Raw genomic sequence first — 57671 nt, 5'->3', positions numbered from 1 at the left:
ACCTAATCAGGCAGAGCAAAAAAATGATTTTGCTTTACAAATTCCTTATGCTGCGGGGATTATTGTTACTCGCTCATTAGACAAACAATTTACAGGACTAGTTGATCTACAAGCTCTTAATGAGCAACGAGTTCGTAACGGTATGGTTGCCTATGGTTTACTACAACAATTGAAGGCTGAGAAAAAGGCCAACGGTCAGGTTAATGAAGAAACTAAAGCACAATTTAACGCAGTTAAAGATGACTTAGGATTTGGTCTATTACTCAAGCGTTATACTGATGCGGTCGTAGATGCAACTGATGAGCAAGTTAAGCAAGCAGCTGCTGATACTATCCCAAATGTAGGACCAACGTTCTGGTCATTCCGTATAATGATGCTTGCCGGTGGTTTAATTCTAGTTCTGATGATTGCTGCATTCGTACAAAATATGCGTAAAACAGTAGGGCGTAGTCCACTTTTATTAAAAGCTTTATTATGGGGGCTTCCACTTCCATGGATTGCTATGGAAAGTGGTTGGTTCTTAGCTGAATATGGACGTCAACCTTGGGCTATTTATGATGTACTACCGGTTGGTGTGGCTGCGTCGAATTTAACAACAGCTGATCTTTGGTTATCTATTGGACTGATTTGTGCCCTCTATACAATCTTCCTAGTAGTAGAAATGTATTTGATGTTTAAATATGGTCGCTTGGGTCCGAGTTCGTTAAAAACCGGTCGTTATTATTTTGAACAATTATCTAAATAAGCAGGAGTCTAACCATGATTGATTATGAATTTCTACGTTTTATTTGGTGGATTTTAGTCGGGGTACTGCTTATTGGATTTGCAGTAACAGACGGATTTGATATGGGAGTTCTTAGCTTATTACCTTTCGCAGGCAAAAAAGAAGTTGAGAAACGTATAATGATCAATTCTATCGCACCACATTGGGATGGAAACCAAGTTTGGTTATTGACTGCAGGCGGTGCAATGTTTGCTGCTTGGCCGATAGTTTATGCAGCCTCTTTCTCCGGCTTTTATGTTGCGATGATTTTAGTTTTAGCCGCACTATTTTTCCGTCCTGTCGGGCTAGAGTATCGTGCTAAAATTGATAATCCAACTTGGCGTAAATTTTGGGATTGGGGATTATTTGCTGGTGGTTTTGTCCCATCATTGGTATTCGGTGTTGCATTCGGTAATTTATTGCAAGGTGTTCCATTTGAATTTAATGATTTGATGCAAGTAACTTATACAGGTTCTTTCTTTGAATTATTAAATCCTTTTGCGATTCTTTGTGGTTTAATCAGTTTTTCTATGTTAACCACACAAGGTGCTGCTTGGTTACAAATGAAAACAACATCAGAACTGCGTGAGCGTGCTCGTGTAATAACACAAGTAGGTGCTTTTGTTACATTGTTGACGTTTATTTTGGCTGGTGTTTGGTTATATTTCAAAGAAGGCTTTATTGTAACAAGTGTCCTTGATCATAATGCACCATCTGACCCAACTGTTAAAACAGTTGCAGTTGAAGTGGGAGCTTGGTTTAAGAATTATTTTGATGCACCTGTGTTGTTTATTCTTCCAGCATTAGCAGTGGGTGGTGCGTTGTTAAATATTTTGGCATCAAAAGCCAACCGTTCAGGATTTGCATTTTTCTTCTCGTCTATCACGATGGCAGGAATTATATTAACCTGCGGTGTTGCCATGTTCCCATTTGTGATGCCTTCTATTTCTCATCCGAATATGAGTTTATTAATGTGGGATTCAACATCAAGTGAATTAACATTAACACTAATGCTTGGTTTTGCACTGTTCTTTGTTGTTATTTTACTGAGCTACACCATTTGGGCTTATGCGAAGATGTTTGGTCGCTTAGATGCTGACTTCATTGAAGAAAACAAAAACTCATTATACTAGTAAGGAGATAAGATTATGTTTTATGTGTTATGGGTAGTGGGTGTTTTGTTCGCTGTTATGCTAAGTGCAATCATTACTATCAGTCTTGAGAAAACGGGTAAACTTGACGAATAAGGATTTTTCTTTATTGACTGAAAAATAAGGGCTTCTAAAGAGCCCTTTTATTTTTTCTTTTGTGTAAATTTTTCATGATCAAAAGTAAAAGTATTTTTTAACTAAGCACAGGGTTTATTTTAAGGTGCGATGTATAGTCTAAAAAAATATTTTTCTTTTCATTGTATTTATTCTTGCTAATATATTTGACTGAATCTAGAATACTTGGTTCATTTTTCATATAGAAATGAGAAAATAAAAGACTTTGTGAGGGAGAGTAATATGCCTGTTTTTAAATTGCCTGTTCGTGTGTATTACGAAGATACCGATGCCGGAGGTGTTGTTTATCATGCCCGTTATCTCCATTTTTTTGAACGGGCGAGAACAGAATACTTGCGAACGTTGAATTTTTCTCAGCAAAATCTATTAAATGAGCGAAAAGTTGCTTTTGTTGTGAAGTCAATACGGATTGACTACTGCGTTCCTGCAAAATTAGATGACCTATTAATTGTGGAAACTTATGTTGTAGCTATCAAGGGAGCAAGTATAGTTTTTTCACAAATATTGAAACGAGATGATGAGATCATTTCACAAGCTGTGGTGAAAGTTGCGTCAGTGGATCTTGTGAAAATGAGACCTGTGGCTATACCTCAAGAAATAAAAGCAGAAATTAAACTAAATGATAACATTTTCGGAGTTATGTCATGACCGCTGAATTAGATTTTTTAGAATTATTTTTAAAGGCTAGTATTGTTGTACAAATTGTCATTGTCATATTAATATCTTTTTCGATTATATCGTGGGCGATTATTATCCAACGTAGTCGCATTTTAACTCGAGCATTAAAGGACAGTACACTTTTTGAAGAACGTTTTTGGTCTGGAGAAGATTTGTATAAATTATATGATGGACTTTCTAATCGTCGTAATGGTCTAAACAGCAGTGAGCGAATTTTTTATGTTGGATTTAAGGAGTTTAATCGTCTGAAACAAGCTAATCCGGATGCCCCTGAAGCCATTATTCAAGGCAGTTCTAGAGCAATGAATTTAGCAATGAATCGTGAAGTGGAAGATTTGGAAACACGAGTTCCGTTTTTGGCAACTGTTGCGTCTATTAGTCCATATATCGGCTTATTTGGTACAGTATGGGGAATTATGCATGCTTTTATGGCATTAAGTGGTGCCAAACAAGCAACATTACAGATGGTTGCCCCGGGGATTGCTGAGGCTTTAATTGCAACGGCTATTGGTTTATTTGCTGCTATTCCAGCTGTAATGGCTTACAATCGTTTAAGTCTACGTGTGAATAAATTAGAGCAAAATTATGCTAACTTCATTGATGAATTTACGACAATTTTACATCGTCAAGCATTTGGTAAAAATCATTAAATGTATCAAAATTCTCCGTACTGACGGATAAAGTGCGGTTCTTTTTTCATAAGTTTAGAGGCTATCTATGTCTTATCGTCGAAAACGTCGAGATATTAAGTCAGAAATTAATATTATTCCTTTTTTGGATGTCTTATTGGTTTTATTGCTCATTTTTATGGCAACAGCACCGATTATTAGTCAGAGTGTTCAAGTTGAACTTCCCGAAGCTGTAGAAAGCCAAAATGTATCTAAAGAAGATAAAACGCCTGTTATTTTGGAGGTTTCAGGTATTGGACAGTATGCACTTTCCATTGGTGGAGAGCGAACTGAGGGGATAACAGAAGAATTAGTAACTCAACTTTCTAAGCAAGAATTTGACAAAGATAATAATACGTTATTTTTGGTTGGAGGGGCTAAAGATGTTCCGTATGAGGAGGTAATCAAAGCTTTGAATTTACTTCATGTTGCGGGAATAAAATCTGTTGGATTGATGACTAATCCTCTTTAAATATAAGTAGGTAACACAGTGTGTAATCATCGACAAAAAAATGAGCTTGGTGCCATTCTGCTATCAATTTTTCTGCATATTTTGTTATTAAGTTTGCTGGTATTAGGATCTAACTATAATAATGTTGAAATCATGGGAGGTGGAGAAGGTGATGGTGAAGTAATGTCTGCTGTTATGGTTGATACGGGAACTATTGCAAAAGAGTGGGGACGTTTACAGGAAAAGAAAAAAAGCAATCCGGATAAACAAGAAACCTTTGTTGAAGCAACGCAAGAAGACGAGTTAATGGAGAATGTTGATGTATTTGAAGAAAAAATAAGAGAAGATGAAGATGTACAGAAAAGACTTGCAGAGCAAAAAATAAAAGAAGAAAAAATTCAGCAAGAGCGTTTAGCAAAGCAATTGGAAGAAGATAATGCCAAGAAAGAGACTGTTGCAAAGTTGAAAGCAGAGGCTGAAGAAATGCGTTTACAGGCATTGGCAAAAAAAATTGAAGAAGAGAAAAAGGTTAGAGACGCTGAGGAAAAACAAAAAGCAGAGAAGTTAGCGAAAGAGAGAGCAGAGAAGTTAGCAAAAGAGAAAGCGGATAGATTAGCCAAACAAAAGGCACTTAAGGAAGCAAAAATAAAAGCGGAAAAAGCAGCTAAAGCAAAAGCGGAATTAGCTCAACGCAAAGCGGAACAAGCGGCGTTAGATGATTTTTTCAATGGAGGTGATATTGCAGGAAGTAGCAAAAATGGTGGAAATATGACGATGAAAGGTTCTCAAGGAGTGGGGACTGGTTTTGAAAACGGCAAAGGCGGAAGAACTGGAGAGCAATATGCCGCTCAAATTAAGAGAGAAATTCAGCGTCGCTTTCTAAAAGAACCTAGGTTTGCTAATAAAGTTTGTGTTATTGAGGTTGAATTAGCAAGAGATGGAACGATCACTAACTTTAGAAAATTATCTGGCTCAGATGATATTTGTACTGCGGGGTTATCAGCGGTATCTAGAACGAAAAAGGTACCGGAGGCACCAACTGATGAGATTTATAGAAAATATAAGAAATTCCCACTCGAATTTAGATTGAAATAATTAAAGAAACTAAAAGGTAAAATTTATATGAAATTTTCTGCATATTTAACTACATTATTCATAGTACTTTTTAGTTTGTTCATACAAACCGTACAAGCTGAAAGTGAGGTAAGAATTGTCATTGATGAAGGGGTTGATAGTGCTCGGCCTATTGCGATAATTCCATTTAAATGGAATGGTAGTGACTCTATGCCGATAGATGTAGCTGATATCATTTCTGCAGATTTACGCAATAGTGGTAAATTTAATCCTATTGCAGTCAGTAAAATGCCTCAAAAACCGACATCAGCAAGTGAGGTAATTTCCGATGTTTGGTCTTCTTTAGGCATTGATGCAGTAGTTGTTGGACAAGTTACACCAAATGAAAAAGGATATAGTATCGCATATCAATTAGTAGACACTATCGGTGCTTCAGGAAATGCGGGAGAGGTACTAAGTCAAAACCAGTACGCTGTACCGAAAAATGCTATTCGTTTAGGTGCTCATACCATCAGTGATGAAGTTTTTGAAAAGCTGACTGCAATTCGTGGTGCATTTAGAACTAAAATTGCATACGTTGTACAAAAGAACGGTGGCTCAAAACCTTATCAAGTTCGTGTTGCAGATTATGATGGACATAATCAATTTATTGTTTATAGTAGTTCGCAACCATTGATGTCTCCCGCTTGGTCGCCTGATGGTAGTAAATTGGCTTATGTATCTTTTGAAAATCGTAAATCTCAATTAATTGTACATGATTTACAGTCTGGAGCTCGTCGGGTTATTGCTGCATTCCCTGGGCATAATGGAGCTCCGGCATTTTCTCCTGATGGTTCAAAATTGGCATTTGCTTCATCAAAAGATGGCGTATTAAATATTTATGTCATGAATTTAGGAAGCGGGACTATCTCTCAGTTAACTAGCGGTGCAGGCAACAACACGGAACCTTCTTGGTCACCGGATGGGCAATCTATAATTTTTACTTCGGACAGAGACGGCGGACCTCAAATTTATCAGATGGATGTATTTGGTAATGGTATATCATTAGTTTCTGCTGGTCGGGGGTATAGTGGAAAAATCTCTGCAGATGGTAGTATATTAGTGATGATTTATGCCGATAATATTGTTAAAAAAGATTTGGCGACAGGTGTGACGGAAATGTTAAGCTCTACTTTCTTAGATGAAAGCCCAAGTATTTCACCCAATGGAATTATGATTATTTATAGTTCTACACAAGGTCTAGGAAAGGTGCTACAATTGGTTTCCGCTGACGGTCGTTTTAAAGCACGTCTACCAAGTAGTGACGGTCAGATTAAATTTCCAGCTTGGTCACCATATTTAAATAAAAACTAGGAGAGGTTAATGAAAAACTTTGCAAAATTATTAGTAGTAGCGGGTTCAGTGGCAGTATTGGCAGCTTGTAGCTCATCTGATAACTCATCTAAAACAAATGCTCAAATGTTTGGCGGTTATTCTGTAACTGACTTACAACAACGTTATAATACAGTGTATTTTGAATTTGATAGTTATGATGTGCAGGGCGAATACGCTCAAATCTTAGATGCACACTCAGCATACTTAAAGTCAACACCAGCTTCTAAAGTTCTTGTTGAAGGTCATGCTGATGAACGTGGTACTCCGGAGTATAACATGGCATTAGGTTTACGTCGTGCTGATGCAGTAAAAAACTTTTTATTAAATAAGGGTGTTCAAGCTAGTCAACTTTCAACCCTTTCTTATGGTGAAGAGAAACCGGCAGAGTTAGGTCATAATGAAGCTGCATATTCTAAGAACCGTCGTGCTGTATTAGCATACTAATTTCTTAAGCCGGGTATGATGCCCGGTTTTTTATTGCATTTTTTCGGTAAATTTTGAATTTAAGTGGGTATATTTGTTTTAAATGCCCCTTTTCTGCCGACTATTCGTTCAAATAAACAAAAAATAAAAAAATTTTATTGATTATTAAAATAAAAACAGTAATATATCCGCTCGTTACAAACAATGAGGGTCGTTAGCTCAGTCGGTAGAGCAGCGGACTTTTAATCCGTTGGTCGAAGGTTCGAATCCTTCACGACCCACCATTTTATTTGTAATATCCCAATTTATGGGTCGTTAGCTCAGTCGGTAGAGCAGCGGACTTTTAATCCGTTGGTCGAAGGTTCGAATCCTTCACGACCCACCATTTTATTTGTAATATCCCAATTTATGGGTCGTTAGCTCAGTCGGTAGAGCAGCGGACTTTTAATCCGTTGGTCGAAGGTTCGAATCCTTCACGACCCACCAGTCATGTTTAAAGATTCATTCATAAAAATATTGGTTATTCTTATTTATCGTGTCTTTTCTGTTTGTTTCTCTTAAGAGGACATATACTTAAAATTAGTCACTTTTCTTTTTACTAAATTCTATTTTTGCGATCTGTATCGTAATTTTTTTTAATTATTTTTACCCATTTTTCCAGATGAGTTAAAGTGCGGTCAAAAATAGGAAAAAAATGAAAGCATTAAAGGGGTTTACTCTATTAGAAATATTGATTGTTTTACTGATTATCAGTATGACAGTAACATTTTCTTTTCCCATGTGGCAAACAGCAAATACAAAAATGATTTTAGAAAAAGAGCAAAATAAACTCTATATTTTCATAAGGGAGTTACAAGCTCGAGTTGAAAATTCTAATGATATTTGGTTTTTAATTGCTAATCGTGATTTAGTGAGTAAGCGTTGGTGTCTGGTTGCACAACCAAAAAACACAGATATATGTGATTGTTTAAATCCTCGCAGCTGTAATAGAAATATTCCGATGAAATTTTATTATCCTTATTTTGCAGATAAAACCATGTTAATCAGCAAAGTTTATTATCCTAGAGAAATGACTAGATTAAACGGTACAAGGAATACAAGTACGACGACTTGTTTTGTATTGCAATCTGATCAGCAAAGAACAGTATTTTCGTTTTTTAATGTAGGATCTTTAAAACTTAAAGGTTACCAATCGTTAAGTGCTTGCGTGAATGATCATTAGTAAGGGGGAACATTGATTATTTATCGTGGACAAACTTTATTAAGTGTAATGATAGCGTTGAGCTTATCAATGATGTTATTAATGAGTGTTAGTGCATTTTATAGTTATAGTCAGCAACAAAATAAACAGATACTTTTGCATCTCTATTTACAATCAGAATTGCAACGAACTATCCAACTTTTGGGTAAGGATATTCGCCGTAGTGGATTTAGGGCTATTAGTGATAAATTGGTTCGGAGTAATTTCGATTTATTTGAACAAGATAAAAGCGGAAAGAGTATTGTAGTCGCTCAAGCTGATAATGAACCTTCGAATAGTTGCGTTCTTTTTATTTATGATCTTGATGCTACCGGCTGTGTAGGTACGACATATCGTAATAATGTTTGTGTAAGGAATAAACAAAATACAGCTCGTGAAATTGAGCGAGAGTTATTTGGTTATCGCTTAAATAAACAAATGATAGAGACAAGATTAACTTATAAAAATTCAATTAGCGCGAATTGTAATCAAAAACAATGCCAAAGCTATTTACAACAACCTGCATGTAATAGCGGAGGGTGGGTCGATTTATTAGATGAAAATGACATAGCCATAACTGCATTAAAATTTCATTGGATTGCTGATTACAATGGATTGGAAGTTTATCTAAAAGGGCATCTAAAGCGAAATAAACAAGTCGAATATGAGACTTCAGCCATTATTCCTTTGCTTAATCAAAAGAGATAAAAATGAATATACAAAAAGGAGTTGTAACGCTCACCCTATTAATGCTGTTAAGCTCAGTATTATTAATTTTACTTTTTTTTGATGGTGATTTGATTTCGTTGCATTCATCCATTGTTTCTCAACGGAAAATATATTTAGAACAAAGTCTTATATTACAGAGACAAAGTATTTCTCAAAAAGAAAAACTTTGTGAAAACCAGCCTCTGAATAATAATTTGAAAAGTTTGAAGATCGAATTTGAAAGTCGACGAAAAATTGACCGCACTTCTCAATTTGTATGGTGTGAAAGAAAATATTTGTTTAAAAAAAGGCCGAAAAAAGCTACTTATGAGGCAGGGCTAAGTCAGTATATAAATCTTGAGTTACTGGACTTATTTCAACATAAATTACATTCACCGCCTGCTATTTTGCCGAGAGATAAAGTAAATTACCTCTATTGGGTTGAGGAAAAATCAGCTGAATTGGAGATACAAGGTAATATTAATGCAGTTGTTATTGCTGAAGGGGATTTGAAGTTAATAGGAAAAGGTAAAATTAGTGGAACGGTTATTACCGGCGGGAAATTAAGTATTGAACCAGCAGTTAAAATTGTGTATCGCTCAAAAACAATCATCGATCTTATCCGATCATATAGTTATTGGCAGTTTGCGGAGAATAGTTGGTATGATTTTCAACCATTATAAATTTCCTCAACGGGGTACCAGCTTGATCACGTTATTAGTCACAATGATGATATTTTCTACATTATTTTTATTTGTTAATCAATGGGTTAGTTATCAAAGAAAAAGTGCGGTAAATATTTATCTACGTTATCAAGCTTTGCAAATCGCTGAAAATCAACATCAACGCTTATTTCTAGAACCGCATTTTCATTGTCCGCATAATATCGAGCAAAATGGTTATAAGTTTAAGATCAATTGTGAAGGTAAGAATGTACGAGTTTCTTATGCAAATCAACAAGTAAATTTATTGCTTGATTAATTATTTTGAAAAGCTATGCTAAATGAAGTTATTAGAAGAATAAGGAACATTTGTGTTTACTTTGTATTATTCCAATCAATTGGAAACGCAAAAAGATATTTTGTTACATTTAATGGATCAACAGCCATTATCAGATCCTTTCCAAAAAGAAGTTATTTTAGTACAAAGTGGCGGTATGGCACAGTGGATACAGTGGCAGATTGCAGAGAAAAAAGGTATATCGGCAAATTTGTCTTTTCCTATGCCTGCAAGTTTTATTTGGCAATTATATGTTGATAATTTACCGCAAGTCACAGCTTCTTCTCAATTTAGTAAAGAAAATATGACTTGGCGATTAATGGAAATTATTCCGCATTATATAGATCAACCGGAATTTTACATATTGCGTCAATATTTACAGCAAAGTTATCAATCAAGTCAGCAGCGATACTACCAATTAGCCAGCAAAATAGCAGAGTTATTTGACCAATATTTAGTTTATCGACCGGAATGGATTATAAGTTGGGAGCAGAATAAAGGCGTAGAAATTATTCAGCAAATTCAGTATTACCAAAAAAATTTATTTGTCTCAGAATCATGTTTTTCTCAAGTTGAGCAACATATTGTTTGGCAAGGTATTTTATGGAGAGCTTTAGTATGCTCTGTGCAAAAAGAAACACAAAAGAATGTTTTACATCGTGCACATCTACATTTACTTTTCTTAAAACATATTGCCGGCGAAAAACCTAAAAATTTGCCTACGAGAATTTTTGTATTTGGTATTTCAGCTTTACCGAAGGTGCATTTAGATACTTTAAGTGCATTAAGCCAGCATTGCGATGTGCATTTATTTTTTAATAATGCTTGTCGTGAATATTGGGGAGATATAATTGATCAGAGCCATTGGCAACGTTTGAAAGTGCGAGAGCGTATAAGTTGGCAAGATTTCCAACAACCACAAAATACACAGGCTTGGTTATCCGATGCGCAAATACATACTTTTGAACAAAATGGATTTGAACAAATTTATGATGAAAAGTTACAGGTTGGCAATCCTTTGCTTTCCTCATGGGGAAAATTAGGACGGGATTATTTGTATTTACTCACTGAACTGGAGGCTAATGAAATCAATGCTTATGTCGAACTTTCGGAAAAAATATTGTTGTCGCAAGTACAGGCACGCATTTTAGATTTGGTTCCTTCGAAGCACAAGTTTTTAAATTTGGCAGAAAATGACCGCTCTTTAACTTTTCATTCTTGTTATAGTCCAATACGAGAGGTTCAAGCTCTACAAGATTATTTGTTACATCTATTTAACCAAGCTCAGGATTTGACACCTAAAGATGTGGTAGTTATGGTTGCAGACATTGATAAATATGCACCGTATATTCAGGCGGTATTCAGTCAAGGCGAACACTATATTCCGTACTCTATCGCAGACAGCAAACTTTCCGAAAATGACCCTTTAGTATCTGCTTTTTTACAGCTGTTAAATTTAAAAGAAAGTTTATTCAGTGCGGAGGAAGTGCTGACTTTTTTGGATCATCCTGTTATTCGTCAGAGTTTTAATATTACTTTAGAGGATTTGGCACAAATTCGTCATTGGGTTGAGCATTCGGGTATTCGATTCGGATTAGAAAAATATCCGCAACAATCCTTGCAAAATTATAACGCTTGGCAGGCAGGTTTAGAGAGAATGTTACTGGGATTTGCTATGCGGGAAGAAAATGGTCTATGGTTAGATACGCTTGGCTTTGATGATACCTATGGATTAAAAGGGCAGCTTGTCGGTTATTTAAAGGATTTTATTACTCGTTTGTATCAATGGCATCAATTTTTGCAAGTAGATCACGTTATTGAAAAGTGGGAAGAACATTTAATTGAATTAATGTCATCTTTTTTTGTGGTAGACGGAATGGATATTCCGCAACAATACAAAACAACTTTTAATTATCTTATTGACACTATTCAACAATTAACGGAGTTGATCCTAGATAGCTCTTTTCAGCAAGAAATAAGTGCGGAGGTTATTTACGAAGTTTTTGTTGAACGCTTAAAAGATATACCTAATAGCCTAAAATTTTTAATGGGGAAAGTCACTTTTTGTACGCTTCTCCCCATGCGATCAATCCCTTTTAAAGTGGTGTGTTTACTTGGTATGAATGATGGTGATTATCCACGTCAACAAACGCCGAACAGCTTTGATTTAATGCAATATCATCGCAAAAAAGGCGATCGTTTTCGCCGAGATGATGATCGCTATTTATTTTTAGAAGCATTGATCTCGGCACAACAGTATTTTTATGTGAGTTATATTGGTCGCTCTATTATTGATGATAGTGAACGAGAACCTTCAGTTCTTGTTACGCAATTGTTGGATTATATAGCTGAAAATATTAACGCTCAAGGTGATCTAAGAGGACAAGATATTCTGAAAAAATCACTTATTCAACAACATGCGATGACTGCATTTAGCCGAGAAAATTTCACCAAAAGAGACCGCTCTTTTTCTAAGCAATGGCTAGTGTTGGCAAATAAAAAAGATAGTGGCAATTTGGCGAATTTTTTACAGCCGATAAATGATACAGAGATAGTTAAAGAAATTTCATTAAATGACTTAATTGCGTTTATTCAGGATCCTGTTCGGTATTTTTTTGAGCAAAAATTACGTGTTTTTTTACGTAAGACAGAACAAAATATTGCGGATACTGAAAATTTTACTTTAGATAATTTAGAGTTATATCAAATAAAAGAAGAACTTATTTATCTTTCTGAGCAGGAATGGGAAGACTTTTTTGCTCGGATGAAAATTAAGGGAATTATGCCACAAGGGGCGTTTGCAAAAATTTATCAGCAAAAAACAAAAAATGAGATCATTACACTTAAATCTTTAGTTACGCCTTATTTGGATAAAATATCGGAACAAATCCCTCTTGATTTACACATTGAAACAGAATACGGAAAGGTACGTTTAATCGGTAGCATTGACTGCTTATATCATCAAAAAATGCATCGAGTAACTTGGCGAGCATCTACTATCAAAACGAAAGATATTATCCAAACATGGATTTATCATTTAGTACAAACTTTAGCGGGAGAGCCTAATTCGCAAATTGAGCATTACTCTTTAGACAGCAGACTTTCTTTTGAAAAAATAGAAAAATCTACCGCACTTCAACAGCTTCAAACTTATGTTGAGGCATATTTACTTGGACAAGTTTCAGTGTTATTAATGCCAATGAAAAATTTCGATCAATATCTTCAATTGCTTTTTACTCCGAAGAGTAATAAATGGAAAGAGGAAAAAGATATTGATTTATCTGCTTGTTTTGAATTGTTATCAGAACTTGGCTCAGGTAGAAAAGAGAGAAATTTTTATGTGAAAACAGATCCTTATTGGCAAAGAATATTAGCACAAACAAAACTAGACGATTCACATATTTTAGAAATTAATCAACGTGTTATACAATGGTTCGATTTAATGTTAATGCTAAAAAGAGTTGAATAGAAAATAAAAACAAAACTGGATATTTATCCAGTTTTGTTTTATCCTTAGTGCTTTATTTTACGCTATGTAAGGTGAGATATGATTGGGCGTGTAACAGGAATACTGGTTGAAAAACAAGCTCCGGAAATTTTACTGGATGTTCAAGGTGTTGGGTATGAGTTACTTTTACCCATGACAAGTTTTTATAATTTGCCGGAAGTTGGGCAGGAAACTACGTTGTTTACGCATTTTGTAGTGCGTGAAGATGCTCATTTGTTATTTGGATTTAGCCATAAACAAGACCGCTCTTTATTTCGTGAATTGATTAAAACCAATGGAGTTGGACCAAAATTAGCTTTAGCTATCCTGTCTGCGATGTCAGTGAATGAATTTGTGTATGCGATTGAACAAGAAGAATTATCTAAATTAGTCAAAATTCCCGGAGTAGGAAAAAAAACTGCTGAACGTTTATTGGTGGAGCTAAAAGGTAAATTTAAAGGCTTACAACAAACAGATTTCTTTATTAAAAGCTCTCATTTACCTGGAATTAAATGCTCAAAACCGGATCAAAGTTTGCAGTTGGATGAAGCAGTTTCTGCTTTAATTGCGTTAGGATATAAGCCTATTGAAGCAGAGAAAATGGTTAAAAAAGTGTTAAAAGCAGATTTAACTAGTGAACAGCTTATTCGAGAGGCTTTGAAAGCCGCATTATAAGAGATAGAGAATGATTGAAGTAGATCGCATTGTAAGTGCCAATGCAAAAGTAGACGATGAATATATTGATCGTGCAATTCGCCCTAAATTATTGAGTGATTATATCGGTCAACCTCAAGTTAGAGAGCAAATGGAAATTTTCATCCAAGCAGCAAAATTACGCCAAGATGCACTTGATCATTTGTTAATTTTTGGACCCCCTGGACTAGGAAAAACAACGTTGGCGAATATTGTTGCCAATGAAATGGGAGTGAATATTCGTACTACTTCAGGTCCGGTTTTAGAAAAAGCGGGGGATTTAGCGGCAATGCTAACGAACCTTGAACCTCATGATGTATTATTCATTGATGAAATTCATCGCTTATCACCAGCTATTGAGGAAGTTCTTTATCCGGCGATGGAAGATTATCAACTGGATATTATGATTGGAGAAGGTCCTGCTGCCCGTTCAATAAAGCTGGATTTACCGCCTTTTACGCTGATTGGAGCAACAACAAGAGCAGGCTCTTTGACTTCTCCATTACGAGATCGATTCGGTATTGTGCAGCGACTGGAGTTTTATTCTGTAGAGGATTTAGCTTCCATTGTTACTCGAAGTGCGGTCTGTTTGCAGCTTGAAATTGATGTTGACGCAGGACAAGAAATTGCTTGTCGTTCACGAGGTACCCCACGTATTGCAAATCGCCTATTACGCCGAGTGCGAGATTATGCCGATGTCAAAAATGGTGGGAAAATTACCGCACTTATTGCTCAAGAAGCACTGAAGATGCTGGATGTGGATCTTGCAGGATTTGATTTTATGGATCGTAAATTATTACAGGCAATTATTGAGCGGTTTGATGGCGGACCTGTAGGATTGGATAATTTGGCGGCGGCAATTGGCGAAGAGCGAGATACTATTGAAGATGTATTGGAGCCTTATTTAATTCAGCAAGGATTTTTACAACGGACACCTCGTGGAAGAATAGCAACATCAAGAACTTATCGACATTTTGGTTTGGAACAGATTGAAAAATAGCACTCCTTTTTCAGTCACTCTCAACGTGAGTCAGTCGATAGTCAAGGATTTCAAGCAACTTGAGGGTTTGTGCGAGTATCCTTCCATTCTGTAGTAAAGATTCTGCAAAGGTACTATTTATTGCTCAAAATCCCATTTGCACACACATAGGCTGAGCTCCATGCCCATTGGAAGTTATAACCGCCAAGCCGACCGGTAACATCAAGTACTTCACCAATAAAATAAAGACCTTTGATTTTATGACTTTCCATCGTTTTTGATGAGATTTCTTGCGTATCTACGCCTCCAATAGTGACTTCTGCGGTGCGATAACCTTCGGTGCCGTTAGGTTGAATTTGCCAATGATGAATTAAATCATCAAGATTTTTTAACTGCACTTTGCTGAGGTTGGCAATCACTTCATCTTGAATAATGTTGTGATTTAACCATAAATCCACTAGTTTTTGCGGTAATAGGCGTGATAAGGCGGTTTTTAAATGTAATTTAGGTGAGGTCTGACGTAACTTGTTAAGGAAAAATTGAATATTTTCCATCGGTAACAGATCAATTTCTATATTTTCATTCACTTGCCAATAATTTGAAATTTGTAAAATAGCGGGACCCGATATCCCCCGATGAGTGAAGAGTAAATTATTGCTGAAAGATTGACCGCACTTTGCGGTTACACAAACAGGAAGGGAGATGCCTGAAAGTGCGGTGTAAAATTTATCAATTTCACGCCATGTGAAGGGTACAAGCCCAGCTCGTGGAGCAATAACATTGAGCCCGAATTGTTCGGCAACTTGGTAACCGAAAGGTGTCGAACTCAAGGCTGGCATAGACAATCCGCCGGTAGCAATAACTAAATTTTCACATTGCCAAATTTTTCCGTCAGATTGCAATTGAAAACGAGCTTTTTCATTACCGTCTAATTTTTCAATGTATTCGATCTGTTGACGTAATTGGGTATTAACTTGAAATTTATCGCATTCTGCTCGTAGCATATTGACAATATCTTCAGCACTGTTATGACAAAAAAGTTGCCCCGATTCTTTTTCATAATAGCTAATACCATAGTCAGTAATGAGGGCAATAAAATCCCATTGGGTAAAGCGAGCTAGAGCAGACTTGACGAAATGAGGATTTTGCGAAAGGTAATGCTGAGGGGTAACATTAAGGTTGGTAAAATTACAAAATCCGCCACCGGACATTAAAATTTTACGTCCCACTTTTTTTCCATTATCTAAAATCGTTACTTGGTGCTTGGCTTTACCTAGTTGACCAGCACAAAACAAGCCTGCCGCACCTGCACCGATAATAATTGTTTGGGAATAATTCATCATTATTTATTCGCTAAAATTACCGCTCTTTTGGGAGCCGGGTACCCTTCAATGGTTTTACTGTGATCTTGAGGATTAAGGAAATCAATTAAACTTTCATTTTCCAGCCAGTCTGTTTTACGTTGTTCTTCTAGACCTGTTGTTTCTACATCGACACAACGAATATTATGGAAACCGCACTTTTCCAGCCAGTTTATGAGTGCGAGAACGGAAGGGATAAAATACACATTTTTCATTTTGGCATAGCGATCTGTCGGCACTAAAATCGTGTTTATATCACCCTCTACAACTAACGTTTCAAGTACTAATTCGCCATCTTTAACTAATTGATTTTTAAGTTGTGTGAGATGATCCAATGGAGATTTTCGATGATATAAAACGCCCATAGAAAAGACGGTATCAAAGGCGGCTAAAGGTTGCATTTCTTCAATGCCGAGCGGAATCAGATTAGCACGACGATCATTGTTTAACAGTTTACGTACAGCCTCAAATTGACATAAAAACAGTTCTGTCGGATCAATACCGACTACCATTTTGGCTCCTTCGCCAACCATACGCCACATATGATAACCGCTACCACACCCTACATCTAACACAAGACGATTCTGCAAAGGTGCCAAATGAGGCAAGACACGCTCCCATTTAAAATCCGAACGCCATTCACAATCAATATGGATACCATATAGATGATAAGGTCCCTTACGCCAAGGCATAAGCTGTTTTAAGTGATGAATGATGCGTTGTCGCTCACCGGAGGAAAGAGGCGTTTTTGTTTCAGCTTTGACCGCACTTTTGAGATCAATATGATCGGCTGTTAAGTGCGGTAGAAAATCAATGATTTTTGACCATTTAATATAATCGCCATGGGTTTGCTTTTCCCATTGTTTAAGTTGTAAAGGCAAAGTTTCAAGCCATGCTGAAAGTGTCGAAGTTGCTATTTGTTGATAAAATGGACGAAAGTCGAACATAATTATTTTGATGTCTTATATGCGTTTTTAGCTTGTTCAAACGTCTCTAAAATCGATTTTTCCGGTTTCACTGATAACAAAGAAACAACAATAATGACAATACTTGCCAAAGCAAAACCTGGGATCATTTCATATAATTTAGAGAATTCACTTGTTGTAGGGACAATGGTTTTCCAACTAAATACGATAATTGTCCCAGTTAACATTCCCGCCATTGCAGCAGAAGATGTCATGCGTTTCCAGAATAAAGAAAATAGTACAACAGGCCCAAAAGCACTACCAAATCCAGCCCAAGCAAATTCAACTAATTTTAAAACTTGGCTTTTTTCATCTTGTGCAATCCAAATTGCAATGGCGGCAATAGCTAATACCATTAAACGACCAAGCCACATCAATTCTTTATCCGATGCTTTTGGACGAATAAATCCTTTGTAAAAATCTTCTGTAACGGCACTGGAAGAAATGAGAAGTTGTGCACTCAGCGTACTCATTACTGCGGCTAAAATAGCAGAAAGTAAGATACCGGCGATCCAAGGATTGAACAATAATTTTGATAATTCAATAAAGATTTGCTCCGATTCTTTGTTGACGACACCAGCTAGTTGTGGATTTGCTGCAAAATAGGCGATGCCAAAAAAACCGATACCTATGGCACCGACTAAACAAAGGATCATCCAAGTGATACTAATACGTCGTGCGTTATTGAGCGATTTTACTGTGTGTGCCGCCATAAAGCGTGCCAGAATGTGCGGTTGTCCGAAATAACCCAATCCCCAAGAAGCCAAGCTCAGCAGACCAATTGTGGTAGTACCGGTAAAAATATCTGTAAAGTTTTTTCCTACCGCACTTTCAGCCTGCTTCAAGTAGAAATGAAAATTATCTATTCCGTCTAAGCTTAGAATAATCATGATAGGGGTTAGAATGAGTGCGAAAATCATCAATGTTGCTTGAATAGTATCTGTCCAACTCACTGCTAAGAAACCTCCTATGAAGGTATAAGCAATAGTTGCCAATGCACCATACCAAAGTGCGGTGGAATAAGGGATACTGAACAGATTTTGGAATAATTTTGCACCGGCAACGACACCGGAAGCACAATAAATTGTGAAGAAAACAAGGATAATTGAGGCTGACACAATTTTGAGTAAATTATGACGACTACCAAAACGGTTGTGAAAATATTCAGGTAATGTGAGAGCGTTATTATTAAATTCAGTGTAAATACGTAAGCGACCTGCCACAAATAACCAGTTAAAATAAGCACCGATTGTTAAACCTATGGCAATCCAACCTTCAATTAAGCCCGACAAATAGATTGTACCCGGTAAACCCATCAGCAACCAGGCGGACATATCTGATGCACCGGCAGACATTGCGGTAACAAAACTGCCTAAACGACGACCGCCAAGAATGTAGTCTGAAAGATTATTGGTGTAGTAATATGCAAGTGCACCAATCAATAACATGCCTAAGATATAGACAATAAAGGTAATAATTGTTGGATCAAAACTAAACATTAAGCCCTCACGAAAGCATTATTTGTATAGATAAAATTTAAGAAAGGTCGCATTTTACCTTATTCAGGGCTATTATTCTATTTACCTTTTCGATAGACTAATTAAAAGAAGTATTTTTAGGATAGAGATGATGGAATCTGTTGAATTATTGGCTAACATTACCCCTAGTGAAACCCGAATTGCACTGGTGGATAATGGCATTTTAAAAGAAGTACATATTGAAAGACAGGCAAAAAGAGGGAGCGTCGGTAATATTTATAAAGGACGAGTGACTCGAGTATTGCCGGGTATGCAATCTGCATTTGTAGATATCGGATTGGAAAAAGCCGCTTTTTTACATGCCTCAGATATTGTTTCACATACAGAGTGTGTTGATGTTGATGAGCAAAAACAGTTTGTAGTGAAAGATATTGCACAATTGGTACATGAAGGACAGGATATTGTTGTTCAGGTTGTCAAAGATCCCCTCGGTACTAAAGGTGCAAGATTAACAACTGACATAACACTCCCTTCTCGTTATCTTGTTTTTATGCCGGAAAATAGCCATGTTGGCGTTTCTCAACGCATTGAAAGCGAAGAAGAGCGGGCACGTTTAAAGGAACTTGTTTTACCGTTGTGCGATGAATTGGGCGGTTTTATTATTCGTACTGCTGCCGAAGGAGCAACGGAAACTGAACTCGTGCAAGATGCGGAATTTTTAAAACGATTATGGCGTAAGGTGTTGGAACGCCGTGCGAAATATACAACACGTTCAATGTTATATGGCGAATTGGCGTTAACGCAACGTATTTTGCGAGATTTTATCGGGGCGAATTTCAGTAAAATTCATATTGATTCCAAATTATGTTTTTCTGAAGTGAAACAGTTTACTGAGGAATTTATGCCTGAACTGACAGATAAGTTGGTGTTATATTCCGGCAGTCAGCCATTATTTGATGTTTATAGCGTTGAAAATGCTATTCAAACAGCTTTAAATAGTCGTGTAAACTTAAAATCCGGTGGCTATCTAATTATTGAACAAACCGAATCTATGACAACGATAGACATTAATACTGGTGCTTTTGTGGGTCATCGCAATTTAGAAGAAACTATTTTTAATACAAATATTGAGGCAACAAAAGCTATTGCACAACAGTTACAACTACGCAATCTGGGCGGTATTATTATTATTGATTTTATTGATATGCAAACGGAAGAACATAGGGATCGTGTCTTGGAATCTTTACGTTTGGCATTATCCAAAGATAGAGTGAAAACGAATGTTAATGGGTTTACTCAACTTGGTTTAGTTGAAATGACACGTAAGCGAACAAGGGAAAGTTTGGAGCATATTTTATGCGATGAATGTCCAACTTGCAGTGGACGAGGCAGTGTGAAAACCGTTGAAACGGTTTGTTATGAAATCATGCGTGAAATTATTCGTGTTAATCATTTATTTGCCAGCGAAAAATTTGTAGTTTATGCCTCAAGAGCGGTGGCGGATTATTTAATTAATGAGGAAAGCCATGGTTTATTAGCAGAGTTGGAAGTCTTCATTGGCAAACAAATTCAAATAAAAACAGAAGTGTATTATTCACAGGAACAATTTGATGTTGTTGTAATGTAACTTCCATTTTTAATATGTTATATTGACCTCATATTCATTATTCAAGGTATCGGTATGGTTAAGAATATTGGAATTTTATATATTGCGACAGGGCGTTATCACGTTCTTTGGGAAGATTTCTATAAAAGTGCGGAAAAGCATTTTCTACCCGAGTTACCTAAGAAATATTTTTTATTTTCTGATTATGAGGGAAGTTTTTTAGGAGAGGAAAGTGGAAATGTTCACAGAATATATCAAAAAAAATTAGGTTGGCCTTATGATACGTTGATGCGTTTTGATATGTTTTTAAAAGAGAAAGAGCGATTTAAAGAGTTGGATTATCTCTTTTTTGTTAATGCGAATATGATTTTTATTAAAGATATACATCAAAATGAAGTTCTTGCATCCGATAAAGAGTTAATTATGATTTTACAACCTTGGTTTATCGGTTTAGATATTGATAAAACTACTTATGACAGAAATCCGTTGTCCACATCGTATATTCCTTATGGGGAGGGTGAACATTATGTTATGGGCAGTTTTAACGGCGGTAAAACGTCTGCTTTTTTAGAGATGTGTCAGCAATTAAATGACAATATCTATTTAGATTTAAAAAAGGACATTATTGCACTATGGCATGATGAAAGTCATTTAAATCATTATTGTTGGCGAAATAAAGAAAAAATATTTATTTTGCCGGACAGTTATTTGTTGGATGAAGGGCAACAGTACTTCCCAAGTAAAAAGTCTCATTATATTAATCCCTTATATTTAAAAAATCATGATGTTCGGTTAGTTATGAGAAATAAGAATCATTATAGGTTCGGGGGGGGGGAATTACATGAGAGGGATTACTGATGAACGGATCGAATTTAATTGGTCAATTTTTTTGTTGAATTTAAATGTGTATCGTCTCTATTTAAAAGAGAGAATTAGGGCTGTATTTAAAGTTCTTTGTAAGAACTAATATTGTTAAGGTAGGACAAAAAAACAAGATGTTAAACAAAGTACAAGAATCTATACTTGCTCCAAATAATTTAGAACCGGATAATTTAAAAAATACATTTGATATGTTGTCTCATCGCCAGATTGATTATGCAGATTTGTATTTTCAGCTCAGTCAAGATGAAAATTGGGTGTTGGAAGACGGTATTATCAAAGAAGGCGGTTTTCATATTGACCGTGGCGTTGGTGTGCGTGCGGTAACTGGCGAGAAAACAGGATTTGCTTATTCCGATCAGATTGATTTGGTCAGTTTACAGCAATGTGCCAATGCAGTAAAAGGAATTGCTTTGCCAAATCAAGGTAATATTATTAAACCGATTGGTTTTAAAGCTGTAAATGCGGTTACTCGTTATCCTGCAGTAAATCCGTTAAATAGTTTGAATAAAGAGCAAAAAATTGAATTATTACATTTAGTAGACCGTACCGCTCGTGCATATAGCCCTTATGTGACAAAAGTTGTAGCGAATTTAACCGCTCTTTATGAAGAAATTTTAGTTGTGGCAACAGATGGTACGTTAGCAGCTGATGTTCGACCGTTAATTCGTTTATCTATTTTTGTGATGGCGGAAAAAGCGGGAAAAAGAGAACAAGGAAGTGCGGGCGTTGGGGCGAGAGTAGGACTTGATTGGTTCTTTGAGCCTTATAAGGGCGAACAACGTGCGATTTATTTTGCGAAAGAAGCAGCACGTCAAGCATTGGTGAATTTAGACGCTATTGAAGCACCTGCCGGCTTGATGCCGGTAGTGTTGGGCGCCGGTTGGCCGGGTGTATTATTACACGAAGCTGTGGGGCATGGATTAGAGGGTGATTTTAACCGTAAAGGAAGCTCATTGTTTACAGGAAAAATTGGGGAATTAGTCACTTCTCCATTATGCACTATTGTTGATGACGGCACTCTACCGAATCGCAGAGGCTCGTTGACAATAGATGATGAGGGCGTGCCAAGTCAATGTAATGTATTGATTAAAGACGGTGTCTTGCAGGGTTATATGCAAGATAAAATGAACGCTCGCTTAATGGGTGTGAAACCGACCGGAAATGGGCGTCGTGAATCTTATGCTCATTTGCCTATGCCAAGAATGACTAATACTTATATGTTAGCGGGGCAAAGTAAGTTTGAAGATTTAATTGCTTCGGTCGATTATGGCATTTTTGCACCGCACTTTGGTGGTGGGCAAGTGGATATCGTCTCCGGAAAATTTACTTTTTCCATGTCGGAAGCCTATTTAATTGAAAAAGGCAGAATAACCAAGCCTATTAAAGGTGCAACTATGATCGGACAAGGAATTGAAGTGATGCAACAAGTATCTATGGTAGCCGATAATATGGAAATAGACCATGGCATAGGTGTTTGTGGTAAAGATGGACAAAGTGTTCCGGTTGGCGTTGGTCAACCGGCTTGTAAGATAGAGCAAATTACCGTGGGCGGAACCGCTTAATTAAACTATGGTGAATTTGTGATTTGTTAGATAATTAATTTTTATAGAGAATATAGACAGTGACTGAAACGACTCAATCAAATTTGCAATTGGCTCAAGCATATAACGAACTACCTTATACTTCTAAAGTTTTTGCTGCTTGTCAACCTACTCGTTTACATGCTTTAGCTAAGATTAAAGGGCTTTTACCCCCCCCCTTAGAAACAGCTAAGGTGCTGGAAATCGGTTGTTCTTTTGGCGGCAATTTATTGCCCTTTGCTATTCGACACCCTAATAGCCAGTTAGTCGGTATTGATTTATCTGAATACCAAATTAATATCGGTCAGCAAATGATGGAACAGGTCGGCGTGAAAAACGTAGAGTTGGTTGCTGCTGACATTAGCCAAGTGAGCTTTAATATTAAGTTTGACTATATTATTTGTCATGGTGTTTTTAGCTGGGTGCCGGAAGCGGTACGCCATGCAATTTTAAAAACCATCCAAGAGTATTTATCTCCCAACGGTATTGCTCATATTAGCTATAATACCTACCCAGGCTGGAAAATTCGAGATGTCGCTAAAGAGCTGATGTGTTTTGGAAGCAATCCGAATTTAAGCAGTTTGGAGCGTATAGACCAATCTTTTGAGTTATTAAAATTTACCTCTTCCATTTTGCAACGAAAGAATGCTGACTTATATAAAGTATTATCGCATTCATTTCAAGAAATACCTGATAAAGATAAATTTTACGTGGCTCATGAATACTTTGAGGATTTTAACCAACCTTTCTATTTCAGGGAATTTATCAGCAAACTTGAGGCATACCATTTAGCCTATTTAACCGATAGTTCTTTTCCCGCTATTTATTCTGATATTCATTTTGAAAATGATGAGTATGAGAAAGTATGTGCCTATTTTGACTACCGCTTGGAAGCCGTAGAGCAATTTATTGATTTCCTGAATAACCGTTCTTTTAGACACAGCATTATTACCCATCAACAAAATTTGGCGGACAAAGGGATTACCAATAATATCAGTCAATACAATCATTGCCATCATTTCTATGATATCTATTTCAGAACAGATGTGCGTTATAGCCCTGCGACTGATGATAAGGAAGCGCATTGGCAGTTGCTGGACATAGGTGCGGAAATTTCGGATACCCCATTAAATAATTTATTATGTACTTATCTTCAAGAGCATAACAATCCTTGTAAAATTGGCGATATTTGTGAGTATGCCAAAAAATTCCCCGAATATGACGAAACTGAACTTTACAAATTAATTCTTTCTATTATTTATTCTAATCATGTTTATTTATGTTTTGAGCCAGAGACATCGACCGGCTATGACAGCAAACCCAAATTGTTTGAGCCGTACCGAAGATTGATTGAGTTGGTCAGACATAATCCCAATGTTACCGGCTTGTCCAATCGATACTATCAGGTACTCAACTTAGATTTCTTGCCGCAATATATCGCACAATTTCTCGATGGCACCAGAACAGTCAAGGATTTAATCAAACAATTGCGAGAGGACATTGAAAACAATACCATTGTCCTTCATGATGAAAACGGCAATGAACTTTCGAATAAAAAGATTAAAGATAAAGACCTCAAAGAAGTGATTGTTCGGCAATTGGACGCACTCAAGGAGTACGGTTATTTCACGGAATATAAATAGTACTGTGTAAATTGTCCAATCGTGAGATAGTGTAGGGAGCGTATTTAATATTGCATTGAATACGCTCTATTTGTTTAAATTTAAACTTTAAAATCAGGTGCTAAACAAGGTTGGATTTTATTGAGTATTTCTTTTACAAGACGTGGTGTTGCTGCAACGATATGACTGTCAGTGAAATATTTATGACCACCGTAGAAATCACATACTAAACCACCAGCTTCACGTAAAATCAGATCACCTGCCGTAATATCCCAAGGTTTAACGCCCATTTCAAAATAACCGTCAACACGATTAGCCGCAACATAGCAAAGATCAAGTGCGGCAGAACCTGCACGACGAAAATCAGCAACATTTTCAGCAAGGTTACTCATCATAGCAAATTGGGTTGGCATGAGAGAGGGTTTTTTGAATGGAAATCCGGTTGCCAAAATTGCACCTTGAAGGTCACGTTTACTGCTATCAACACGTAAACGTAATTCATTAATTTTCGCACCTTCACCACGCACAGCGGTGAATAATTCATTGCGAATAGGATCATAAACCACGCCTATTTCAGTGCGACCTTTTACACGGACAGCGATAGATACAGCAAAGTGCGGTAAGCCTTTGACAAAGTTTGTCGTACCATCTAGTGGATCTATTACCCATTGAATATCGTTGTTTTGTCCTTCGTGAGCACCGCTTTCCTCAGTAATAATTGTATGCTCGGGATAAGATTTGCGAACAACCTCGATAATTGCTGCTTCTGAGGCTTTATCAATATTCGTAACAAAATCATTTATACCCTTTTGCATTGTTTGAATTTCATCGCGGCGTTCATAACCTTTAACAATTATATTACCCGCTTTTCGTGCCGCACGAATAGCGATATTTAACATTGGATTCATCTCTTTCCACCAGATTTCAAAGAACACATGGGGTGGGATTATAGTGAATTTTGCCTATAAAAGCGAGTAGATTTTAGGTTTCCTAACGGTTTTTTAGGGATCAAATAACTTTTCGTAAATTATAGGGGCTATGCTAAAATACCCACAATTTTAAGTAAGGTAAAAGTCTTAATGTTGGAAAATATCAAAATTGTTTTAGTTGAAACTTCTCACAGTGGCAACATTGGTTCTGCTGCTCGTGCAATGAAAACAATGGGACTAAATCAATTATGTTTAGTTGCACCCAAACAGGGAATTGATGAACAGGCTGTTGCGTTAGCTGCGGGTGCTGAAGATGTGGTAAAAAGTGCGGTAGTGGCGGACAGTTTTTCTCAAGCTGTAGCGGACTGTTCTCTTATTATTGGCACAAGTGCAAGGTTAAGACATTTACAAAGTACCTTAATTGAACCGAGAGAATGTGCTGAAAAAGTCATACAAAGTTTGTCATCTCAAAAAGTAGCCATTGTTTTTGGGCGTGAACGAGTTGGACTGACAAATGATGAATTATTAAAATGCCATTATCATTTAACTATTCCGGCTAATCCTGAATATTCTTCATTAAATCTGGCTATGGCAGTGCAATTAATCAGCTATGAACTTAGACTAGCTTGGCTTGCCTCGTTAAAAGAACTGAAACAACCGTTTTCTGTGATAGCAAATAACTATCCGACATTTCAAGAATTAGAGCATTTTTTTGCACATACCGAACAACTCTATCAACAACTTGGTTTTATTCAAAATCAAGGGGTTATGAAAAAATTAAGACGTTTATATCAGCGTGTTCAACTTGAAAAAAATGAGTTGAATATTTTGCGTGGTATGTTAAGTGCGGTAGAAAAGCGAATTAATTGCAAAAAATTAGAAGTTGACTAATTTAGTAGGATTAGTAATATATCCGCTCAATGTGGATCTAAAGGATATTGAGAATGAAATTAACATCAAAAGGGCGGTATGCGGTAACAGCTATTTTGGATATTGCGTTAAATGCTGAGCTTGGACCTGTTAGTTTAGCGGATATCTCTGAACGACAGCATATTTCCCTTTCTTATTTAGAACAGCTTTTTGCTAAATTACGCCGTGGTGGTTTAGTGAAAAGTGTGCGTGGTCCTGGTGGCGGGTATCAGTTAGGATTATCTACTGATCAGATCTCCATTGGCATGGTAATTAACGCAGTTAATGAAAATATTAACGTTACAAAATGTTTGGGGAATGGCGATTGTCAGGGGGGAGTAAAATGCTTAACTCATTCTTTGTGGGAAGAATTGAGTGTACGAATTGAAAATTTCTTAAATGAAATAACGATTGCAGAATTAGTTGCAAAACAAGCCAAGTGAAATGAGCAGTACACGTTTGAGATAGTGATAAAACCGGCTAAAAGTGCGGTACAAGAAAAGATTTTTTAGGAGAGAGTAATGAAATTACCTATTTATTTAGATTATGCGGCAACTTGCCCTGTGGATGAACGTGTAGTGAAGAAAATGATGGAGTTTTTAAGCATTGATGGAAATTTTGGAAACCCGGCATCTCGCTCACATAAATTTGGTTGGCAGGCTGAAGAAGCGGTTGATGTTGCTCGCAATCATATTGCTGATTTAATCGGTGCGGACAGTCGTGAGATTGTTTTTACTTCTGGTGCAACAGAAGCGGACAACCTTGCATTGAAAGGAGTGATGCGTTTCTATCAAACTAAAGGGAAACATCTTATTACCTGTAAAACTGAACATAAAGCGATCTTAGACACTTGTCGCCAGCTTGAACGTGAAGGGTTTGAAGTGACTTATTTAGATCCCAAATCAGATGGTTTGATAGATTTAGAGGAATTAAAATCCGTTATTCGTGATGACACGGTTTTGGTTTCTATAATGCACGCCAATAATGAGATTGGTGTAGTACAGGATATTGCTAAAATTGGTGAAATTTGCCGTGAACGTAAGGTATTATTTCACACCGATGCAACTCAATCCGTCGGTAAATTGCCCATTAATTTGAGTGAATTAAAAGTAGATTTACTTTCTATGTCCAGTCATAAATTATATGGACCTAAAGGTATAGGTGCTTTATATGTTTGCCGTAAACCACGAGTTCGTTTGGAGGCAATTATTCATGGCGGCGGTCATGAGCGTGGTATGCGTTCAGGAACCTTACCTGTACATCAGATTGTGGGCATGGGTGAAGCATATCGTATTGCTAAAGAAGAAATGGCAACAGAAATGCCACGCTTAACCGCTTTGCGTGATCGTTTATATAACGGCTTAAAAGATATTGAAGAAACCTATGTAAACGGTTCAATGGAACAACGTTTAGGTAATAATTTAAATATTAGTTTTAATTACGTTGAAGGTGAAAGTTTAATGATGGCGTTACGAGATATTGCGGTATCTTCCGGTTCTGCCTGTACATCGGCAAGTCTCGAGCCTTCTTATGTTTTGCGTGCCTTAGGGTTAAATGACGAATTGGCACATAGCTCAATTCGTTTTACTGTGGGGCGTTATACTACGGAAGAAGAAATTGATTATTCTATCGGTTTAGTTAAAAGTGCGGTGAAAAAGTTACGTGATTTATCTCCACTTTGGGATATGTTCAAAGAGGGTATTGATTTAAACAGTATTGAATGGACTCATCATTAATAGAAGAGTTTAGCAGTTTGTTGGGTAGGTTTATCGCTTACCCATTTTAAGAAATGAGAAAAAATAGGAACGAAAAATGGCATATAGCGAAAAATTACTTGATCATTATGAAAATCCTCGTAATGTAGGTTCGTTTGATAAAAAAGATCCGACAGTCGGTAGCGGTATGGTTGGTGCACCTGCTTGTGGTGATGTCATGCAATTACAAATTAAAGTAAATGATGAAGGTATCATTGAAGATGCTAAATTTAAAACGTATGGTTGTGGTTCGGCAATTGCGTCAAGTTCCTTAATCACTGAATGGGTGAAAGGTAAATCTTTAGATGAAGCCCAAGCGATTAAGAATAGCCAAATTGCTGAAGAGTTGGAATTGCCGCCGGTTAAAGTGCATTGCTCAATTCTTGCAGAAGATGCGATTAAAGCTGCAATTGCTGATTATAAAGCGAAAAAAGCTGAATAGCTAAAGAAGATTAAAGGAGTAATGAGGTGCATATAATTTTAATATTAAGCCACATTATTCCTTTTGTGTTTAGTTCCCTTTAGTTGGATTTATGTTTAGATAGGTAGTTAAATTTCTAGCAGTTATAATGAGTTGAGAATTAACTATATTGATTAAGGAGAATAAATGAGTATCACCTTAACACAAGCAGCTGCAAACCGAGTTCGTACTTTTTTAGAAAAAAGAGGAAAAGGAATAGGTTTACGTTTAGGGATTAAAACGTCAGGTTGCTCAGGCTTAGCTTATATTTTAGAGTTCGTTGATGTTTTAAATGAAGATGATGAGGTTTTCGAGCAAGATGGCGTTAAGGTGATTGTGGATCATAAGAGCTTAGTCTATTTAGACGGGACTCAACTGGATTTTGTCAAAGAGGGACTAAATGAAGGCTTTAAATTTAGTAATCCGAATGTAAAAGATGAATGTGGTTGTGGTGAAAGTTTCAACGTATAGGCAGGCATATATATGATAAATCCATTTGCGTTATTTGATTTGGAAATTGATTTTAATCTTGATCAACAAATACTCTCACAGCGTTATTTAACGCTACAAAAATCTTTGCATCCTGATAATTTTGCTCATAGATCTGCCCAAGAACAACGTTTAGCACTGCAAAAATCTGCTGAAATTAATGATGCTTTACAAATACTGAAAGATCCTATCAGTCGTGCTGATAGTATAATCAATTTGCATCTTGGTGAACAAAATATAGAGCAAAAAACTAATCAAGATATGATGTTTTTGATGCAGCAAATGGAATGGCGAGAACGGTTGGAGCAAGTTGAGCAACAACAAAATATGGATAAGTTATTACACTTCTCGCAAGAGGTCGAGTGTGTACAACGTGATATTTTAGCGGAGCTACAAGAATTTCTGGCACAACAAAATTGGCAACAAGCTCAATTGCTAAATGATCGTTTACGTTTTATTAAAAAATTATTTGTTGAAATTGAACGGGTTGAAGAACAGTTAGCTGGTTTTTAGCTCAGTAATTTATTTAGAAAGTTATGACGAGATAATAGAGTATGGCATTACTTCAAATTGCGGAGCCAGGGCAAAGTGCGGCACCGCACCAACATAAATTAGCTGTAGGTATTGATTTGGGGACAACAAACTCTTTGGTTGCAGCTGTACGTAGTGGAAGTAGTGAAGTTTTGCGGGACGAACAGGATCGCTTGCTTATTCCATCGATAGTTCATTTAACAGAAGATCAAGTGATTGTGGGGTATGAGGCAGGTCAACTTGCCAGTCAAGATCCGCAAAATACCATTATTTCCGTGAAGCGTTTAATTGGACGTAGTTGTACTGATGTACAGCAACGTTATCCTAATTTGCCTTATCAATTTAGTGCAACTGAAAATGGCTTACCTCTATTAAAGACAAGAAGGGGATTATTAAGTCCGGTAGAAATTTCAGCCGAAATTTTGAAAAAATTGACCGCACTTGCTGAGCAACGTTTGGGTGGAGAATTAACTGGTGCAGTGATTACTGTTCCTGCTTATTTTGATGATGCTCAACGACAAAGTACCAAAGATGCTGCAAAGTTAGCAGGTTTAAAGGTATTGCGTTTACTTAATGAGCCAACCGCTGCTGCTATCGCTTATGGTTTGGATAGTGGACAAGAAGGTGTGATTGCTGTTTATGATTTAGGCGGCGGTACTTTTGATGTGTCCATTTTACGCTTATCTAAAGGTGTGTTTGAAGTGCTTGCTACCGGAGGTGACACCGCACTTGGTGGTGATGATTTTGATCATTTATTAGCGGAGTGGATTGTAAAAAAATCAACAATCGCACCTCAAAATGATCGTGAAAAACGTCAACTTATTGAAGTCGCAAACCAAGTCAAAGTTGCTTTGACTACGAACGATAAATGTTTGATTTCCTATGCAGAGCAAAATTTGGAAATTATGCGTGATGAATTTAATTCTCTGATTTCAGGTTTAGTCAAACGTTCATTATTAGCTTGTCGTCGGACGCTAAAGGATGCCAATTTAACTCCATCAGATATATTGGAAGTAGTGATGGTGGGTGGTTCAACGCGTATTCCTTATGTTAGAGAACAAGTTGGTGAGTTTTTCCAATGTACACCGCTGACTTCTATTGACCCTGATAAAGTGGTGGCATTAGGTGCAGCTATTCAGGCGGATATTTTAGTAGGAAATAAGCCTGATAGTGAAATGTTATTGCTCGATGTGATTCCATTGTCATTAGGTATTGAAACTATGGGAGGCTTGGTTGAGAAGATTATTCCTCGTAATACTACTATTCCGGTAGCAAGAGCACAGGAATTTACTACATTCAAAGATGGGCAAACAGCTATGTCGGTGCATGTGTTACAAGGTGAACGTGAAATGGTTACTGATTGTCGCTCTTTGGCTCGTTTTACTTTACGAGGTATTCCGGCTATGGTGGCAGGTGCAGCACGTATTCGAGTCACTTATCAAGTTGATGCTGATGGGTTATTAAGTGTTACTGCAGTGGAAAAATCAACAGGAGTACAAGCATCAACTCAAGTAAAACCTTCCTATGGTTTAACTGATGATGAAATTGCTCATATGCTAAAATCCTCAATGGAGCATGCTAAAGAAGATATTCAAACTCGTTTACTAACAGAACAGCGTGTTGATGCTACCAGAGTCATTGAAAGTGTTTATTCGGCATTACAGCAAGATGAAGATCTTTTAGATGATAATGAATTAAGTGCGGTTAAAAATGCCTTAGTTTCATTACAAAAATTGATTCAAGAAGAAGATAGCCTTGCTATTAAGCAAGGGATAAAAATGCTTGATCAAGCAACGCAAGAATTTGCCTCTCGCCGTATGGATAAATCTATTCGTCGAGCATTAAGCGGGCAACATATTGAACATATTAAATAAAGGAAAGTAGAATGCCCAAAATTGTTTTTTTACCTCATCAAGATTTTTGTCCCGAAGGAATGGTTGTTGATGCTGCACCGGGAGAAAATCTATTAGACGTTGCACATAATGCAGGCGTGGAAATTCATCATGCCTGTGATGGCTCTTGTGCTTGTACCACTTGCCATGTTGTTATTCGAGAGGGATTTGACAGTTTAAATGAGACAACAGAACAAGAAGAAGATATGTTAGATAAGGCTTGGGGCTTAGAAATGGATAGCCGTCTTTCTTGTCAATGTGTGGTCGGAGAGGAAGATCTTGTAGTAGAAATTCCACGTTATAATTTGAATCATGCTAATGAAGCGGCTCATTGATCCATTTATATCAAGGTGCATTTAGCACCTTAATTATTATGCTCAAATTATATAAGTTATATCCAATTATTCTCTGCTTTTTGAGCGAAAATTCAGTAATATACAGGCTTTATTCTCAAGTAAAGGGGATATAAATGAAAATCCAACATTTAATTAAGCAACATCAACTTGGCTTATTGTTTCAACAAGGCTCCTTTGGTTTAGAAAAAGAAAGCCAACGAGTTTATCAAGACGGTTCGGTAGTAACAACCGAACACCCTAAATGTTTTGGTAACAGATCTTACCATCCCTACATTCAAACTGATTTTGCGGAAAGTCAGCTCGAATTGATCACGCCTCCCAATAAAAATTTAGAAGATAGTTTAAGATGGTTATCCGCTATTCATGAAGTTGTTTTGCGTTCTTTGCCTGAGGATGAATTTATTTTTCCGTTGAGTATGCCGGCAGGATTGCCTTCAGATGAATTGATAAAAGTCGCTCAATTGGATAACCCTGAAGATGTGGCATATCGTGAACATTTAGTTCAGTCTTATGGAAAAAATAAACAAATGGTCAGTGGAATCCATTATAACTTTCAGTTGGATCCAGCACTTATTCAAACCTTATTTAATTTACAACAAGAACAAAAAAGTGCGGTAGATTTTCAGAATAATTTATACTTGAAAATGGCGAAAAATTTTCTTCGCTATCAATGGGTTCTATTGTACTTATTATCAGCGACACCAACAGTAGAGAGTAATTATTTTAAAGGTAGTTCGCCATTAGGAAAAGGTGAATATGTTCGCAGTTTACGTTCAAGCAAATATGGTTATGTGAATGATCCTGAGGTCATTGTTTCTTTTGATAGTTTAGAACAATATGCAGAAAGTCTGGAGCATTGGGTTAAAAGCGGAAAACTGATAGCAGAGAAAGAATTTTATTCCAATGTGCGTTTACGAGGTGCGAAAAAGGCGAGAGATTTAATTCAAAATGGGATTAAATATTTAGAATTTCGCTTGTTTGATCTCAATCCTTTCGAGCAATATGGTATGAGCCTTGCGGATGCAAGATTTATTCATCATTTTGTACTATTGATGATTTGGCTTGATGAAATGCCAGATCAACAAGGTGTTGAACTGGGGCGTAGCCGTCTAGCGGAAGTAGCTCTAGAAAATCCGTTGGCACAAACTGCCTATCGAGAAGAAGGTGAGTGGTTACTTAATCAGTTAATCAGTATGTTGCAAAGTATCGGAGCAGACCAAAGTGCGGTGAGTTTTGTCCGAGAAAAATTAGCTCAATTTGCTGATCCCGGGTTGACGTTATGTGGTCGTTTAGTCCAAGAAATTGAGCAGAAAGGCGGTTATCAAAAATTAGGTGCGATGTTCGCCAGACAATATAAAGCAAAGGCTTTTGAGCGTTTTTATGCTTTAACCGCTTTTGATAACATGGAGCTTTCAACTCAAGCCTTAATGTTTGATTTAATTCAGCAAGGTATTAGCGTTGAGATCTTGGATGAACGAGATCAGTTTTTACGCTTACAATTTGGCGAACATGTTGAATATGTCAAAAATGGTAATATGACTTCGAAAGATAGCTATATTTCTCCTCTTATTATGGAAAATAAAGTGGTTACGAAAAAAGTATTGGAAAAGGCGGGGTTTAATGTTCCACAGAGTCAGGAGTTTACTTCAGTTAAACAAGCGATAGCCGGTTATAGCCTGTTTGAAAAAAGAGCGGTCGTTATTAAACCTAAATCTACTAACTATGGCTTGGGGATTACAATTTTTCAGCAAGGTGTGAATAATAGAGAAGATTTTGCCAAGGCAGTGGAAATTGCGTTCCGTGAAGATAAAGAAATTATGGTGGAGGATTATTTAGTTGGTACTGAATACCGCTTCTTTGTGTTAGGTGAGGAAACGCTGGCAGTTTTATTACGTGTTCCGGCAAATATAGTAGGCGATGGCATTCATACTGTGGCTGAATTGGTAGCTCAAAAAAATACGCATCCATTGCGTGGTGATGGTAGTCGTACGCCATTGAAAAAAATTGCATTAGGCGATATTGAGCAATTGCAGTTGAAAGAGCAAGGTTTGACTGTTGAGAGTATTCCAGCTAAAGATCAAATTGTTCAGTTGCGGGCAAATTCTAATATTAGTACAGGCGGTGACAGCATTGATATAACTGATGAAATGCATTTGAGTTATAAACAACTGGCGGTGGGGATTGCAAAAGCTATGGGGGCTGCTGTGTGCGGTGTGGATCTGATTATTTCCGATTTGAAAGAACCGGCACAGCCTGATTTAAGTTCTTGGGGCGTAATTGAAGCGAATTTTAATCCAATGATGATGATGCACATCTTCCCTTATGCCGGACAATCTAGAAGATTAACAAGAAATGTGATTAACATGTTGTTTCCGGAAGTAAAGTAAATAATGTTTTTCGTAAAATAGGCGGTTTTTAGACTGTTAATGATAAGGGCTGGTAGTTTACCGAGAAATTTGATTTGCTGGTGTAATGGAAAAATGGTTGCTAATAATATATTTTTGACGTTATTAGCAACGATTTTGTCTATTATGCTACTGCTTATGGTAAGCAATTATAGTGAGTCCCCCAACAAAACAGATTCTAATGCAATTTCGATCATTTCATTGAAAGTTAATTGTCGCTCTTCTGCACTGGTTTGTTCATGCGTACGGATATGATCAGAAACAGTACAGATTGTTAAGGCTTTGGCTTTAAATTCAGCTGCTACACCATAAATGCCGGCAGCCTCCATTTCCACACCTAAAATGCCATATTTTTCCATGACATCAAACATTTCCAGGTCTGGTGTATAAAATAAGTCGGCGGAAAACAAGTTACCTACTTTTACATCAATTCCTTTATTTTTTGCAGCCTGTACGGCTGCTTGTGCCATGCCAAAATCCGCAATGGCAGCGAAATCGTTATCTTTGAAGCGAATACGATTTACTTTTGAGTCGGTACAAGCACCAAGACCAATAATGACATCACGAATTTTGACATCCATGTTGACTGCACCACAAGAACCGACACGAATAATTTTTTTTACGCCATATTCTGTGATCAATTCTTTGGCATAAATGGAGCAAGACGGAATACCCATTCCATGTCCCATCACTGATATTTTTCGTCCTTTGTAAGTACCTGTATAGCCGAGCATATTACGGATATTTGTTACCTCTTGTGCATTTTCTAAAAAGGTTTCTGCAATATATTTTGCACGTAATGGATCTCCCGGCATTAAAACAACATCGGCAAATGCACCGGCTGGTGCGTTAATATGTGGCGTCATAAATGTGTCCTTTTGTTGATTAAAATATTATTTTTCCTTAAAGCAATAAAGCAATCGTTTTCTTTTACCTAAAATGAACACACCACGAAAGGTCATGGTGTGAAATATGGATGACGGAATTGAACCGCACTTTTACAGTGCGGCACCGCTTAATCCAATAAATAGACCTGCAATTGTTGCACTCATTAAGTTTGCTAATGAACCGGCAATTACCGCTTTAATACCTAAGCGAGCAATATCACCACGACGATTTGGTGCCATTGCCCCTAAGCCACCGATTAAAATTGCAATAGAGCTAAAGTTTGCAAATCCACAGAGGGCAAAAGTAATAATTGCTTTAGTTTTATCACTTAATTGCACCGCTGCATCAGCTGCAAGGTATGGTACAAAATCTAAATAACCAACAAATTCATTAATTGCTAATTTGGTTCCAATCATACGACCGGCAATTTCCGCTTCTTCCCAAGGAACCCCAATAATGAAGGCTAACGGCTTGAAAACCCAACCAAAGATCATGCCAAGAGAAAGTCCTTCTTGACCAATCCAGTTTCCGATAGTGCCAAGAATTCCGTTAAGTAATGCAATTAAAGCCACAAATGCGATCAACATCGCACCCACATTTAAGGCAAGTTGCATACCAGATGATGCACCTCCGGCGGCAGCATCAAGAATATTTGTTGGTTTTTCTTGTTGTATTTGTTCGAAATTATCATTAAATTTTTCAGTTTGTGGGATAAGAATTTTAGCAAATAACAATCCGGCTGGAGCAGCCATAAATGAAGCTGCGATTAGATAGGTTAGAGGTACACCCATTCCGGCATATCCAGCCATGACTGAACCAGCGATAGAGGCTAAACCACCGCACATTACTGCAAACAGCTCTGATTCTGTCATTTTGCTAATATAAGGTTTAATGACTAAGGGGGCTTCTGTTTGTCCCACGAAGATATTGGCTGCTGCCGACATAGACTCGGATTTTGATGTGCCTAATGCTTTTTGTAATGCTCCGCCGATGATTTTAATCAGCCATTGCATTACACCGATATAGTAAAGTAGGGAGATTAATGCGGAGAAGAAAACAATATTTGGAAGGACGTTGATAACGAAAACAAAACCGGCTGAGCCCATAGAACCATCGGCTTGTGGCGCTAACCCATTAAATAGAAAACGGATCCCTTCATTACCATAATTGATGACTGATTGTACTGCTCCTGCAACGCTTTGTAGTGCCTGACGACCAACGGGAACATAAAGAATAAATGCACCAAATAAAAATTGAATTAATAGTGCACCTAGCACTGTACGATAATTAATCGCCTTACGATTATTAGATAAAAGAAAGGCTATTAATAATAAAGCGAAGATACCGATAATGCTAATCAGAGAACTCATAATGTGAATATCCTTATAGGTGTGTTAAAAATGCACGTATTCTACTCGGTTTTATATAAAAAATCTTGTACTTTCTAAGTGAGTTATGGCTTTTTTAAATTTATAAATATTCTTTGTTTTGGATTAAATTTAATTTCGATTATGATTAACACAACGCAACTGTTGGGTCGTAATAATGAAAAAATTTAATGAGCTTCCTCAAACCCCTTGGGCTGCCAAATCTTTGTGGGAAATAGAAACAAAGTCGCTATTGGTACTATGTTTTTCACTTTCCTTGCTCGGTATTGGTGATGGATTGTTGGTTTTATCCAATTTAGGCTCTGCACCTTGGACAGTTTTGTCTCAAGGCATTGCTTTACAAGCACAATTTAGTGTTGGCTGGGCATCATTTATAGTAAGTATCTTAGTAATGTTAATGTGGATTCCGTTAAGATTAAAAGTTGGTTTTGGAACAATTCTGAATGTTGTTCTGATCGCATTATTTCTTGGTTTAAGTATATTTTATATTTCTCCGCCGAGTTCCCTTTTAGCAAGGTTTTGCTATCTTATAACGGGTATTATTTTTTTTGGTATCGGAACCGCATTTTATTTGACTTGCCATCAAGGGGCAGGACCTCGAGATGGATTAATGGTTGGGTTATGTCATCGCTTTAAATTAAGAATAGGAATAGTCCGTACTCTTATGGAGGTTTCTGTTTGTTTTTTGGGTTTTTTGCTAGGCGGAACAGTAGGAATTGGTACACTATTATTTGCTACCAGTATTGGTTGGATTATTCAATTAGGGGTTTATTTTATTATGAAACTTAACAAGTCGGTCTAAGAAATATGGCATTATTGCCAGTCTTAATTTTAAAGCATATAATCTTTGCCATTTTATTCTATATCTAAATAAACCTATGATGAGATTACCAATCAGCGTCACAATGCTTGTGAAAAATGCCGAGAAATATTTGGCAAAAAGCCTTAGTTCTTTGAAAGATTTCCCTGAAATTATTGTGTTAGATAATGGATCAACAGATCGATCTATTGAAATTGCAAAACAATTTACTAATGTCAAAATTTATCATTCACCTTTCATTGGTTTTGGACCGATGAAAAATTTAGTTGCAACTTATGCAAGTTATGATTGGATTCTAAATATTGATAGCGACGAAATTTTACAACCCCAGCTTATTCAAGAGATTTCTCAGCTTAATTTCGATGAACCCCGCAAAGTTTACGCATTGTTAAGAATTAATCATTACCGTGGAAAGCCAATAAAAACTTGTGGTTGGTATCCCGACTTTGTGAAACGTTTATATAATAAAAAGTTGGTAAAATTTGATGACAAGCGAGTGCATGAGGCATTAGAGATTGCAGATGATATACAGGTAGTTCGCTTAAAGCATGAATTTAATCATTATTCTTTTGATAGTAGTGAGATGTTGATTAATAAAATGCAACATTACACCGCTCTTTTTGCGGAACAACAAAAATATAGAAAGAAAAGTAGTGTATTGTCAGCAATTGCTCATGGAATAGTTGCATTTTTCAAAAGTTATATATTAAAGAGGGGGATTTTATCGGGAGGCGATGGTTTTATTATTTCTTTTGCCAACGCCAGCGGTTCTTACTATAAATATATTAAATTAATGGAAGCTAATCAGAGTTTAACAACTGCTTTAATTATAACAACTTATAATCGCCCAGATGCCTTAGAGGCTGTGTTAGTATCCGTATTAGCACAGAGCCTTTTGCCGAATGAAGTAATTATCGCTGATGACGGCTCAACAGAAGATACCAAAGAACTTATTCAAAAATATCAAGCAATTTTTCCTATTCCACTTAAACATGTTTGGCAACCGGATACGGGCTTTCGTGCAGCTGAGTCGCGTAATAGAGCATTGTCTGTTGTGGAATCGGAGTATGTGATAACTATTGATGGGGATATGGTTTTACATCCTCAATTTATTTCTGATCACCGTAAAGCGGCAGAAAAGAATGTATTTGTGGGGGGGGGAAGAATATTGCTCACTAAGGATAAAACGACCGCACTTTTACAATCATCAGAACAATATTCCTCTTTTAAATGGTATGAAAAAGGGCTTGAAACTCGTTTTGAAAAACGTTTAATGGCGTTGCATATTCCTTTCTTGTCTGAATTTATCCAAAGAACTAAAAGAGTGCATTATTACAAGGGTGTAAGAAGTTGCAATATGGCATTCTTTTTATCTGATGCTTTAGAAATTAATGGTTTTAATAATGATTTTGTTGGTTGGGGGCGTGAGGATAGCGAATTTGTTGCTCGCTTTTTTAATAATGGAGGAAAAAGAAAAAACATCAAGTTTGCAGCGATTGCATATCACTTGTGGCATCCTGAAGAAGATAGAGAAGCCTTGCCAGTTAATGATGAATTACTTAAACGAGCAATTGAAGATAAATTGGTTTTTTGTTCAAATGGATTGAACCAAATTAAATTGGATTAAATATTATTCTTTATATTTTTGTAACGCACTTTTCAGTAGGGAGATGTAAATAAACTTGCTTTTTAGCTAAAAAAGAGTACAATCTTCAGGCTTTTTGTCTATATATACAGAGAAAAAAGTAAGCATTCCCACTCTTTTGATGTGGGTTTTCTTTTAGTTTAAATTAGTTAGAGGAAGGTTATGGTAACCATTCGTTTATCTCGTGGCGGTTCTAAAAAACGCCCGTTTTATCAAATCGTAGTAGCTGACAGTCGTTCACCTCGTGATGGTCGTTTCATTGAACGTGTTGGTTTTTTCAATCCGTTAGCATCAGGTAATGTTGAACGTGTTCGAATCAATTTAGATCGTGTGAATCATTGGATTGGTAATGGTGCATCTTTATCTGATCGTGTTGCTAGCTTAGTTAAAGAGGCTCAAAAGGCAGCTTAATTTTAGCGATTTTATAGGTGAATGAAATGGAACAACAAAGAATAGAAGTCGTTGGAAAATTAGGTTCAACATACGGAATTCGTGGTTGGTTGCGTCTTTATTCATCAACAGAACAAGCTGAAAGTATCTTTGATTACCAACCTTGGTTTTTAAAAATCAAGGGGCAATGGCAACCAATTGAATTGGAAAGCTGGAAATTTCATAATCACGAGTTAATTGTTAAATTAAAAGGCATTAATGAGCGTGAGGTCGCACAAACTCTGGCAAATGTTGAAATCGGAGTAAATTTATCCGTTTTTCCTCTATTAGATGAGGGGGATTTTTATTGGCATGATTTAATCGGTTGTCAAGTTGTGAATCTACAAGGTTATGCAATGGGTGTTGTGTCTGAAATGATGGAAACCGGTGCCAATGATGTGTTGGTTGTGCGTGCAAGTACAAAAGATGCTTTTGGTAAAAAAGAGCGGTTGATTCCGTTCTTATATGAACAAGTAGTTAAAAGAGTGGATCTCAGTTCTAAAACTATTGAAGTTGACTGGGATGCTGGTTTCTAACCTCAGGTAATCTGTAACGCTTTGGCAGTAACATAAACACAGAAGGTAAGTAAATGTGGATCGGGATTATTAGTCTATTTCCTGAAATGTTCAAAGCTATTACGGAATACGGAGTAACAGGACGAGCAGTTAGGCAAAACCTGCTGGAGATACAATATTGGAATCCGAGAGATTTCACCTTTGATAAACATAAAACGGTAGATGATCGCCCTTATGGTGGAGGACCGGGAATGTTAATGATGGTGCAACCTTTGCGTGATGCCATTCATTGTGCAAAGTCTGTGGCAGGTGATGGTGTGAAAGTGATTTATCTTTCGCCTCAAGGACGTAAACTGGATCAAAATGGTGTTCAAGAGCTTGCCAGAAATCAAAAAATGATTTTTGTTTGCGGGCGTTATGAAGGCATTGATGAACGATTGATTGAAACTGAAATTGATGAAGAATGGTCAATCGGAGATTATGTTCTTACCGGTGGGGAATTGCCGGCGATGACGTTGATTGATGCAGTCGCAAGATTTGTTCCCTGTGTTTTGGGTAAACAAGCCTCTGCACAAGAAGATTCTTTTGCAGAAGGGCTATTAGATTGCCCACATTACACAAGACCGGAACAATTAAACGGTTTAACTGTACCTCCTGTATTGATGTCTGGTAATCATGAGGAAATTCGTAAGTGGAGATTAAAGCAGTCTTTGCAACGAACATGGTTAAGACGACCTGAGCTATTGGAAAGCCTAGCTCTGACTGACGAACAAAGTAAGCTGTTATCGCAGATTAAACAAGAAAACAGTTAATCAGTTAAATCTAGGATCTAAGAAGGATTACTACAATGAGTAATATCATTAAACAAATTGAACAAGAACAATTAAAACAAAACGTACCTAGCTTCCGTCCAGGGGATACTTTAGAAGTTAAAGTATGGGTAGTGGAAGGAAGTAAACGTCGTTTACAAGCATTCGAAGGTGTGGTTATTGCAATTCGTCACCGTGGGTTACATAGTGCTTTCACTTTACGTAAAATATCTAACGGCGTAGGTGTTGAGCGTGTATTCCAAACACATTCACCAATTATCGACAGTATTACTGTTAAACGTAAAGGTGCGGTACGTAAAGCCAAACTTTACTATTTACGTGAGCGTTCAGGTAAGTCTGCTCGTATTAAAGAGCGTCTTGGTAATTAGTTTATTAGACTTATATAAACAACCCCTTGGATACTCCAAGGGGTTTATTTATAGAAAGATTGGCACGTTTTGACCTTAAATCATAAAATCCAACCATTAATAGAACATTAAGTAATATGATGAATGCGCACATATTACAATAATGCAAAATGCAAAAATTCCACAAAATGATCTGCCCAGTGTTTTTCATGGTGAATTTCATTTGCCATCATTCGTAAGCGAATGTTATCTAATGGATGACCTGTGCGTAATAAGGCTTGGTAATAATGGAGTGTGCAATCAATATAGGCTTGGTTCATATTTGAAATAAATAATGAATCAACATCATCTCCTTCTTTAGTGCCTACTTGAATAAAGACTTTACTATTTTTATCAATTGGATTGTGGTGGATAAAATGCAGAAAATCTTTTTCACTAAACCAAGATGCGAGAGAAAAAACACCTAAATGTCCAAAAATTTGTGGATATGCTGACCCCATATAGGCAGTGATAATTCCTCCCATGGAACTGCCGGCAAGCAAAGTATGTTCTTTTTGTGGTTTAGTGCGGTAATGTTGATCAATGAATGGTTTAACGATCTCAACTACCCATTTGCCGTATTCCATACCTTTCCCACCGCACTTTTTAATTTCCGGTGACGAGCCTACGTCAGTACGCCAAGGTCCATATTCATCAAGACGATCTACACCTGAATTATCTATGCCAACAATAATAATTTTAGGAAATTCTTTATGGTGTTTAATGGTTGGAATAATTTTCCAAGAGTAACCTGAGTAAGATTCTTTACTATAAAAAATATTTTGTCCGTCATGCATATAGAGTACTGCATAACTATCCCACGTATCTGTGTAATAATCTTTTGGCAATAACACTCGAATACGACGAGTGCGGTTATAGTAGGGGACGTAAAGAAAATGTTCTTCCATTTTTAAATAATAATTAGTATTTTTCACAGCAAAAACCTTATAAAAGTAAAACAAAGTGATTTTTTAAATACTTTCACCTAAATGAATATTATATCCGAGATTGATCATGTAATTTTCAGGTACAATACCTTCTATACGATTAAGTAATTCTTTTGCCGCCACTTCACCGATATTTAAGCGTGGTGTGCGTACTGTGGCAATTTGTGTCGTTAAAGATAATCCAACATTTAACCCATGGAAGCCTGCAATACCGATTTCTTTAGGTACGTCAATTCCTTGACGTTGACATTCAAATAACGCACCAATTGCTAAATCATCATTGGTACAAAAAATGCCATCAATTTGGGGATGTTTTTTTAATGCCAGTTTTAATTGTTCCGCACCTAAAGTAAATGATGAGGGTTCTTCCGTGAGGAGACTGTGAGGTGTCAGTTGATGTTTTTTCATTGCTTGTTCGTAACCCTGCATTTTTAAACGGGTACGTTTATCCATACGAGCAGAGAAATAGACAATATTTTTATAGCCTCGTTTAATCATTGTTTCCACCATAGACTGTGCTGCCGCTATATTGTTAAACCCCACCACTTGTTGTAAACCGAATTCGCTGGTATCCATAATTTCGACAACGGGAATATTTGCCACATCTAACATTTTTAGCGTTCTTGCCGAATGTTCTGTTTCCGACAAAATAAGTCCATCAATGTTATAAGAGAGAAGCGATTCAATTCGTTTTTCTTCTTTTTCTTGACAATAACCATAATGGGCTAACATGGTTTGATAACCTGCTTGATCGGTAATATTCTCAATACCTTTAATTACATCGGCAAAAACATGATTTGTTAAAGAGGGTACAAGTACACCAATCGCTTTGCTTTTCGCATTGGATAAAATTTCCGGTGCACGATTAGGAATATATCCGAAGTGTTCTATAGCTTCGGCAATACGCACACCTGTTTTCGGTGCGACAAGACGTGGATCACGCAAATAACGACTTATCGTCATTTTAGTAATACCAAGATGAGAGGCAATATCTTGCAAAGTGGGGCGTTTACGTTTATCGGGCATTTTTTATCCTAACATAACTTTATTTCTGTCCATTTTGCCAGCAATATGCCTGTTGCAACAGAAACATTCAAGCCGTGTTTTAATGGATTAACTAATGACAAATTAATCAGTTCATCTGCTTTATCCGCTAATGATTCAGTATCAGCTTCACTCAGTACAAATGCAACTTTATCATTGAGTTGTAATTGCTTAATGGTTTTGGCGTGTTTATTTGAGCTTAGATGAACGATTTGATAGCCTGCTTGTCGCAATTTAACCAATGCCGTTTCAGTGCGATCAATTTCCAGCGGGTGAATATATTCCATACCGCCTTCTGCCACTCGCATTGCTACTGCAGAATGAAGAAGTTCAACATCGTCAATAACAACCGCACTTATACCATAACATACACAAGTGCGGATAATTCCGCCAATATTATGTGGATTACGCACACCATTTAAAACCAATAGGCAGTTTTTTTGCTGTGGAATATCTAAATAGCCGTGCAAAGTAAATGGACGGCGTTTTTTGACCAACATGCAAATACCGCCATGATGTTCAGTGCCGCTGACTAAGGCTAACTCGCTATTATCTACTACATGATAGACTTTTTTATTGCTGGCTAAATAGCTAAACAAATCCCCCACTTTATGTGCCATTTCTACCGTAGTCCAAACACGCACAATACTTTCCGGACGTTGTGCAAAAAGGGATAAACAAGCATTTTCACCATATACTTTCATTTCCTCTGCACGATTTTTCTTGATCTTCTCCGGTGCACGTGGCGATAAAGGGCCAGTTTTCTTTTCAGTTTTTGCAACTAAACTTGAACGTTTTAGCACAACTTGTACTTGTCCTGTACCGTTTGGCTTTTCCATAGTGGTATTGATAATATGAGTGTGGGAAGCCGTATTTTGTGTATTTTGAGGGCGAGAGTGCCGATTGGATAAAGCTCGCTTTGAGTTATTGTCAACGTGCGGTGATTTTGATGTAGATTTTTCATATCTTTTGTTGCTGACAAAGCGTTCAGTAAAGCGTTTTTCATTATTTGCTTGTTGAAAAATTGGTTTTTTTGTCTTCATGTTGGATATTAATTTAAGGTTAGAAAAAGATAAAGTGAGCAAAAAAACACCGCACTTTATAGAGTTTTGTGAACATTATAACGAAAAAATACCTTTTTTCTACCAAGTTACCGACTAAATATTGTAAACTAGCCAGCCAAACACAAACTCGTAGAGAAGTGAATTATGTTGATCAATAAAACAAAACGGGCGAAACAAAATTTGGAGCGGTTACCTTGTATTCCTTTGCAAGCAGAGCAAGTTGAGTTTATTTATCATTCTTCAGATTTTAAACAACAGATTATTCAGTGTATTCGTCAAGCAAAATCAAGAATTTATTTCACCGCACTTTACTGGCAAAACGACGAGGCGGGACAGCAAATCCTAGATGAGATTTATCGTGCTAAACAGGCAAATCCTGAATTAGAGGTAAAAATTTTGGTTGATTGGCATCGTGCACAACGTAATTTACTTGGTGCTGAGAAAAGTGCCACGAATGCGGATTGGTATTGTGATGAACGCAGTAAATATCAGTTGGCTGACGATCCTAATATATTTTTTGGTGTGCCAATCAATACTAGAGAAGTATTCGGTGTCTTGCATATTAAGGGATTTGTGTTTGATGATACGGTTTTATATAGCGGTGCGAGCATTAATAATGTGTATCTACACCAACAAACAAAATATCGTTATGATCGTTATCATAAAATTGAACATGAGAGATTGGCTGATATCTTAGTCAGCTTTGTTAAGAATTATTTATTCGATCCTAATGTGGTTTATCCGCTTGATTCCGGTGATCGTCCTAAAACCAAAGAAATTCGTCAGTATATTCGTAATTTTCGTAAATATCTTGCCGGTGAGGGACAGTATTATGTGGAATCTTCCGTGACCTTAAATGACAGTTTGACGATTTGTCCATTATTTGGGTTAGGTGCAAATCATAATTTACTTAATCAAACCATTGAAGATTTATTTCAAGTTGTTGAGGATAAGTTAACAATTTGTACGCCTTATTTTAATTTTCCTCGTTTATTACAGCAAAAAGTACGCCGTTTGCTGGCTAAAGGAAAGCAAGTAGAAATTATTGTAGGTGATAAAACTGCTAGTGATTTTTATATTCCTCCATCAGAGCCTTTTAAAATGGCGGGAGCATTGCCATATCTTTATGAGAAAAATTTGCGTCATTTTAGTAAAAAATTTACCAAGCAAATTGAACAAGGGCAGTTAGTTGTCCGGATTTGGAAAGATGGTGAAAACAGCTACCATCTAAAAGGCATTTGGGTTGATGATTGTTATATGTTGTTGACAGGAAATAATTTAAATCCTCGTGCTTGGCGTTTAGATGCGGAAAATGGCTTATTTATCCATGATCCGAAACAACAGTTACAAGCACAAATTCAACAAGAGTTGACCTATATTCGTCGAAATACTACTGTTCTAAAACATTATACTGAGTTAAGTGATCTGACTCAGTATCCGAAGCCGGTACAAAAAATATTGAAAAAATTTGCCCGCATTAAAGCAGATAAGTTAGTGAAGATGATTTTGTAAGGGTTATTCAAAGCACTTCATTTCAAATATTAACCGATAGATCGGCGATAAATTTCGCCGATTTCTTTTGAACTCTTACCAAACACCTTTTCTAATTGTGCCAAAAAAAGCTCACCGGCAGATATTGCATCAATAAGTGCATTATGACCGATATATTCGGGCAAATTATATTTATTACGAATATGGCTAAGTTGATAATTATTTTCGTTGTCCTGACATAACGAACGTTCAATTTTTAAGGTATCTAACCAAAACAGAGGAAATTGCGATAAATTATAGCGAACGTTCAGATAATGTAAGATAAAACGCTTTTCTATAGTGGAGCCGTGAGCAATAAGAATACGTCCTTGCATCAGCTCAAAGAGTTTATTCATTGTATCATCTAGGGTTTCTGCCCCATTTAGCATTTGTGGCAAAATATGATTGATAATAACAGTATCTTCTTTAATTTCTTGTTGCTCGGCGACGAATTGATGCCATGCTTTTGAAATATCTAATGTTAAATTGTCAATGGGAACGGTAGCGACACTCAAAATATTATCCATCATTGAATTCAGCCCTGTGGTTTCGAAATCAATTACTAAGTAGGAAAGTGCGGTCAAATCTGTGGAACTTTTGGGGTAAGGCTTTTCAAATAACCTTTTCCATTGCACGGGTAAATTATCTTGATTAATAAAGATTTTTCGCTGTTTTTCCAATTTATTCAACGGATGAAATTTGTTGAGGAAATTTTTTATCATCTCATTATTCCTCGTTGTGAAAAACGTATCTCTGCCGCCTCTTGAAATTGGGCAATTAAGCGAAAAGCATCTTTAAGGTGATTTCGTTCAAGGGCACTTAACTCACTGGGATCGATATGATTAGTTAGTTCTTGCTGTTGTTGCAATGCGTCTGATTGATATTTAAAACGCATATTGCAGACAAATTGATATACCTCCAGTGCATTATTAAGGGTTTCTTTATTCAGAATACCTTGCTTGTAACAATGTCTAAAACGCTGTTCAGTTGACATAGTTTGTGCTAAACCGGCAGCAAGTGCGTAAATTCGTGCAAGATCTACTAATAAACTGATAGCACGTTTTTTCAAGTTAAGTTTATTTTTATGTTCACCTTCTTTAATAAGAACAAAATTTCGGAAAATACTTAATGGGGGTTTTACTCGAATACTGTTTGCCACTAAGAACGCTAAAAAGCGTTTATTGTGTGCGACTAAATCGACAAAATATTGCTGGAGTTGATCTGCCAAATTAAGATCACCGTAAATACCTCGCATATCCATAAATACAGAGGCATTGAGCAAACCTTCTAATTCAGATGCAATAATCCAACTACGGAAATTTTCTTTCCATTCCTGTAGAGAAACACACCAGCGTGCATTTATTGCCATATAGTTACCCGTGCAGTAAGGATAGCCGCATTCATGCAATCCATTGTTTACAAATTTAGTTAGTTGTACAAAATATTCCTGTTCAAGTGCGGTTAATTTTCTTTCTAAAATGATTGCATTATCCTGATCTGATAAAGGGTGCATTTCATAACGAGCCTGTGAACCTGCTACAACCCAAGCATAGCGACAAGGCGGAGTTCCTAATTCATGTTCAGCCATCATGAGCAACTTACGGGCAAATGCATCAGCGATAAGCGTCATCACGTGCATAATATTATTATAAGCGACACCTCTCTCTAATAAAGCACGGAATAAATCCCGTTGCTGTTTAGCTATTTCTACAAGCAAAGGCAGCGTATTTGCTTGAAAAATACGGTTAATGATAAAAACAGATTGCATACTGTTTTGTTTTACAAGATCTGTGGCGGTTAAAATACCTTGAACTTTATCATCAACAATCACCGGCAAGCTACGAATATTATGTTGCATCATCATGGAAATAGCTTGTAGTACTAATTCATCACCCCTAATCACAGGAGGATTAATGTTCATGATTTCTGTCACTAACGTATTTACATCTAAGCCTTGTGCTACAACTTTTTTGGTCATATCCCGATCATGAATAATGCCAATCAATTTGTTTTGTTGCATCACTAAAGCAGAAGAACGGCGTTGTTCACACATTCTAATCGCAGCTTGTTGTAATGTCGTATTCGTATCAACAAGAGCAATTTTAGGATTAGCAATATCAATCACTTTTTTCATGAAAATATCATTTTGATTTTTTAAAAAGTTATTTTTTGCCAAACTGTTTAGTCTTTTTCCTGCATCAGAAGAAAAGTAAGAAGCGTACTCAGGAAATTTTTTTAAAAGTTCATTTAAGCGTTGAAAAGGGATTTGATAAATTAACGTATTTTCCAACGCATAAGCCTGATATTTATCTTGCTCGTGATGATTGAAAATACTGAAACCAAAACAATCGCCACTTTCCAATCTTGCTCTTAATTGTCCTGATTTATTGACTTGCTCCACTGATCCCATACGCACAATATACAAGTTTTCATTATTATTGAGGCTATCGATTTCATCATTTGTGATTAGTTCCCCTTTGGGGATATAACGAACTTCAATATTCTGTGCAGTAAGACGAATTAAATCATGAGGTAAATGTGTAAAAGGGGGAACCTGTGCAATAAATAATTCGATATTGGGAATAAGTGAGCTATCCATGTGAGACCTTTGTTTTATCGAAAGTGAGCTACAACTATAGCAGAAATTAACCCGACACAGCTGCATCGGGCTAATTACATTTAGTATTTTTGAGAAGATAATTAGTTTTTACGATTTTTCCATAATTTAATTAATCTTCTATAACGCTCTGAGGTTTCTTTGATGAGTTTCTCATCATCAATTTTACCAGCTAACCAATCAGCCGAAGGTTGTCCAAAAATTGTTCTGCCTACAGCAAACCCTTTTACTAAAGGTGCGTTTGCCGACGCTTTAAACACATTCTCAAAGACTGCTTCAGGTGCGTCTAAGCCAAGGATTAAAATACCACGGCAATGTTTGTCATTTTTTTCAATGACTTGACTGATGTCTGCCCAAGTTTTTGCGGATACTCCCGGTAATTTCCACCAATCCGGTTTAATGCCGAGAGAATAGAAGTGGGCAATCATATCGGTGTAGTAACTTTCTTTTTGCTCCATATCCGCAGGCAAAATGATCTCCAGTAATAATTCGTGACCTGTACGACAACAAGCACGATAAACTTCTTTTAATGTTGCATCTTGATCTGCTTTTAACTCTGCCTTGTCTGCTGGATGATAGAATGCTAAACATTTAACGACATGTTCTGCGGGCCAACTAATGAGTTGACTACCTAAATCACCATGCTCTAAACGCAATGGACGAGAAGATGGCATTTCTATTGGACGACCAATCCACCATTTTTTACCGGTAATTTCATTGAGTGCTTCTTGACCAAATGTGGTATCAGCTAAAACGCCGGCATTGCCATTATAAATCCCCTCTTTTTGAGCGGTTTGTTCTGCGGCTTTAAGTAATAACGTTTTGAGTGTTGGAATACGTTTCAAATCTGCACCGCACTTTTCAGCCATATCAACCAATTGTTTACGATGATCAAAGGCAAAAATACATAAATCATGCCATTGTTGCTTGCGTGTTGTAACACGGTGTAAATGGTTTAATTGTTCGTCTAAGTCCGGTCGAGGTACCGATTCCGCACGGGAGAGATAATTATCTAATTCTTCTTTAGTCGGCATTGCCGGGGCACAACCATGGCGAGAGACGACCAACGCACCGCAAGCATTTGCATAACGACAACATTGCTCCCAACTTTCACCGTTAATATAGCCACGTAATAAACCTGACATAAAGGCATCGCCTGCACCTAAGACATTCAAAACTTCAACACGTACGCCATATACATTAATACCACCGTCAATATGATTCGGAATATCGCCCTCAAAGACAGAACAACCTAACGCCCCACGTTTGCAAACTAACGTAGCGTTACTGACTTTACGTACATTTTTTAATGCAGTTAGCGTATCAGTTGACCCACCAGCAATATGAAACTCCTCTTCTGTACCAACTAAGACATCAAAGTGATGTAAAACTTCTTGTAAAGATTGTGTAACGGCTTCAGAGTCAATAAAACGAGTTTCACCATCACCCAATGAAGTTAATCCCCAAAGTACAGGACGATAGTCAATATCCAGTAAACGTTTTGTTCCATTACGACCTGCGTATTCAAGTGCGGTTAAAACCGCATGGCGAGTTTTTGGATGGGATAAATGCGTTCCGGTAATAGCAAGTGCTTTCGCCGAAGCAATATATTCTTCATCAAAATCATCAGCGGTGATTGCCATGTCTGCACAATTATCACGATAGAAAATTAATGGAAAAGTATTTTGATCTTTTATTCCTAAAATCACTAGAGCAGTCAGCCGCTCTTTATCCGTAATCAAATGGCTCGTATCTACACCTAGACGCTGCAATTCCTCACGTAAGAAACGTCCCATATGTTCATCACCTACACGAGCCAACATAGATGATTTTACACCTTGTACAGCTGTTCCATAAGCAACATTACCTGATGAGCCGCCGAGATATTTAGCAAAAGAGCTCACATCCTCTAAGCGTGAACCGATTTGTTGAGCATATAAATCTACGGCAACTCGTCCAAGACAAATAAGATCTAATGTTTTTTCTTTTTTCATTGTGCTTCTCCTTGCGTGATGAAGTCATCACAAAAAACGGATATAGAATAAATTATTGTCTTAAATTGAAACATATATTTCAAAAATGTCTAGAAATAAAATTAATATTTGAGATATTGATCACAAAGATTAGCTATCTCGCTGGTATATAAAGTCTTTTAAGTAAAATAAGAATGAAATTTCCTTTTCAAAGTGGTATAAATTTAACTTATTACTGAGAGAAATACAAAGGAAGAGATAGTATGCAAGAACATTCTCAACTCGTTACATTACAAAATGAAATCCGTTCACGCTATTCGACTTTGAGTAAACGTTTGAAACAGGTAGCACAATATGTCCTTGATAATCACAATAGCGTAATTTTTGATACTGTTGCGACGATATCTGAACGTGCCGGTGTTCCTCCTTCTACGCTTATTCGCTTCGCAAATGCGTTTGGGTTTAGTGGCTTTAATGAAATGAAACAAATTTTTCGTGAAAATTTGATTGAAGAAACGGCGAATTATACGGAGCGTTTACAAGTTTTCCGTCAGCTGGAACCGGAAAAGAGCGAGCAACATAATCTGCAAGATATTTTGAATATTTTTGCACAAGCCAATAATCAAGCACTAAAACAATTAAGTAGCCAAACTACCACAAAACAGTTAAAAAGTGCGGTAGAAATATTAAAAAATGCACAGAATATTTTTATCATTGGATTAAAACGTTCGTTTAGTATTGCCTGTTATTTGGATTATGTGTTGCATCATTTAGATTGCCGTTCTTTTTTAATAAATGGATTAGGCGGTATGTTTGATGAACAATTAATGCAAGTGAAAAACGGTGATGTCATCGTGGCGGTGAGTTTTTCACCTTATGCCAAAGAAACGCTGGAAATTGTTAGTGCAACCTCACAAAAAGGTGTCAAACATATTGCCATCACTGATAGTCAAATTAGTCCATTAATTGCCTCCAGCGATGTTGCTTTTGTCGTGAAAGAAGCACAGGTAAGCGGCTTCCGTTCACAATGTGCTACGATGACATTGGTACAAACTTTAGCGATTTTATTAGGCTTAGAAAAAGAGAAAGAAACACAAAATTCTTAAAAATAACGATTAAGATTTGGTGATAAATGTCAGCAACTAAGTTTTGAGATAAATATCAAAACGATGATTTTTGGTTTGGTGACTGAAGTGCGGTGTTTTTTTAGCAAGAAAATCTGCGTAATCGGGACGCTTTACTACCGCTCTTTTTTGTGCGAGCAATAAGGCAGGTTCTAATAACATATCAGCATCCAAATCTGCACCGATTAAATGTTGAAAAATACGCATTTCTTTTTTAACCAATGCACTTTTTTGTTTATGAGGATACATCGGATCCAAGTAGACAACATCAGCACCTTCTTCACTCGAATTTAATTCTTGAATATGTGCTATGTCCAGCAATTGCATATTCGCCTGCATCATAGTCCCTATTTCTACATCGGCATAAGCACGCTTCAAGCCGTCTTGTAATAACAAATGGACTACCGGATGGCGTTCAACCAAACGGACTTTACACCCCAAAGCAGCCAGCACAAAGGCGTCACGTCCCAAACCGGCAGTTGCATCAATAACTGTCGGCAGATAATTACCTTTGATCCCTACCGCTTTTGCCACAGCTTCAGCTCGACCGCCTCCAAATTTACGACGGTGAGCCATTGTGCCGGTCACAAAATCCACATAAACAGCACCAAGTTTCGGCTCATCTAATTTGCGTAATTCCAAGCGAACCTGTCCTTCCACTTTTGTTTGCACCAGTGCTAAATAACTATTAGGATCGTGAATCAAACCTTTTTGTTGACAAAGTGCGGTAAATTGCACCGCACTTTCTGTTTCACAAATTAATTGGATTTTTTGATTAACCATACACCACTTTCCATATGCTCTGTATAAGGGAATTGATCAAACAAGGCGGCTTTTTCAATACGATGAGTTTTAGTTAATTCTTGCAAATTTTCACATAATGTATATGGATTACAGGATATATATAAAATCCGCTCATAGTTTTGTACTAATTTTACTGTTGCCATATCAAGTCCAGATCTTGGGGGATCAACAAAAATGGTATTACATTGATAATCTTGTAAATTAATGCCTTTTAAGCGATTAAATGTACGCACACCGTTCATAGCTTGCGTAAAGTCCTCTGCGGACATACGAATAATGTGTAAATTATCAATTTTATTTGCTGCAATATTAAATTGAGCCGCACTTACAGAGGGTTTTGCAATTTCTGTCGCTAATACTTTGCGAAAGTTTTGTGCTAGGGCAATAGAGAAATTGCCGTTCCCGCAGTAAAGCTCAAGTAAATCGCCCTGACTATTTTTAGTACAATTAATTGCCCATTCCAACATTTTACAATTTACCGTTGCATTAGGTTGAGTAAAGCTGTTTTCTACTTGGCGATAAATATACTGTTGATTTTTGACAGGCAAAATTTCATCAACAAAATCTTGCTGTAAACAAATTTTTTGTTTATTTGCACGACCAATAATTTGTACATCAAATCCTTGTTTTATCAGTTGTTGTTTCAATTGAGTTGCTGCCTGTAGCCATTCTTCGTTAAGTGTTTTGTGGTATAACAAACTGACAATGATCTTGTTGCTCAAAGTACTGAGATAGTCAATTTGGAATAAGCGATGAGTTAAAATATTGTGTTGTTTAAGCAAAGGCAATAACGCCAGCATCATTTGGTTAATCAACTGACTGGCAATAGGAAATTGATCGATACGAAAACGTTGTTTTGTTTTTTGATCAAACATAATATGATAGAAATCATCTTGTTCATGCCAAATACGAAATTCGGCACGCATACGGAAATGGCTTGTTTCGGAAGCAAATACGTCAAGCGGTGGTGAATTAAAAGGTGCTAGAAGTGCGGTCAGCTTTTGTTGTTTTTCTGCTAAAAGTGCGGAATATTGTTCAATAGGTAAACGTTGCATGATCTTCAGTATTGAGCTAAAAATGAAAAGGTGCGAATTTCGCACCCTTTTACTTAATCTTAAGTTATTCGGCAGAGAAATCATCCGGATTGTCAGCACCAACAACGCCTGATAATGTGTAAACACGTTTACTGGCAGAAATACGAGTGCGGTATTTATTCCAAGTTTTCTCAAAATATGTTTCTGCCGGGCGTTCACCACGACAGAAAGCAACGAAGGCTTTTTCCTCTTCTGTCACCGGCATACGCATGCCTAAATCTAAAGCCTTAAATGCTTGACCATATTGCTCTAACGTTTGAGATTCACGAATAGTGTAATCACCATGACGAGCAAAACCTCGTGGATAATTTTTATCATCAAAAAAACGACGTGTAACACTAAAACTCTCTGCCATAATATCCTCTATCTTATTTTGTAAAAATCGGCTCGCATTAAATCAATTTTTTGTTATTTTTGCAATAAACCTTTAACAGTTTCTACATAATCCTTGATAAAACCGTCTGTTGTACGGGATAGACCTTCCGCATTTACTTTATATTTACCGTTAATATAAAATTCAGGTGTTGCTCTTACGCCAAGTTTTTTTGCTAAGGCAATTTGTTTGTTTGTTTGAGCGGTGACGGCAAAACTATTAATTCCTCCGTCAAACTGTACCGCAGTAATACCGTTTGCGAGAAACACTTCACGAATATTGTCTAAAGTAGGTGCTTTTCTTTTTTCAATAATCAATTCAAATAGAGGCATTTTAACTTTTTCTTCTATGCCTAAGAGAATTGCTAATGACCAAGCACGAACAATATCTTCGCCCATCCAATCAACATGATATTGTTTGAAAGTGACATCTTTGGGCAAATCAGCTTTAATTTGTTGTGGAATTTGATATGTTTTTTCAAAATTAAAACAATGGATACAACCAAAAGAGAAAAATTCAATCACTTCAGGTTGAACGGAACGAGGCTGCTCTAGTTCAATATACTGTTTTCCTTCTTGTAATGCTAAGGCTTGAGTTGAATTTAAAAAGAAAAAAGAGGCTAATGCCCATAGAAATTTTTTCATGTAATACTCCTAATCAATAATGCCACGTGCTTTTAATAAGGCTGTTTTAAAATCGTCTTCATAATCTTTTTTGATGCCGGGAATAGGCTCATTTTTATCTGTACCATACATTTTTAGGTGATAAATAATAACCTCGTCGGTTAATTCCGCAATGGGCTTATCAAAACCGGTTTCCTCCGCAATTTTTTGTAAAACTTGGATTAAATGTAAATCCGGATTGTTAGACCAATAGGGCTGTAAAAGTTCCAACACTTCGTTTAAACGATGACATTTCATAAAGTTTTCCTTATTATTTAACCCAAACAGCCGATAATCATACTTGAAATAGGTAAAGAAGAAAATATGGCAACAACAATTAGTGCAGTAATTTTAGCTGGTGGGCAAGCTAAACGAATGGCTGGGTTAGATAAAGGATTACAACTGCTTCAAGGTAAGCCTCTCTATCAACATTGTTTGCAAAGGTTAACCCATCAAGTGAGTAGTATTTCTATTAATGCTAATCGTCATCAAGCTATTTATCAACAAAGTGGGGTAGAGGTTTTTGGTGATGAATTGGAGGATTTTCAAGGTCCTTTAAGTGGAATATTGACCGCACTTGAACGAGCTAATACGGATTTTGTGCTTTTTGTGCCTTGTGATAGCCCTTTTTTGCCGTTGAATTTATGTGAAAAGTTGCAAAGTGCGGTGGAGAATTCAAAAAGTTTATTAGCTTATGCAAATGATGGTGAACGTGAACATCCTGCTTTTAGTTTATTGTCCACTCAACTTAAATTACCGTTAAGAGCTTATTTGCAGTCCGGTCATCGTCAAATGTTACAATTTTTTCGTCAACATAAGGGTATTTCTGTGGATTTCCGCTTACAAAAACAGGCTTTCGTGAATATGAACACATTGCAGGATATTGAAAAATATCAAAATATTTATGCTTAATTTTTTGTTTTAATTATTAATTACCTTAATTTGAGCATAAATATATGAAAAATCATTTTTTTTACTAAGCAATTAGAGTAGACTTCCCCTCTGTTGATATATTACATAGGAATAAAAAATGTTAAGCAAACAACAATCATTAAAAGAACTCACATTTCGAGGAATGTTATTGGGGGCGTTGATCACTGTGGTATTTACGGCTTCCAATGTGTATTTGGGTTTAAAAGTCGGGTTGACTTTTGCCTCATCAGTTCCTGCAGCGGTTATCTCAATGGCAGTATTAAAATTTTTCAAGGGGTCTAATATTCTTGAAAATAATATGGTACAAACTCAAGCATCCTCAGCCGGAACATTGTCTTCCGTTATTTTTGTTATCCCTGCTATGTTGATGCTGGGATATTGGCAAGGTTTCCCTTTTTGGCAAACATTATTGATTTGTATTTCCGGCGGTATGCTAGGGGTAATTTTCACTGTGCCGTTGCGTAATGTCATGGTAGTGAAAAGTGATTTGCCTTACCCTGAAGGCGTTGCCGCAGCAGAAGTATTGAAAGCGGGTAATGATGAAATCGGTGGAAGAGGTGTCAAAGAACTTACAATCGGTGGTCTGATTGCAGCGGTAGCCGGGTTTTTAACTAATGGTTTACGTGTAATTGCGGATAGTGCAAGTCTTTGGTTCAAAGGTGGAAATGCAATTTTTCAAGTGCCGATGGGTTTCTCACTCGCTCTGTTAGGTGCGGGGTATTTAGTGGGTATGATTGGCGGTTTAGCCATTTTATTAGGCATTTTTGTTGCTTGGGGAGTAGCAGTTCCTTACTTTACTTCTGTCGCACCCATGCCGTCTGATGCCGATATGATAGGTTATGCTTTCAGTATTTGGAAAAATAAAGTGCGTTTTATTGGTGTAGGGACTATCGGTATTGCGGCAATTTGGACTTTATTGGTGTTAATGAAACCAATGATTCAAGGTATGATCGAGTCATTTAGAGCTTTGAAAGATCCGAATGCAAAAAATACTGACCGCACTTCCCAAGACTTATCTCCGACAACGCTGATTTTCACCACGTTAGTAAGCGTTGTATTAATTGTATTGGCTTTATATAGCTTTATAAATCCTGTGGGTATTGAAGCCGGCACGGCGATCATTTTAATTTTGGTTTGCACTTTACTTGCTGTCGTTATCGGTTTCTTAGTAGCAGCAGCGTGCGGATATATGGCAGGCCTTGTTGGTTCATCATCAAGCCCAATTTCCGGAATCGGTATTATTTCTGTGGTAACAACTTCATTAGTGTTAATGCTTGTGGGTTCTGCTACAGGTTTATTAGACACGGCGGAAGGTCAGAAATTTTTGACCGCACTTACGCTATTTACCGGTTCAATCGTGGTTTGTATTGCGGCAATTTCTAATGATAACTTACAAGATTTAAAAACCGGTCAATTAGTTGAAGCAACACCTTGGCGTCAACAGTTTGCCTTGATTATCGGTGTGATTGTGGGGGCGTTAGTTATTGCTCCTGTATTGGAAATTCTTTATCACGCCTATGGTTTTGCCGGTGCAATGCCTCGTGAAACTATGGATCCGAGCCAAGCACTTTTCGCACCGCAAGCAACCTTAATGATGACTATCGCAAACGGTATTTTTTCTCATAATCTCGAATGGAACTATATTTTCTTTGGTATCGGCTTTGGTGCGGTTTTAATTTTCATCGACAGCGTATTGAAAAAGGCGTCTAACAAACGTTTAGCGTTACCAGCATTGGCAGTAGGAATGGGGATCTACTTACCGCCGTCAGTCAATGCACCAATCGTTGTCGGTGCATTGCTTGCTTGGTTGATTAATCGTCATTTAGAAAACTTTGCGAAACGTACAGGCAAAGATCTTGCTGATGTGAAGAAAAAAGCGGAACGTTTCGGCACATTATTTGCAGCGGGTCTGATTGTGGGTGAAAGTTTAATCGGGATATTACTGGCATTTATTGTTGCAGGTTCCGTTACTTCCGGAGGTTCTGATGCACCGCTAGCATTACATTTAGAAAACTGGGAGAGTCTAGCTCAAGTATTAGGCTTAATGATGTTCGCTACGGGTATAACAATCTTTGCATTACGTGTACTCAAGGCGAAACAATAATATTGAGAAAATTAAATAGATATTTACAAAAAACCTCCAGCTTTTTAAAGCGGAGGTTTTTTATACATAATTTAGAAACGAGAAAACTAAGTAATATTCACTTCATAACAATACCTAACGATTAACGCACACCCTGTTTATCTAATCTGGCGAAATCTTTACATCCCTGAGCGTTGCCGTTATCGCATGCTTGACCGTAGAATGCTTTAGCTGTAGAAACATTTTTTTGTGCCCCTCGTCCTTTTTCATACATATCGCCGAGATAGAGTTGTGCTTCTGCAATGCCTTGTTCAGCGGCTTTTGTGAACCAATAGACGGCTTGTTGATAGTTTTGAGCAACGCCTTGTCCGTTTGCATACATCACGCCGAGATAGAGTTGTGCTTCTGCAATGCCTTGTTCAGCGGCTTTTGTGAACCAATAGACGGCTTGTTGATAGTTTTGAGCAACGCCTTGTCCGT

The 57671-nt window shown here is 37.0% G+C and carries 57 protein-coding genes and 3 tRNA genes (1 of these 60 running past the window's edge); 42 read left to right on the top strand and 18 right to left on the bottom strand.

The window, feature by feature from the left end; translation table 11 throughout:
- The 19 genes from HNR69_RS04665 to ruvB form a co-directional block, all read left to right on the top strand.
- Positions 1-745 carry the 3' end of a cytochrome ubiquinol oxidase subunit I gene (locus HNR69_RS04665; RefSeq protein WP_012340448.1) on the top strand. 821 nt of this gene lie to the left of the window's left edge, so 745 of the gene's 1566 nt are visible here — the last part of the coding sequence; its start codon lies off the left edge, out of view; the stop codon is at positions 743-745.
- A gap of 14 nt (positions 746-759) precedes the next feature.
- Positions 760-1896 (top strand): cytochrome d ubiquinol oxidase subunit II, encoded by a 1137-nt coding sequence (gene cydB / locus HNR69_RS04660; RefSeq protein ID WP_012340457.1) that lies wholly within the window; start codon positions 760-762, stop codon positions 1894-1896.
- Between the two features lie 15 nt (positions 1897-1911).
- Positions 1912-2010: a cytochrome bd oxidase small subunit, CydX/CbdX family gene (locus HNR69_RS04655; RefSeq protein ID WP_075290566.1), complete on the top strand. Its 99-nt coding sequence runs from the start codon at positions 1912-1914 to the stop codon at positions 2008-2010.
- Between the two features lie 261 nt (positions 2011-2271).
- A complete protein-coding gene (gene ybgC, locus HNR69_RS04650) occupies positions 2272-2697 on the top strand; it encodes a tol-pal system-associated acyl-CoA thioesterase (RefSeq protein WP_075293671.1) in 426 nt (141 codons plus the stop codon).
- Positions 2694-3377, top strand: coding sequence for a protein TolQ (gene tolQ / locus HNR69_RS04645; protein ID WP_011608413.1), 684 nt, complete (start codon positions 2694-2696; stop codon positions 3375-3377). The genes ybgC and tolQ overlap by 4 nt, the downstream gene beginning before the upstream one ends.
- Positions 3378-3444: 67 nt before the next feature.
- The gene (gene tolR, locus HNR69_RS04640) at positions 3445-3867 is read left to right on the top strand and encodes a colicin uptake protein TolR (protein ID WP_011608414.1); all 423 of its coding nucleotides are present in this window, start codon (positions 3445-3447) and stop codon (positions 3865-3867) included.
- Positions 3868-3885: 18 nt separating this feature from the next.
- Complete coding sequence (gene tolA / locus HNR69_RS04635) at positions 3886-4941, top strand: cell envelope integrity protein TolA (protein WP_075293670.1); 1056 nt, start codon at positions 3886-3888, stop codon at positions 4939-4941.
- Between the two features lie 27 nt (positions 4942-4968).
- Positions 4969-6273: a Tol-Pal system beta propeller repeat protein TolB gene (gene tolB / locus HNR69_RS04630; protein WP_075293669.1), complete on the top strand. Its 1305-nt coding sequence runs from the start codon at positions 4969-4971 to the stop codon at positions 6271-6273.
- A gap of 9 nt (positions 6274-6282) precedes the next feature.
- Entirely contained in the window at positions 6283-6738 is a 456-nt protein-coding gene (pal, locus tag HNR69_RS04625; protein ID WP_075293668.1) for a peptidoglycan-associated lipoprotein Pal, read from the top strand.
- A gap of 187 nt (positions 6739-6925) precedes the next feature.
- Positions 6926-7001 (top strand) — tRNA-Lys (locus HNR69_RS04620).
- Between the two features lie 25 nt (positions 7002-7026).
- A tRNA-Lys gene (locus HNR69_RS04615) sits at positions 7027-7102 on the top strand.
- Positions 7103-7127: 25 nt separating this feature from the next.
- Positions 7128-7203, top strand: a tRNA-Lys gene (locus HNR69_RS04610).
- 208 nt (positions 7204-7411) lie between these two features.
- Complete coding sequence (locus HNR69_RS04605; RefSeq protein WP_011608418.1) at positions 7412-7939, top strand: prepilin-type N-terminal cleavage/methylation domain-containing protein; 528 nt, start codon at positions 7412-7414, stop codon at positions 7937-7939.
- A 48-nt stretch (positions 7940-7987) separates the two neighbouring features.
- Positions 7988-8665, top strand: coding sequence for a type II secretion system protein J (locus tag HNR69_RS04600; protein ID WP_081376624.1), 678 nt, complete (start codon positions 7988-7990; stop codon positions 8663-8665).
- Between the two features lie 2 nt (positions 8666-8667).
- Positions 8668-9348 (top strand): DUF2572 family protein, encoded by a 681-nt coding sequence (locus tag HNR69_RS04595; protein ID WP_075293666.1) that lies wholly within the window; start codon positions 8668-8670, stop codon positions 9346-9348.
- Positions 9329-9646 carry a DUF5374 domain-containing protein gene (locus tag HNR69_RS04590; protein WP_012340547.1) on the top strand — a complete coding sequence of 106 codons (318 nt, stop codon included), beginning with the start codon at positions 9329-9331 and terminating at the stop codon, positions 9644-9646. Before HNR69_RS04595 ends, HNR69_RS04590 begins: the two co-directional genes overlap by 20 nt.
- Positions 9647-9698: 52 nt before the next feature.
- Complete coding sequence (gene recC, locus HNR69_RS04585; protein ID WP_075293665.1) at positions 9699-13133, top strand: exodeoxyribonuclease V subunit gamma; 3435 nt, start codon at positions 9699-9701, stop codon at positions 13131-13133.
- A 78-nt stretch (positions 13134-13211) separates the two neighbouring features.
- Positions 13212-13826, top strand: coding sequence for a Holliday junction branch migration protein RuvA (gene ruvA / locus HNR69_RS04580; RefSeq protein WP_075293664.1), 615 nt, complete (start codon positions 13212-13214; stop codon positions 13824-13826).
- Between the two features lie 10 nt (positions 13827-13836).
- Positions 13837-14844, top strand: a complete 1008-nt coding sequence (ruvB, locus tag HNR69_RS04575) for a Holliday junction branch migration DNA helicase RuvB (protein WP_075293663.1) — start codon at positions 13837-13839, stop codon at positions 14842-14844.
- A 113-nt stretch (positions 14845-14957) separates the two neighbouring features.
- Here ruvB and HNR69_RS04570 read toward each other — a convergent pair whose 3' ends face one another.
- The 3 genes from HNR69_RS04570 to putP are packed head-to-tail and all read right to left on the bottom strand — an operon-like array spanning position 14958 to position 18648.
- Positions 14958-16166 carry a BaiN/RdsA family NAD(P)/FAD-dependent oxidoreductase gene (locus HNR69_RS04570; RefSeq protein ID WP_012340582.1) on the bottom strand — a complete coding sequence of 403 codons (1209 nt, stop codon included), beginning with the start codon at positions 16164-16166 and terminating at the stop codon, positions 14958-14960.
- Positions 16166-17131: a tRNA 5-methoxyuridine(34)/uridine 5-oxyacetic acid(34) synthase CmoB gene (gene cmoB / locus HNR69_RS04565; RefSeq protein ID WP_012340593.1), complete on the bottom strand. Its 966-nt coding sequence runs from the start codon at positions 17129-17131 to the stop codon at positions 16166-16168. The genes HNR69_RS04570 and cmoB overlap by 1 nt, the downstream gene beginning before the upstream one ends.
- 2 nt (positions 17132-17133) lie before the next feature.
- The gene (gene putP / locus HNR69_RS04560) at positions 17134-18648 is read right to left on the bottom strand and encodes a sodium/proline symporter PutP (protein WP_075293662.1); all 1515 of its coding nucleotides are present in this window, start codon (positions 18646-18648) and stop codon (positions 17134-17136) included.
- Positions 18649-18778: 130 nt separating this feature from the next.
- Here putP and rng point away from each other — a divergent pair, with 130 nt between their 5' ends.
- From rng to HNR69_RS04540, 4 genes are all read left to right on the top strand, one after another.
- Positions 18779-20254 (top strand): ribonuclease G, encoded by a 1476-nt coding sequence (gene rng / locus HNR69_RS04555; protein WP_011608428.1) that lies wholly within the window; start codon positions 18779-18781, stop codon positions 20252-20254.
- A gap of 54 nt (positions 20255-20308) precedes the next feature.
- Positions 20309-21091: a family 6 glucosyltransferase gene (locus HNR69_RS04550; protein ID WP_012340619.1), complete on the top strand. Its 783-nt coding sequence runs from the start codon at positions 20309-20311 to the stop codon at positions 21089-21091.
- A gap of 137 nt (positions 21092-21228) precedes the next feature.
- Positions 21229-22677: a metalloprotease TldD gene (gene tldD / locus HNR69_RS04545; protein WP_075293661.1), complete on the top strand. Its 1449-nt coding sequence runs from the start codon at positions 21229-21231 to the stop codon at positions 22675-22677.
- 59 nt (positions 22678-22736) lie between these two features.
- Positions 22737-24338: a methyltransferase regulatory domain-containing protein gene (locus HNR69_RS04540; protein WP_232451456.1), complete on the top strand. Its 1602-nt coding sequence runs from the start codon at positions 22737-22739 to the stop codon at positions 24336-24338.
- Positions 24339-24418: 80 nt separating this feature from the next.
- Here HNR69_RS04540 and suhB read toward each other — a convergent pair whose 3' ends face one another.
- Entirely contained in the window at positions 24419-25225 is an 807-nt protein-coding gene (gene suhB / locus HNR69_RS04535; RefSeq protein WP_075293660.1) for an inositol-1-monophosphatase, read from the bottom strand.
- Between the two features lie 171 nt (positions 25226-25396).
- On the opposite strand from suhB, the gene trmJ reads away from it, so the two are divergent.
- The 9 genes from trmJ to gshAB all read left to right on the top strand — a co-directional run bounded on the left by trmJ (position 25397) and on the right by gshAB (position 34024).
- Complete coding sequence (gene trmJ, locus HNR69_RS04530) at positions 25397-26137, top strand: tRNA (cytosine(32)/uridine(32)-2'-O)-methyltransferase TrmJ (RefSeq protein WP_011608433.1); 741 nt, start codon at positions 25397-25399, stop codon at positions 26135-26137.
- A gap of 53 nt (positions 26138-26190) precedes the next feature.
- Positions 26191-26598: a Fe-S cluster assembly transcriptional regulator IscR gene (gene iscR, locus HNR69_RS04525; RefSeq protein WP_012340669.1), complete on the top strand. Its 408-nt coding sequence runs from the start codon at positions 26191-26193 to the stop codon at positions 26596-26598.
- Between the two features lie 78 nt (positions 26599-26676).
- Positions 26677-27891, top strand: coding sequence for an IscS subfamily cysteine desulfurase (locus HNR69_RS04520; protein ID WP_012340679.1), 1215 nt, complete (start codon positions 26677-26679; stop codon positions 27889-27891).
- Positions 27892-27967: 76 nt separating this feature from the next.
- Positions 27968-28351, top strand: coding sequence for a Fe-S cluster assembly scaffold IscU (gene iscU, locus HNR69_RS04515; RefSeq protein ID WP_011608436.1), 384 nt, complete (start codon positions 27968-27970; stop codon positions 28349-28351).
- 165 nt (positions 28352-28516) lie between these two features.
- Positions 28517-28840, top strand: a complete 324-nt coding sequence (iscA, locus tag HNR69_RS04510) for an iron-sulfur cluster assembly protein IscA (protein WP_075293659.1) — start codon at positions 28517-28519, stop codon at positions 28838-28840.
- Between the two features lie 12 nt (positions 28841-28852).
- Positions 28853-29371, top strand: coding sequence for a Fe-S protein assembly co-chaperone HscB (gene hscB / locus HNR69_RS04505; protein ID WP_011608438.1), 519 nt, complete (start codon positions 28853-28855; stop codon positions 29369-29371).
- 41 nt (positions 29372-29412) lie between these two features.
- Entirely contained in the window at positions 29413-31263 is a 1851-nt protein-coding gene (gene hscA / locus HNR69_RS04500) for a Fe-S protein assembly chaperone HscA (RefSeq protein WP_075293658.1), read from the top strand.
- Positions 31264-31274: 11 nt separating this feature from the next.
- Positions 31275-31616 (top strand): ISC system 2Fe-2S type ferredoxin, encoded by a 342-nt coding sequence (gene fdx, locus HNR69_RS04495; RefSeq protein WP_011608440.1) that lies wholly within the window; start codon positions 31275-31277, stop codon positions 31614-31616.
- Positions 31617-31750: 134 nt separating this feature from the next.
- Complete coding sequence (gene gshAB / locus HNR69_RS04490) at positions 31751-34024, top strand: bifunctional glutamate--cysteine ligase GshA/glutathione synthetase GshB (protein WP_075293657.1); 2274 nt, start codon at positions 31751-31753, stop codon at positions 34022-34024.
- Between the two features lie 167 nt (positions 34025-34191).
- Here the strand turns inward: gshAB and deoD are convergent, their stop codons facing one another.
- Both deoD and HNR69_RS04480 read right to left on the bottom strand, forming a co-directional pair.
- Positions 34192-34908, bottom strand: coding sequence for a purine-nucleoside phosphorylase (gene deoD, locus HNR69_RS04485; protein WP_075293656.1), 717 nt, complete (start codon positions 34906-34908; stop codon positions 34192-34194).
- Positions 34909-35040: 132 nt separating this feature from the next.
- Entirely contained in the window at positions 35041-36300 is a 1260-nt protein-coding gene (locus HNR69_RS04480; RefSeq protein WP_011608443.1) for a NupC/NupG family nucleoside CNT transporter, read from the bottom strand.
- 175 nt (positions 36301-36475) lie between these two features.
- Here HNR69_RS04480 and yczE point away from each other — a divergent pair, with 175 nt between their 5' ends.
- The 6 genes from yczE to rplS all read left to right on the top strand — a co-directional run bounded on the left by yczE (position 36476) and on the right by rplS (position 40925).
- Positions 36476-37120, top strand: a complete 645-nt coding sequence (yczE, locus tag HNR69_RS04475; RefSeq protein WP_012340758.1) for a membrane protein YczE — start codon at positions 36476-36478, stop codon at positions 37118-37120.
- Positions 37121-37196: 76 nt separating this feature from the next.
- Positions 37197-38765 (top strand): glycosyltransferase family 2 protein, encoded by a 1569-nt coding sequence (locus HNR69_RS04470; RefSeq protein ID WP_075293655.1) that lies wholly within the window; start codon positions 37197-37199, stop codon positions 38763-38765.
- A 180-nt stretch (positions 38766-38945) separates the two neighbouring features.
- The gene (gene rpsP / locus HNR69_RS04465) at positions 38946-39194 is read left to right on the top strand and encodes a 30S ribosomal protein S16 (RefSeq protein WP_011608447.1); all 249 of its coding nucleotides are present in this window, start codon (positions 38946-38948) and stop codon (positions 39192-39194) included.
- Between the two features lie 26 nt (positions 39195-39220).
- A complete protein-coding gene (gene rimM / locus HNR69_RS04460) occupies positions 39221-39748 on the top strand; it encodes a ribosome maturation factor RimM (RefSeq protein WP_011608448.1) in 528 nt (175 codons plus the stop codon).
- 53 nt (positions 39749-39801) lie between these two features.
- Positions 39802-40539, top strand: a complete 738-nt coding sequence (gene trmD, locus HNR69_RS04455; RefSeq protein WP_011608449.1) for a tRNA (guanosine(37)-N1)-methyltransferase TrmD — start codon at positions 39802-39804, stop codon at positions 40537-40539.
- Positions 40540-40574: 35 nt separating this feature from the next.
- Positions 40575-40925 (top strand): 50S ribosomal protein L19, encoded by a 351-nt coding sequence (gene rplS / locus HNR69_RS04450; protein ID WP_011608450.1) that lies wholly within the window; start codon positions 40575-40577, stop codon positions 40923-40925.
- Between the two features lie 134 nt (positions 40926-41059).
- Here rplS and HNR69_RS04445 read toward each other — a convergent pair whose 3' ends face one another.
- The 3 genes from HNR69_RS04445 to HNR69_RS04435 form a co-directional block, all read right to left on the bottom strand.
- Positions 41060-41851, bottom strand: a complete 792-nt coding sequence (locus tag HNR69_RS04445; protein ID WP_041605193.1) for an alpha/beta hydrolase — start codon at positions 41849-41851, stop codon at positions 41060-41062.
- A gap of 63 nt (positions 41852-41914) precedes the next feature.
- Positions 41915-42916 (bottom strand): substrate-binding domain-containing protein, encoded by a 1002-nt coding sequence (locus HNR69_RS04440; RefSeq protein WP_011608452.1) that lies wholly within the window; start codon positions 42914-42916, stop codon positions 41915-41917.
- Positions 42917-42924: 8 nt separating this feature from the next.
- Positions 42925-43977, bottom strand: coding sequence for a TrmH family RNA methyltransferase (locus HNR69_RS04435; protein ID WP_075293702.1), 1053 nt, complete (start codon positions 43975-43977; stop codon positions 42925-42927).
- A 165-nt stretch (positions 43978-44142) separates the two neighbouring features.
- Between HNR69_RS04435 and pssA the strand changes: the two genes are divergently transcribed.
- Positions 44143-45510 (top strand): CDP-diacylglycerol--serine O-phosphatidyltransferase, encoded by a 1368-nt coding sequence (pssA, locus tag HNR69_RS04430; protein WP_075293654.1) that lies wholly within the window; start codon positions 44143-44145, stop codon positions 45508-45510.
- Between the two features lie 29 nt (positions 45511-45539).
- Here pssA and HNR69_RS04425 read toward each other — a convergent pair whose 3' ends face one another.
- The 3 genes from HNR69_RS04425 to HNR69_RS04415 all read right to left on the bottom strand — a co-directional run bounded on the left by HNR69_RS04425 (position 45540) and on the right by HNR69_RS04415 (position 50139).
- Positions 45540-46250, bottom strand: a complete 711-nt coding sequence (locus HNR69_RS04425) for a 3'-5' exonuclease (protein WP_011608455.1) — start codon at positions 46248-46250, stop codon at positions 45540-45542.
- The gene (locus tag HNR69_RS04420) at positions 46247-48127 is read right to left on the bottom strand and encodes a DUF294 nucleotidyltransferase-like domain-containing protein (RefSeq protein WP_075293653.1); all 1881 of its coding nucleotides are present in this window, start codon (positions 48125-48127) and stop codon (positions 46247-46249) included. Before HNR69_RS04420 ends, HNR69_RS04425 begins: the two co-directional genes overlap by 4 nt.
- Before the next feature lie 101 nt (positions 48128-48228).
- Complete coding sequence (locus HNR69_RS04415) at positions 48229-50139, bottom strand: bifunctional 5-dehydro-2-deoxygluconokinase/5-dehydro-2-deoxyphosphogluconate aldolase (RefSeq protein ID WP_075293652.1); 1911 nt, start codon at positions 50137-50139, stop codon at positions 48229-48231.
- Positions 50140-50381: 242 nt separating this feature from the next.
- Here HNR69_RS04415 and HNR69_RS04410 point away from each other — a divergent pair, with 242 nt between their 5' ends.
- Positions 50382-51224 carry a MurR/RpiR family transcriptional regulator gene (locus HNR69_RS04410; RefSeq protein WP_011608458.1) on the top strand — a complete coding sequence of 281 codons (843 nt, stop codon included), beginning with the start codon at positions 50382-50384 and terminating at the stop codon, positions 51222-51224.
- 36 nt (positions 51225-51260) lie between these two features.
- On the opposite strand, the gene HNR69_RS04405 is transcribed toward HNR69_RS04410, so the two are convergent.
- From HNR69_RS04405 to HNR69_RS04385, 5 genes are all read right to left on the bottom strand, one after another.
- Positions 51261-52025, bottom strand: a complete 765-nt coding sequence (locus HNR69_RS04405) for a class I SAM-dependent methyltransferase (RefSeq protein ID WP_075293651.1) — start codon at positions 52023-52025, stop codon at positions 51261-51263.
- On the bottom strand, positions 52001-53101 hold the full coding sequence (trmA, locus tag HNR69_RS04400; RefSeq protein WP_075293650.1) for a tRNA (uridine(54)-C5)-methyltransferase TrmA: 1101 nt from the start codon (positions 53099-53101) through the stop codon (positions 52001-52003). The genes HNR69_RS04405 and trmA overlap by 25 nt, the downstream gene beginning before the upstream one ends.
- Before the next feature lie 64 nt (positions 53102-53165).
- On the bottom strand, positions 53166-53495 hold the full coding sequence (locus tag HNR69_RS04395) for a MaoP family protein (RefSeq protein ID WP_075293649.1): 330 nt from the start codon (positions 53493-53495) through the stop codon (positions 53166-53168).
- 53 nt (positions 53496-53548) lie between these two features.
- The gene (gene dsbA / locus HNR69_RS04390; RefSeq protein WP_075293648.1) at positions 53549-54157 is read right to left on the bottom strand and encodes a thiol:disulfide interchange protein DsbA; all 609 of its coding nucleotides are present in this window, start codon (positions 54155-54157) and stop codon (positions 53549-53551) included.
- 9 nt (positions 54158-54166) lie between these two features.
- Positions 54167-54433 carry a YihD family protein gene (locus tag HNR69_RS04385; RefSeq protein WP_011608463.1) on the bottom strand — a complete coding sequence of 89 codons (267 nt, stop codon included), beginning with the start codon at positions 54431-54433 and terminating at the stop codon, positions 54167-54169.
- Between the two features lie 66 nt (positions 54434-54499).
- Between HNR69_RS04385 and mobA the strand changes: the two genes are divergently transcribed.
- The gene (gene mobA, locus HNR69_RS04380) at positions 54500-55087 is read left to right on the top strand and encodes a molybdenum cofactor guanylyltransferase MobA (protein ID WP_011608464.1); all 588 of its coding nucleotides are present in this window, start codon (positions 54500-54502) and stop codon (positions 55085-55087) included.
- Positions 55088-55205: 118 nt separating this feature from the next.
- Positions 55206-57212: an OPT family oligopeptide transporter gene (locus HNR69_RS04375; RefSeq protein ID WP_012340925.1), complete on the top strand. Its 2007-nt coding sequence runs from the start codon at positions 55206-55208 to the stop codon at positions 57210-57212.
- 121 nt (positions 57213-57333) lie between these two features.
- Here HNR69_RS04375 and HNR69_RS09560 read toward each other — a convergent pair.
- Positions 57334-57671 (bottom strand): tetratricopeptide repeat protein (locus HNR69_RS09560; protein WP_260156852.1); only part of this gene is annotated, 338 nt, incomplete at its 5' end.

This window comes from Histophilus somni (genome assembly GCF_014202395.1).
GTDB lineage: Bacteria > Pseudomonadota > Gammaproteobacteria > Enterobacterales > Pasteurellaceae > Histophilus > Histophilus somni.
This window is presented reverse-complemented; position numbering and strand designations above follow the sequence as displayed.

Excerpts from the sequence above, each read along its gene's own strand:
- cydB (WP_012340457.1), top strand. The coding sequence starts at position 760 with ATGATTGATTATGAATTTCTACGTTTTATTTGGTGGATTTTAGTCGGG.
- HNR69_RS04655 (WP_075290566.1), top strand. The coding sequence starts at position 1,912 with ATGTTTTATGTGTTATGGGTAGTGGGTGTTTTGTTCGCTGTTATGCTA.
- ybgC (WP_075293671.1), top strand. The coding sequence starts at position 2,272 with ATGCCTGTTTTTAAATTGCCTGTTCGTGTGTATTACGAAGATACCGAT.
- tolQ (WP_011608413.1), top strand. The coding sequence starts at position 2,694 with ATGACCGCTGAATTAGATTTTTTAGAATTATTTTTAAAGGCTAGTATT.
- tolR (WP_011608414.1), top strand. The coding sequence starts at position 3,445 with ATGTCTTATCGTCGAAAACGTCGAGATATTAAGTCAGAAATTAATATT.
- tolB (WP_075293669.1), top strand. The coding sequence starts at position 4,969 with ATGAAATTTTCTGCATATTTAACTACATTATTCATAGTACTTTTTAGT.
- pal (WP_075293668.1), top strand. The coding sequence starts at position 6,283 with ATGAAAAACTTTGCAAAATTATTAGTAGTAGCGGGTTCAGTGGCAGTA.
- HNR69_RS04605 (WP_011608418.1), top strand. The coding sequence starts at position 7,412 with ATGAAAGCATTAAAGGGGTTTACTCTATTAGAAATATTGATTGTTTTA.
- HNR69_RS04600 (WP_081376624.1), top strand. The coding sequence starts at position 7,988 with ATGATAGCGTTGAGCTTATCAATGATGTTATTAATGAGTGTTAGTGCA.
- HNR69_RS04595 (WP_075293666.1), top strand. The coding sequence starts at position 8,668 with ATGAATATACAAAAAGGAGTTGTAACGCTCACCCTATTAATGCTGTTA.
- HNR69_RS04590 (WP_012340547.1), top strand. The coding sequence starts at position 9,329 with ATGATTTTCAACCATTATAAATTTCCTCAACGGGGTACCAGCTTGATC.
- ruvA (WP_075293664.1), top strand. The coding sequence starts at position 13,212 with ATGATTGGGCGTGTAACAGGAATACTGGTTGAAAAACAAGCTCCGGAA.
- ruvB (WP_075293663.1), top strand. The coding sequence starts at position 13,837 with ATGATTGAAGTAGATCGCATTGTAAGTGCCAATGCAAAAGTAGACGAT.
- HNR69_RS04570 (WP_012340582.1), bottom strand. The coding sequence starts at position 16,166 with ATGATGAATTATTCCCAAACAATTATTATCGGTGCAGGTGCGGCAGGC.
- cmoB (WP_012340593.1), bottom strand. The coding sequence starts at position 17,131 with ATGTTCGACTTTCGTCCATTTTATCAACAAATAGCAACTTCGACACTT.
- putP (WP_075293662.1), bottom strand. The coding sequence starts at position 18,648 with ATGTTTAGTTTTGATCCAACAATTATTACCTTTATTGTCTATATCTTA.
- rng (WP_011608428.1), top strand. The coding sequence starts at position 18,779 with ATGGAATCTGTTGAATTATTGGCTAACATTACCCCTAGTGAAACCCGA.
- HNR69_RS04550 (WP_012340619.1), top strand. The coding sequence starts at position 20,309 with ATGGTTAAGAATATTGGAATTTTATATATTGCGACAGGGCGTTATCAC.
- tldD (WP_075293661.1), top strand. The coding sequence starts at position 21,229 with ATGTTAAACAAAGTACAAGAATCTATACTTGCTCCAAATAATTTAGAA.
- suhB (WP_075293660.1), bottom strand. The coding sequence starts at position 25,225 with ATGAATCCAATGTTAAATATCGCTATTCGTGCGGCACGAAAAGCGGGT.
- trmJ (WP_011608433.1), top strand. The coding sequence starts at position 25,397 with ATGTTGGAAAATATCAAAATTGTTTTAGTTGAAACTTCTCACAGTGGC.
- iscR (WP_012340669.1), top strand. The coding sequence starts at position 26,191 with ATGAAATTAACATCAAAAGGGCGGTATGCGGTAACAGCTATTTTGGAT.
- HNR69_RS04520 (WP_012340679.1), top strand. The coding sequence starts at position 26,677 with ATGAAATTACCTATTTATTTAGATTATGCGGCAACTTGCCCTGTGGAT.
- iscU (WP_011608436.1), top strand. The coding sequence starts at position 27,968 with ATGGCATATAGCGAAAAATTACTTGATCATTATGAAAATCCTCGTAAT.
- iscA (WP_075293659.1), top strand. The coding sequence starts at position 28,517 with ATGAGTATCACCTTAACACAAGCAGCTGCAAACCGAGTTCGTACTTTT.
- hscB (WP_011608438.1), top strand. The coding sequence starts at position 28,853 with ATGATAAATCCATTTGCGTTATTTGATTTGGAAATTGATTTTAATCTT.
- hscA (WP_075293658.1), top strand. The coding sequence starts at position 29,413 with ATGGCATTACTTCAAATTGCGGAGCCAGGGCAAAGTGCGGCACCGCAC.
- fdx (WP_011608440.1), top strand. The coding sequence starts at position 31,275 with ATGCCCAAAATTGTTTTTTTACCTCATCAAGATTTTTGTCCCGAAGGA.
- gshAB (WP_075293657.1), top strand. The coding sequence starts at position 31,751 with ATGAAAATCCAACATTTAATTAAGCAACATCAACTTGGCTTATTGTTT.
- deoD (WP_075293656.1), bottom strand. The coding sequence starts at position 34,908 with ATGACGCCACATATTAACGCACCAGCCGGTGCATTTGCCGATGTTGTT.
- HNR69_RS04480 (WP_011608443.1), bottom strand. The coding sequence starts at position 36,300 with ATGAGTTCTCTGATTAGCATTATCGGTATCTTCGCTTTATTATTAATA.
- yczE (WP_012340758.1), top strand. The coding sequence starts at position 36,476 with ATGAAAAAATTTAATGAGCTTCCTCAAACCCCTTGGGCTGCCAAATCT.
- HNR69_RS04470 (WP_075293655.1), top strand. The coding sequence starts at position 37,197 with ATGATGAGATTACCAATCAGCGTCACAATGCTTGTGAAAAATGCCGAG.
- rpsP (WP_011608447.1), top strand. The coding sequence starts at position 38,946 with ATGGTAACCATTCGTTTATCTCGTGGCGGTTCTAAAAAACGCCCGTTT.
- rimM (WP_011608448.1), top strand. The coding sequence starts at position 39,221 with ATGGAACAACAAAGAATAGAAGTCGTTGGAAAATTAGGTTCAACATAC.
- trmD (WP_011608449.1), top strand. The coding sequence starts at position 39,802 with ATGTGGATCGGGATTATTAGTCTATTTCCTGAAATGTTCAAAGCTATT.
- rplS (WP_011608450.1), top strand. The coding sequence starts at position 40,575 with ATGAGTAATATCATTAAACAAATTGAACAAGAACAATTAAAACAAAAC.
- HNR69_RS04445 (WP_041605193.1), bottom strand. The coding sequence starts at position 41,851 with ATGGAAGAACATTTTCTTTACGTCCCCTACTATAACCGCACTCGTCGT.
- HNR69_RS04440 (WP_011608452.1), bottom strand. The coding sequence starts at position 42,916 with ATGCCCGATAAACGTAAACGCCCCACTTTGCAAGATATTGCCTCTCAT.
- HNR69_RS04435 (WP_075293702.1), bottom strand. The coding sequence starts at position 43,977 with ATGAAGACAAAAAAACCAATTTTTCAACAAGCAAATAATGAAAAACGC.
- pssA (WP_075293654.1), top strand. The coding sequence starts at position 44,143 with ATGTTGATCAATAAAACAAAACGGGCGAAACAAAATTTGGAGCGGTTA.
- HNR69_RS04425 (WP_011608455.1), bottom strand. The coding sequence starts at position 46,250 with ATGATAAAAAATTTCCTCAACAAATTTCATCCGTTGAATAAATTGGAA.
- HNR69_RS04420 (WP_075293653.1), bottom strand. The coding sequence starts at position 48,127 with ATGGATAGCTCACTTATTCCCAATATCGAATTATTTATTGCACAGGTT.
- HNR69_RS04415 (WP_075293652.1), bottom strand. The coding sequence starts at position 50,139 with ATGAAAAAAGAAAAAACATTAGATCTTATTTGTCTTGGACGAGTTGCC.
- HNR69_RS04410 (WP_011608458.1), top strand. The coding sequence starts at position 50,382 with ATGCAAGAACATTCTCAACTCGTTACATTACAAAATGAAATCCGTTCA.
- HNR69_RS04405 (WP_075293651.1), bottom strand. The coding sequence starts at position 52,025 with ATGGTTAATCAAAAAATCCAATTAATTTGTGAAACAGAAAGTGCGGTG.
- trmA (WP_075293650.1), bottom strand. The coding sequence starts at position 53,101 with ATGCAACGTTTACCTATTGAACAATATTCCGCACTTTTAGCAGAAAAA.
- HNR69_RS04395 (WP_075293649.1), bottom strand. The coding sequence starts at position 53,495 with ATGGCAGAGAGTTTTAGTGTTACACGTCGTTTTTTTGATGATAAAAAT.
- dsbA (WP_075293648.1), bottom strand. The coding sequence starts at position 54,157 with ATGAAAAAATTTCTATGGGCATTAGCCTCTTTTTTCTTTTTAAATTCA.
- HNR69_RS04385 (WP_011608463.1), bottom strand. The coding sequence starts at position 54,433 with ATGAAATGTCATCGTTTAAACGAAGTGTTGGAACTTTTACAGCCCTAT.
- mobA (WP_011608464.1), top strand. The coding sequence starts at position 54,500 with ATGGCAACAACAATTAGTGCAGTAATTTTAGCTGGTGGGCAAGCTAAA.
- HNR69_RS04375 (WP_012340925.1), top strand. The coding sequence starts at position 55,206 with ATGTTAAGCAAACAACAATCATTAAAAGAACTCACATTTCGAGGAATG.